Origin of the sequence: Gordonia sp. (in: high G+C Gram-positive bacteria), assembly GCF_012515855.1 — a bacterium.
Taxonomy (GTDB): Bacteria; Actinomycetota; Actinomycetes; order Mycobacteriales; family Mycobacteriaceae; genus Gordonia.
This window is the reverse complement of record NZ_JAAYXO010000107.1, coordinates 1-45,078: the sequence shown is the minus strand read 5'-3', so window position 1 is coordinate 45,078 and position 45,078 is coordinate 1. Positions and strand designations below refer to the sequence as shown.

41 protein-coding genes and 3 pseudogenes are annotated in these 45,078 nt (G+C 67.4%); 24 read left to right on the top strand and 20 right to left on the bottom strand.

Annotated elements, in window-relative coordinates; translation table 11 throughout:
- Positions 1-134 precede the first annotated feature (134 nt).
- The 7 genes from GX543_RS08050 to GX543_RS08020 all read right to left on the bottom strand — a co-directional run bounded on the left by GX543_RS08050 (position 135) and on the right by GX543_RS08020 (position 6,064).
- On the bottom strand, positions 135-341 hold the full coding sequence (locus GX543_RS08050) for a hypothetical protein (protein WP_290851128.1): 207 nt from the start codon (positions 339-341) through the stop codon (positions 135-137).
- 10 nt (positions 342-351) lie between these two features.
- Positions 352-903: a hypothetical protein gene (locus GX543_RS08045; RefSeq protein ID WP_290851127.1), complete on the bottom strand. Its 552-nt coding sequence runs from the start codon at positions 901-903 to the stop codon at positions 352-354.
- 9 nt (positions 904-912) lie between these two features.
- Positions 913-1,353 (bottom strand): single-stranded DNA-binding protein, encoded by a 441-nt coding sequence (locus GX543_RS08040; RefSeq protein WP_290851126.1) that lies wholly within the window; start codon positions 1,351-1,353, stop codon positions 913-915.
- Between the two features lie 79 nt (positions 1,354-1,432).
- Complete coding sequence (locus tag GX543_RS08035) at positions 1,433-3,208, bottom strand: type IV secretory system conjugative DNA transfer family protein (protein ID WP_290851125.1); 1,776 nt, start codon at positions 3,206-3,208, stop codon at positions 1,433-1,435.
- The gene (locus GX543_RS08030; RefSeq protein WP_290851124.1) at positions 3,205-3,756 is read right to left on the bottom strand and encodes a hypothetical protein; all 552 of its coding nucleotides are present in this window, start codon (positions 3,754-3,756) and stop codon (positions 3,205-3,207) included. The genes GX543_RS08035 and GX543_RS08030 overlap by 4 nt, the downstream gene beginning before the upstream one ends.
- Entirely contained in the window at positions 3,753-5,237 is a 1,485-nt protein-coding gene (locus GX543_RS08025) for an ATP-binding protein (protein ID WP_290851123.1), read from the bottom strand. Before GX543_RS08025 ends, GX543_RS08030 begins: the two co-directional genes overlap by 4 nt.
- Positions 5,234-6,064: a hypothetical protein gene (locus tag GX543_RS08020; RefSeq protein WP_290851122.1), complete on the bottom strand. Its 831-nt coding sequence runs from the start codon at positions 6,062-6,064 to the stop codon at positions 5,234-5,236. Before GX543_RS08020 ends, GX543_RS08025 begins: the two co-directional genes overlap by 4 nt.
- A gap of 89 nt (positions 6,065-6,153) precedes the next feature.
- Between GX543_RS08020 and GX543_RS08015 the strand changes: the two genes are divergently transcribed.
- Complete coding sequence (locus GX543_RS08015; RefSeq protein WP_290851121.1) at positions 6,154-6,933, top strand: hypothetical protein; 780 nt, start codon at positions 6,154-6,156, stop codon at positions 6,931-6,933.
- 21 nt (positions 6,934-6,954) lie between these two features.
- Here the strand turns inward: GX543_RS08015 and GX543_RS08010 are convergent, their stop codons facing one another.
- Positions 6,955-7,401 (bottom strand): SCO6880 family protein, encoded by a 447-nt coding sequence (locus tag GX543_RS08010; RefSeq protein ID WP_290851120.1) that lies wholly within the window; start codon positions 7,399-7,401, stop codon positions 6,955-6,957.
- 10 nt (positions 7,402-7,411) lie between these two features.
- Here GX543_RS08010 and GX543_RS08005 point away from each other — a divergent pair.
- Positions 7,412-9,994, top strand: a pseudogene (locus GX543_RS08005) (TrlF family AAA-like ATPase); the annotation flags it as partial.
- Positions 9,995-10,019: 25 nt separating this feature from the next.
- Here GX543_RS08005 and GX543_RS08000 read toward each other — a convergent pair.
- Positions 10,020-10,358, bottom strand: a complete 339-nt coding sequence (locus GX543_RS08000) for a hypothetical protein (protein WP_290851118.1) — start codon at positions 10,356-10,358, stop codon at positions 10,020-10,022.
- A gap of 374 nt (positions 10,359-10,732) precedes the next feature.
- Here GX543_RS08000 and GX543_RS07995 point away from each other — a divergent pair, with 374 nt between their 5' ends.
- The 3 genes from GX543_RS07995 (at position 10,733) to GX543_RS07985 (ending at position 15,327) form a co-directional block, all read left to right on the top strand.
- Entirely contained in the window at positions 10,733-13,537 is a 2,805-nt protein-coding gene (locus tag GX543_RS07995; RefSeq protein WP_290851117.1) for an aconitate hydratase, read from the top strand.
- A gap of 113 nt (positions 13,538-13,650) precedes the next feature.
- Entirely contained in the window at positions 13,651-13,995 is a 345-nt protein-coding gene (locus GX543_RS07990) for a YciI family protein (RefSeq protein ID WP_290851116.1), read from the top strand.
- An 87-nt stretch (positions 13,996-14,082) separates the two neighbouring features.
- Positions 14,083-15,327 (top strand): sigma-70 family RNA polymerase sigma factor, encoded by a 1,245-nt coding sequence (locus tag GX543_RS07985; RefSeq protein WP_290851130.1) that lies wholly within the window; start codon positions 14,083-14,085, stop codon positions 15,325-15,327.
- On the opposite strand, the gene GX543_RS07980 is transcribed toward GX543_RS07985, so the two are convergent.
- From GX543_RS07980 to GX543_RS07940, 9 genes are all read right to left on the bottom strand, one after another.
- Complete coding sequence (locus GX543_RS07980) at positions 15,324-16,040, bottom strand: DNA methyltransferase (RefSeq protein ID WP_290851115.1); 717 nt, start codon at positions 16,038-16,040, stop codon at positions 15,324-15,326. The genes GX543_RS07985 and GX543_RS07980 overlap by 4 nt on opposite strands.
- A 106-nt stretch (positions 16,041-16,146) precedes the next feature.
- Complete coding sequence (locus tag GX543_RS07975; RefSeq protein WP_290851114.1) at positions 16,147-18,381, bottom strand: NADP-dependent isocitrate dehydrogenase; 2,235 nt, start codon at positions 18,379-18,381, stop codon at positions 16,147-16,149.
- A gap of 165 nt (positions 18,382-18,546) precedes the next feature.
- Positions 18,547-19,632 (bottom strand): AI-2E family transporter, encoded by a 1,086-nt coding sequence (locus tag GX543_RS07970; protein WP_290851113.1) that lies wholly within the window; start codon positions 19,630-19,632, stop codon positions 18,547-18,549.
- Between the two features lie 26 nt (positions 19,633-19,658).
- Positions 19,659-20,522, bottom strand: coding sequence for an AlkA N-terminal domain-containing protein (locus GX543_RS07965; protein WP_290851112.1), 864 nt, complete (start codon positions 20,520-20,522; stop codon positions 19,659-19,661).
- Positions 20,519-21,142, bottom strand: a complete 624-nt coding sequence (locus tag GX543_RS07960; protein WP_290851111.1) for a DNA-3-methyladenine glycosylase I — start codon at positions 21,140-21,142, stop codon at positions 20,519-20,521. The genes GX543_RS07965 and GX543_RS07960 overlap by 4 nt, the downstream gene beginning before the upstream one ends.
- Before the next feature lie 24 nt (positions 21,143-21,166).
- Positions 21,167-21,841 carry an alpha-ketoglutarate-dependent dioxygenase AlkB gene (locus GX543_RS07955; RefSeq protein ID WP_290851110.1) on the bottom strand — a complete coding sequence of 225 codons (675 nt, stop codon included), beginning with the start codon at positions 21,839-21,841 and terminating at the stop codon, positions 21,167-21,169.
- Positions 21,838-22,431: a methylated-DNA--[protein]-cysteine S-methyltransferase gene (locus GX543_RS07950; RefSeq protein ID WP_290851109.1), complete on the bottom strand. Its 594-nt coding sequence runs from the start codon at positions 22,429-22,431 to the stop codon at positions 21,838-21,840. The genes GX543_RS07955 and GX543_RS07950 overlap by 4 nt, the downstream gene beginning before the upstream one ends.
- A complete protein-coding gene (locus GX543_RS07945) occupies positions 22,428-22,913 on the bottom strand; it encodes a sigma-70 family RNA polymerase sigma factor (protein WP_290851108.1) in 486 nt (161 codons plus the stop codon). The genes GX543_RS07950 and GX543_RS07945 overlap by 4 nt, the downstream gene beginning before the upstream one ends.
- A 49-nt stretch (positions 22,914-22,962) precedes the next feature.
- Complete coding sequence (locus tag GX543_RS07940; RefSeq protein ID WP_290851107.1) at positions 22,963-23,472, bottom strand: methylated-DNA--[protein]-cysteine S-methyltransferase; 510 nt, start codon at positions 23,470-23,472, stop codon at positions 22,963-22,965.
- A 99-nt stretch (positions 23,473-23,571) separates the two neighbouring features.
- Between GX543_RS07940 and GX543_RS07935 the strand changes: the two genes are divergently transcribed.
- The 4 genes from GX543_RS07935 to GX543_RS07920 all read left to right on the top strand — a co-directional run bounded on the left by GX543_RS07935 (position 23,572) and on the right by GX543_RS07920 (position 26,295).
- Positions 23,572-24,201, top strand: a complete 630-nt coding sequence (locus GX543_RS07935) for a histone deacetylase (protein WP_290851106.1) — start codon at positions 23,572-23,574, stop codon at positions 24,199-24,201.
- The gene (locus GX543_RS07930; protein ID WP_290851105.1) at positions 24,198-25,079 is read left to right on the top strand and encodes a bifunctional hydroxymethylpyrimidine kinase/phosphomethylpyrimidine kinase; all 882 of its coding nucleotides are present in this window, start codon (positions 24,198-24,200) and stop codon (positions 25,077-25,079) included. Before GX543_RS07935 ends, GX543_RS07930 begins: the two co-directional genes overlap by 4 nt.
- A 10-nt stretch (positions 25,080-25,089) precedes the next feature.
- Positions 25,090-25,500, top strand: coding sequence for a hypothetical protein (locus GX543_RS07925; protein WP_290851104.1), 411 nt, complete (start codon positions 25,090-25,092; stop codon positions 25,498-25,500).
- A 168-nt stretch (positions 25,501-25,668) separates the two neighbouring features.
- A complete protein-coding gene (locus GX543_RS07920) occupies positions 25,669-26,295 on the top strand; it encodes a TetR/AcrR family transcriptional regulator (RefSeq protein ID WP_290851103.1) in 627 nt (208 codons plus the stop codon).
- 16 nt (positions 26,296-26,311) lie between these two features.
- Here GX543_RS07920 and GX543_RS07915 read toward each other — a convergent pair whose 3' ends face one another.
- Positions 26,312-27,502: an acyl-CoA dehydrogenase family protein gene (locus tag GX543_RS07915; protein ID WP_290851102.1), complete on the bottom strand. Its 1,191-nt coding sequence runs from the start codon at positions 27,500-27,502 to the stop codon at positions 26,312-26,314.
- Between the two features lie 216 nt (positions 27,503-27,718).
- Here GX543_RS07915 and GX543_RS07910 point away from each other — a divergent pair, with 216 nt between their 5' ends.
- The 15 genes and pseudogenes from GX543_RS07910 (at position 27,719) to nuoN (ending at position 44,847) form a co-directional block, all read left to right on the top strand.
- On the top strand, positions 27,719-28,933 hold the full coding sequence (locus GX543_RS07910) for an acetyl-CoA C-acetyltransferase (RefSeq protein ID WP_290851101.1): 1,215 nt from the start codon (positions 27,719-27,721) through the stop codon (positions 28,931-28,933).
- Positions 28,934-29,089: 156 nt separating this feature from the next.
- Positions 29,090-29,452, top strand: a complete 363-nt coding sequence (locus GX543_RS07905; RefSeq protein WP_290851129.1) for an NADH-quinone oxidoreductase subunit A — start codon at positions 29,090-29,092, stop codon at positions 29,450-29,452.
- A 131-nt stretch (positions 29,453-29,583) separates the two neighbouring features.
- Positions 29,584-30,138 (top strand): annotated as a pseudogene (locus GX543_RS07900) (NADH-quinone oxidoreductase subunit B family protein).
- The gene (locus GX543_RS07895) at positions 30,135-30,827 is read left to right on the top strand and encodes an NADH-quinone oxidoreductase subunit C (RefSeq protein WP_290851100.1); all 693 of its coding nucleotides are present in this window, start codon (positions 30,135-30,137) and stop codon (positions 30,825-30,827) included. Before GX543_RS07900 ends, GX543_RS07895 begins: the two are co-directional and overlap by 4 nt.
- Positions 30,827-32,134: an NADH dehydrogenase (quinone) subunit D gene (gene nuoD / locus GX543_RS07890; RefSeq protein ID WP_290851099.1), complete on the top strand. Its 1,308-nt coding sequence runs from the start codon at positions 30,827-30,829 to the stop codon at positions 32,132-32,134. Before GX543_RS07895 ends, nuoD begins: the two co-directional genes overlap by 1 nt.
- Positions 32,131-32,814, top strand: coding sequence for an NADH-quinone oxidoreductase subunit NuoE (gene nuoE, locus GX543_RS07885; protein ID WP_290851098.1), 684 nt, complete (start codon positions 32,131-32,133; stop codon positions 32,812-32,814). The genes nuoD and nuoE overlap by 4 nt, the downstream gene beginning before the upstream one ends.
- Positions 32,811-34,175, top strand: a complete 1,365-nt coding sequence (nuoF, locus tag GX543_RS07880; protein WP_290851097.1) for an NADH-quinone oxidoreductase subunit NuoF — start codon at positions 32,811-32,813, stop codon at positions 34,173-34,175. The genes nuoE and nuoF overlap by 4 nt, the downstream gene beginning before the upstream one ends.
- Positions 34,172-36,607, top strand: a complete 2,436-nt coding sequence (locus GX543_RS07875; RefSeq protein ID WP_290851096.1) for an NADH-quinone oxidoreductase subunit G — start codon at positions 34,172-34,174, stop codon at positions 36,605-36,607. Before nuoF ends, GX543_RS07875 begins: the two co-directional genes overlap by 4 nt.
- Positions 36,600-37,955, top strand: a complete 1,356-nt coding sequence (gene nuoH / locus GX543_RS07870; RefSeq protein WP_290851095.1) for an NADH-quinone oxidoreductase subunit NuoH — start codon at positions 36,600-36,602, stop codon at positions 37,953-37,955. Before GX543_RS07875 ends, nuoH begins: the two co-directional genes overlap by 8 nt.
- The gene (gene nuoI, locus GX543_RS07865; protein WP_290851094.1) at positions 37,948-38,532 is read left to right on the top strand and encodes an NADH-quinone oxidoreductase subunit NuoI; all 585 of its coding nucleotides are present in this window, start codon (positions 37,948-37,950) and stop codon (positions 38,530-38,532) included. Before nuoH ends, nuoI begins: the two co-directional genes overlap by 8 nt.
- Positions 38,529-39,323: an NADH-quinone oxidoreductase subunit J gene (locus GX543_RS07860; RefSeq protein WP_290851093.1), complete on the top strand. Its 795-nt coding sequence runs from the start codon at positions 38,529-38,531 to the stop codon at positions 39,321-39,323. Before nuoI ends, GX543_RS07860 begins: the two co-directional genes overlap by 4 nt.
- On the top strand, positions 39,320-39,619 hold the full coding sequence (nuoK, locus tag GX543_RS07855) for an NADH-quinone oxidoreductase subunit NuoK (RefSeq protein WP_290851092.1): 300 nt from the start codon (positions 39,320-39,322) through the stop codon (positions 39,617-39,619). The genes GX543_RS07860 and nuoK overlap by 4 nt, the downstream gene beginning before the upstream one ends.
- Positions 39,620-39,623: 4 nt before the next feature.
- Complete coding sequence (nuoL, locus tag GX543_RS07850) at positions 39,624-41,525, top strand: NADH-quinone oxidoreductase subunit L (protein WP_290851091.1); 1,902 nt, start codon at positions 39,624-39,626, stop codon at positions 41,523-41,525.
- Positions 41,522-43,177 (top strand): NADH-quinone oxidoreductase subunit M, encoded by a 1,656-nt coding sequence (locus GX543_RS07845; protein WP_290851090.1) that lies wholly within the window; start codon positions 41,522-41,524, stop codon positions 43,175-43,177. The genes nuoL and GX543_RS07845 overlap by 4 nt, the downstream gene beginning before the upstream one ends.
- On the top strand, positions 43,174-44,847 hold the full coding sequence (nuoN, locus tag GX543_RS07840; protein ID WP_290851089.1) for an NADH-quinone oxidoreductase subunit NuoN: 1,674 nt from the start codon (positions 43,174-43,176) through the stop codon (positions 44,845-44,847). The genes GX543_RS07845 and nuoN overlap by 4 nt, the downstream gene beginning before the upstream one ends.
- 13 nt (positions 44,848-44,860) lie before the next feature.
- Here the strand turns inward: nuoN and GX543_RS07835 are convergent.
- Positions 44,861-45,078 (bottom strand): annotated as a pseudogene (locus GX543_RS07835) (NTP pyrophosphohydrolase); the annotation flags it as partial.

Genomic DNA, 45,078 nt, shown 5'->3' with positions numbered 1-45,078 from the left:
GAAGGCGGATGTTGATCGTGAGAAGAGCCCGAAGGCTGTAGGACTAGGCCGAGTCGGCCACGTTTGCTTTGCCTCGCCGTGGTGGCGAAGCGCTAGGACCACAACATCCGCCATCCGCGGCGGATGTCTTCATTCTACGACGACGAGCCCGCCGAAGCACGGGGACGTTTCGGTCGAGTCGCATCTTCCGAACGGCACGAGCCCGACTGCTGGAGCGCCATACGGATCAGCAGTTCACTGAGCTTGTCCAGGTCGGGCGGATCGTGGAAGTCGGCGCGGATCGTCAGCTCGCGCTCGCTCTGCTGGCGTTGCCCGGTCTTCCGTGCGTAGCGGCGAGCCATGACTCACACCTCACCCGTCTCCGGGTCGGCAGCGGCGAAGAAGGCGTCCTCTGCCTCTTGGCGCCGCGACCTCGTCCAGGACGAACCGGACGAAGTCTTCGTCGCGGTCGGTGATCGGCGAGTCCTCGATGGGGTGTGCGGGGTCTTCGCCCGGCCAGCTCGTCTGTCGTGTCGGTCGGTCGCGGTCGAGGCGTGTTCCGCAGGCGGCCACCCAATCGCGGAGCCTGGCGCGGGCATCGGCGAAGTCGCGGTGCCAGCCGAGTGGGGCGGAGCCGTTCTGGTCGGGGTCGTAGGCGCACAGCCAGTGAAGGTGCAGCGCGGACAGCTCCCACAGGAGTTCGGGGTGGCGGTGCCAGTACGGCGGCACGACGCTGGCTGGAAGACCGTATGTACGACGGAGCCAGTCCACCCAGCGATTCAGTTCGAGCAGCTCGGCTTCCAGATCGTTCGCGGTGAGGAGATTCCAGTTGACCGGGTGCGGCGGCTCAGGTGTGTCGAACCGGGGTGCCGCCAGGACCGGCTCGGGTGGCATGTCATCGTGCTCAGGAAACTGATCGGTCATGATGCCTGCTCACATCCCGATTGCGGTCGCGCTCGGCGCTGCGGCCTGCTGAGGTGCAGCGAAGGCGGCTGAGTCGCGCCCGGCCGCAGACCGCTCGGTGCGATCCACCTCGTAGCGCGTGCGGGCGAGGTCGTGACCGATGCGAGTCGCGATGAACTCCTCGCCTTCGTACCGCTGGCCGTTCCGCTCGTAGGAGTAGTCGCGCACCCTTCCGTCGGCGATGATGTTGTCGCCCTTGGTCAGACGCTCAGCCCCCTGCTCGGCGGCACCGCGATACGCGATGAGGTCGTGGAAGGTCGTCTCCAACTGCGTGAAGGTGTTGTCGGGTTCCTTGCGGTAGTGCTCGATCCCGACCTTCAAGTAGAGGCGTGCGTCGCCGCGTTCGGTCTGACTGAGCTGCGGGTCCGAAGCAACGAAACCGGAGATGGACTGGTGGGTGCGAATGGCCATGATGGCGTCCTCCTGAACTCGGGCGACCAGCTGCATGTAGTCGCTGTGTCAGGCAGGTGCGCCCCGGCACCCAGAGTCGTCAGGGTGCGGGGCGGCGCAGGAGTGCTTCGAGTTCGGCGCGGTCGCTGCGCAGTTGCGTGGCATCCTGTCGGGTGGGCCAGGCGCGCAGGTCGGTGATGATGGGTGGTGCGGAGCGGAGCATGGTGATGCCGGTGCCGAACGGCAGCGTGCGGATGCGGTCGGGCGGCAGGATCGGGACGCGGCGAACAGAGCGTTGGTTGGAGCGGGTGCCGCGGTCTCCGAGGGTCACACTGTCGGTGTACTCGTCGCGTTCGCCGATGAGGGTGGAGAGGTCTTGGAGGTCGCGGCTGTTGGATGCGCCGCCGAGGATGATCTTGACAATGCTGGCGTCCCAGATCGCGCCGGCCTGGTGCTCGCTCCACCGGTCGCGGGCTTGGGCGAGCGACTGCAACACGGGCATGGTCGTGATCCCGGTGCCGCCGCCTTCGGCCATGAGTGTCGGAAGGGACGGCAGCGGCGCGAGGTTGCCGATCTCGTCGAGCGCGAGCAGCAGGGGTGGGTCGAGTCGGGCTCCGGGTGAGCGGGCGGCGAGTCGGCGCGCGGTCTCGATCAGGTCTTCGACGAACGCCGCAACCAGCGACGCGGATGCGCCGGCCCCGGCTCCGGTGGCGAGCAGGTAGAGGGTGCCCTGTTCGGTGAGGAAGGTTTCGGGGTCGAACTGCTCGTGCGGCCCAGGTGACACCGCGTCGAGCACGCGGGGGTCGGCAAGGGCGCCGAGTGCGAGGGAGACGCCTTGCCAGATGCTGTCGCGGGTCTTGGGATCAGCGTCGATCATCGCGGCCAGTGAGTCGTCCCACCCCATCGCCGCGTTCGGATGGGAGTTCAGGATCGCGACCGCCTCAGACGCAGCCGAGGGGTCGAGGGTCCATCTGAACAGCTCGGCGGGTGGTCGGCCGTCGAGGGCTGCGGCGTGCAGCAAGCTCTGAAGCGCGGTGCGGGTCTTGCCTTCCCAGAAGCCACCGGACTCCATCCCACCAGCGGAGAGGCCGGTGGCGGCAGCGAGGCCGTTGGCGCGGATCATCGCTGTGAGCGGGTCGTGGCAGCCGCGCACGGGTGACCAGCGCAGCCCGGCAGGGATGCCCTCGGCCAGGCGCTGGGGATCGAACACCGCGACCGGCCCGCCGCGACGGCGACGGGCGCGGAGGGTGGCGGTGAGATTGTCAGGCCTCGTGCTGGTGGTGACGACCGCGCCGGGGGCGTCGAGGATCGCGTTGATGACCACATGCAGGCCTTTGCCAGAGCGGGGCGGACCGATCAGCAGGATCGAGTCCTCGACCGATGCCCACACCTTCGTGCCGCGACTGGCTCCGAGCAGGTAGCCGACATCCTCCGGCGTTGGGGATTCCAGCGACGGCCGCAGCGTCCCGGCACGGTGGAGCAGTGCCTTCGCTGACGCGGCAGTCTTCACCTCCTGGCTGGTGGCGATCCCGGCGAGGCGGTGCGGGTCGGTCTCGGTCTTCCTGGTGTGGCGGCGCAGCACGATCCAGACCCACGCTGCGATGGCGGCGAGCCCTCCGAGCATGACGGCACTGACGAGCCAGTACAGGATCGGATTGAGCCCCTCGGCACCGAGCGCGGTCGCGGGGTCGGCGGGGTTGAACAGCACCCCGAGTCCCGTAGCCGGGCCGGCGTCTGGTTGCGGCAGGCCGGTGAGGAACGCGGTGATGCTGCCGGCTGCGCGCAGGACGAGCGCGATGCCGAACATGCCGATCAGCCCGATCAGGGCGGCGTTGGTGAGTTCGTCGCCCATGCCGCCTGCTTGTCGCTGGTTCATGTCAGCCGCCGCACCGCGAACGTGCCCGAGACACGCCCGAGCAGGATGACTTCCTGCCCGGCGGCGTCGGGGAGGGGGTCGAGGTCGATGAGCGCGCGGGCGGCGCCGGTTCCGGTGGCGTCGGTCTGGGACACGATCACAGCGACGGCGACATCCTCACCGGGGACGAACCCGTCGGCGGTGACCTCCATCAAGCGCGGCACCCGGCGTGCGTGGCGACTGCGCCGTGTCTCCGGCACCGGCATCTCGGGCACGGGTGCGGCGCGTCGGGGTGTGCGGGGGCGGATGATGTCGGTGAAGACGCTCCCGTCGCACTCCCGCACCTCCACCCGGACCGCGACGGTTCGGTCCCTGGTAATGGCATCCATCAGTGGCCCGAACGTCGCCCGCATCCACACGGTCTCGCCGGGTGCCGGGAATGGTGTCCCATCGACGGTCGCGGTCAGTGTTCCGTCGGCGGCGACGATGACGAGGACGTGCGGCAGCTCAACCGGAACCGGCTGCTCGTCGTCGTTCGGGTTGGATCGGCGCGGGCTGGTGAGGTTCATCGGTGGCCTCCCGCCGCGCGGCTGCTGGTGTCGAACAAGGCGAGCTCGGCCGGATGCAGCTGATGCTGGGTAACGAAGCTCCTGGCCTTGATCCGCCACAGGCCTTGACCGACGCCGAGGTTCGGCAAGAGCTGCTGCTCGGTACCGGTCAAGCCGAGGGCGGTCGCGGTCGGGCCGAGCTGGTCGGACTCCTGCCGGTACACGATCCGCGTCTCCGCGTTCGCCAACAAGGAGTTGGCCAGCGACCGCATCGCCGAGCCTTGGTCGCCCACGTTGTCGAGGTCGGTGAGCTTGTGGAAGATCAGCATGTTCGCGATCCCGTAATGCCTCGCGAGTCGCCAGTGCGCGTCCATCCGCCGCAACAGCGCCGGGTGGGACATGAGCCGCCAGGCTTCGTCGTAGATCACCCACCGCTGCCCACCGTTCGGGTCGAGCAGCGCGGACTCCATCCACGCCGACGAGCACGTCATCAACACCGAGATCAGCGTCGAGTTCTCCGTGACCCGCGACAGATCGAGGGAGATCATCGGCAACGACGGATCGAACCGGACCGTGGACGGCCCATCGAACAGCCCGGCCAGGTCACCGGCCACGAGCCGGCGCAGCGCGTGACCGACCAGACGCCCATCCTCGGCCAGCCTGCCGTCGGCATCCGTGCTGGGCGCAAGGATGCGATCGACGACCATCGGCAGGATCGGCACGTCGTTCTCCCGCACCGTCTGGGTCAGGGCGATGTCGATCGCGGTGTGCTCCAACGGCGACAACCCGCGCGCGAGCACGGTCTCGGCAAGCGCACCGATCAGGTCACGACGCCGCGCCGCAACCGTGTTGGTCCACTGCTCGTCGGAGAGGCCCGCTGGTCGGTGGCCTTCGTCGAGCGGGTTCAGGCGGGTGTTGAGGCCGTGGCCGAGCACGATGGCACGTCCGCCGACGGCGTTGGCGACTGCGGTGTGCTCGCCCTTCGGGTCGCCGGGAACGTACACGCGCCGCCCGAACGGCAACGACCGGGTGTAGAGCGATTTGGCGAGGCTCGACTTCCCGGAGCCGACGATTCCGGCCAGCACCACGTTCGGGGCGGTGATGATGCCGCGTGCGTACAGCACCCACGGGTCGTAGACGAAGCTCCCACCCGAGTACAGGTCCTGACCCACGAACACCCCATCGGCACCGAGACCGCCCTCGGCGACGAACGGATACGCACCCGCCAGGGTGGCGGACGTGTCCTGGTGTCTGGTCAGACGGAACCGGCCTGGCGTCCGCAACCGCGCGGCACCTGGCTCGCCGGCCTTCGGCAGGTAGACCGTGGCGCGCCGCTCGGCCCGCTCCTGCTCGGCCTTCGCCTTCGCAGCGCCGAGCGCAGCCTTACGCTGCTCGGCATGCAAGCGGGCTTCTGCTCGGCGGCGCTGCTTGCGGAGCTTCCGCCGTTCCTTCGACGGTGCCACCAGAACGGCGGTGTGCAGCCGTTCCCGATCCTGGGTCACAGCCCCAGCTCCCGCGCCCGCTTGACCGCGGTGATCTTGGTCGGCTCGAACCACGACCCGTCCGGCTTCGAGGCCGGAAGATCGGCCGGCTTCGGAGCACCTGGAGAGGAGTACGACACCAGCAACTCCGGGCCATCCCGCATCGGAGACGGCCCGGTCTGCTCGGCTTCCTGGGCCTCGATGCCGGGTTCGATGTAGCGGCGCAGCAGCGAGACGTAGCCGAGGTGCGGGTTAACGACCAGCGCGTAATCGCCGGAGATCGCCACTTGATCGTTGGTGCCCTCGCCGGGCTCGTCGTAGACGTACCCGTTCTCCAGCGCAGCCTGCGTGGTCTCGTCCCCGTAGTCCCACTGCGCGAGGTAGTCCACCGCATCGACATGCCCCAGCTCATCGAGGATGCGCAACGGCCTGTCGGCCTCATCGCCCTGGAGGAACACCACGTTGACCCACCTCGACGGCGCGGCCTCCTCGACTGCCGGGTCGGGGTGCCATGCGATCCGCCCGGCCGCGATGAAACCCTCCGCGAGCCGCTCGTAGGCCCGGTCGACGAGACTCGCAGCCTGGTGCAGCTCCTCCGCAGCAGCAAGCGCATCCCGCACCCCGACCTCGTGGCTTCCGTCGTCGTCGAACGCATGCGCGGCCTTGCGCTCGTGAACATCGGCGATCTGATCGAGCACCTGCCGCAGCGACCGCATCCCCGACGACAGGTCGCCGATCACCCCATACATCTGCGCGGGCTGATCGAACGTACGGCTCGCGTGAGCCAACCCCCGCAGCGCCTCGGACGCCTCAGCAGCGTCGGCAGTCGAATCGAAGAACGTGGGCATCGTGGACCTCCCTGGTGCGTGTGACTGGGAGGTGCGCTGAGTCATCCACTTCTCCGGTGGCTCGCGAACTCGCTCGATACGATGGGTTCGTGGGACGCATTCCGGGGTATTACGAGTGGGACGACGATGACTTGACCCCGGGACGCAAGAAGGAGGGCGGGCTTCACCAGAACCTGTTCGATGCTGACGGCAGCTTGAAGGGAAGTGCGCGGTTCGTCCCTGCCGAGGAGGTTGACCCCGATCCCGTCTATGTCACGGAGTACGTCACAGAGCACGTTTATGTTCCGGCTGAGGAAAGGCGCCTGACCCCAGAACAACAAGAGCTGGCTGATCTCATCAGCGAGGTGCTCATCGCGTTCATGGCCAAGGGAATCGAGCGGGCCAAACCCCACGTCAAGAAGTGGTGGACGGAGTCAGTTCGTCCATTCGTAGGCGAACAACGCGTCCGGTTGTCCCAGTTGCGTCCAAAACGCCCGCTGAAGGCAGACCGCGTTTCCCTCGAATCTGACCGCCTCCCCGTTGACTCCGATCAATCCTCAGCTGAGATCGCTGTAGCCGCACCTCGCCCGAAGATGTCCAGCGCAGAAGCCCAAGCCCGGTATCTCGCAGCAATGGCCGCGCGCGCATTCAGCGAGGAGCAGATGAGGATGGTTCGGAGCGCGGACATCCTCGATGTGGAGAACATCGCCGAGATCGAATCGAAGATCGCAGAACTGCCGCCCAGCGAGGTGCGGGAGCTGATGTCCAGGATGGTCACTGATCCTTCAATGCTCGGCGAAGAGACGCTGGCCGAGTTGGCAAGCGTGCTTGCGAGAGTCAATCGCCCTGCCCAGGAAGAGTTCCGCCAGCTACCCCAAGGACGCGACTGAGTAGCTCCCACGCCCTTTGTTTTAGACCCGCCGGCACAGCGGGAGCGCGGCGGCGGTGAACGCTGCGGCTTGCTGGCCGACGAGGAGCCGGGTCTCACAAGATGCCTGGATCGCAGCTTGCTCAATGGCGGCGACCGCCGCGTCGAGTTCCTCCACGGTGGGCGCGGAAACGGCGATCAGGCCGGTGTAGCGCAGGATGCCGTGCCCGGCGGTGAGGTCGGCTTCCTGCTGGAGCACGTCGTGGTACTCGGCGGTCTGGGAGGCGTCCTCGATCTGGCCGATCTTCGCGCGCTGGGCTTGGTCAGAGATGTGCTCAACCTTCTTCTTGCGGATGTCGCGGGCGGCCTGGTCGGAGCGCATCGGGGTGCAGATCAGCGAGAACGACCGCTGGATGCCGGTGGACAGCAGCACCGGCGACAAGAACCCCGGATACACCAGCGACCGCGGCCACTCACTGACCCAGAGCACCGCGTGGTGAGACTCTCTGACCGACCTCGGCCACAGAATCAAGGAATCTGTCCCGGCCGAGCACCTGTCGAACTACGATTCGGACCTCCGAGAGGGGTTCAACAACCTGAATGTCGGGCTTGATGACGTTCAGGCGATACTCGCCGGCTCGTACTTCAAAGGTCGTGCGCTCATCGGGATCGGCAAGACCGAGTGGCGCGATATCAAGTGGAATGACCAATCAATTGCCGCAAAGAAGAACGTCATCAACTCGGCTCAGTTCATCTTCACCGCGTACGAGGACACGACCCGGTGGCAGGCAGACGTGGAAGACCTCCGCAACAGCAACGTCACCCACCAACTCTTGGACTGTAGCGACGCGCATCACTTCTCAGGCTCCGATCAACACATGCGCCTCGGAGCCTGCCAGACCTGGCTCAACACGACTCCAACCCTTGCCGGCCTTGCCTACGCGATTGAAGAGTTTGATCGCCGGGTCTTCGTTGGACTAGAACCGCCCGCGCTCGCAAGAATGCGGAAGAATCCGGAGCGGTTCATCGAGAGAATCCGAGTCGGCTCCGAAAATGAGGATCGCGACCTCTTCAGCCACGACCTCCCGCTCAACTCAGGATTCGTGGCAGTAGTCGGGAACAAGGGCCAAGGTAAGTCCGCACTCCTCGACTGCATCGCCCTGGGCGGAAACTCATCACGCAGTAGCGAGTTCGCCTTCCTAAGCCCCACTCGGTTCCTCAGCGCACAGAATCAGAAGGTCGCCAGGGAGTATCGCGCGGAGATCATTTGGGCCACGGGCACTGCACGGCAGGCCCAACTGAATCAACCACACGACAATGCGGCTCCCGTCCTGGTCGAATACCTGCCACAGATGTTCGTCGAGCGAGTGTGCAACCTTGACCCGGCGGCAGACGACGCCGACGAGTTTGAACGCGAGCTTCGTACGGTTCTCTTCACTCACATCCCCGAGGATGAACGCGCTGGCGAGAAGACCTTCGACGCACTCCTGACTCAGAAGACTCGAACCTCCCAAGACGACCTGACGAGACTCCGCGCAGAACTACGGACTGCGGTGCGTGGCTATGTTGCAATCGCTGCCTTCCGAGCAAGCAATCAAGCATCCGAAGTCCAGAGTCGTCTGGACTTCAAGCAGGCTGATATCGACGCGGCGAAGAAGGATCTCGAAACGGCGAGAGCTGCGCTCGCTGAGATCGACACTGCAAGCAAGGATGACGGGCACCTCACTGCGCTGATGCAGCGCTCCGAGGAGATCGAGACCTCGCGGTCAGAACTGACGACCCGCCGAAGTGCCAACGAACAGCAACAGGCCAAGTCCCGCCAACGGCTGGGCGGGATGGAAGCGATCGCACACCGGGCCGAAGCGATTCAGGCCGACGTTGCCACGCTGAACAGCGAGGCCGAGGCACTTCTCGACGATGGAGGGACCGGGAGCCCCTACCTCCAACTGACAGTCAACGCCGGGAGATATCAGACATGGCTCACAAAGGAGGAAGAGTCACTGGCCGCCCTGAAGCGCGAGCGCGATCAGGTTGATCAAGACCTCGAAGTTCAGGAGAAGGCAAGGCGCGAGAACGCAGATGCACTCGCTGCAGCCGACAGCGCACGTGAACGCGCTCGACAACGCGTCCTCCAATCAGAGGAACGGGTGACGGCGCTCGTCGGAGACGAGGATGATGAAGAGTCTCATGCTGGACTCTCATCCTTGCTGCGGCGTATCGATGAAGCGCCAACCAAGATGTCTGAGCTTCGTGACGAGATCATGCTTTGCTCACGTCGAGTCCACGAGGCTCTAGAAGCGCAATTACACGCGGTTGAGAGTCTGTACGCTCCGGCATCCACATTCATCGCACAGTCTGATGTAGTCAAGAACGCGGGACTTGAGTTCAACGCTGAACTACGCATCCTCCCAGCATGGAGGAGTGTCGCAGCCGGCCTAGACGGCCGCAAGAATGGGGAGTTCTCCGACTGGCTCATAGAGTTGCCACAGCGTGTCGAGGACACGAGCTGGGATCAGCTCGCGACCCAACTTCGAGAGGCATTCGACCGTCTGGAGCATGAACGAGGAGAGGCCGGCGGCGAGTACCGGAACCCAGCAACCGCACTTCGCAACAACACAACCATCGACGACTTCCTCATGAGCAGGTTCGACCTGTCCTGGCTGGAGGTCCGGTTCGGTCTCACCGGTGATGGGCTTCCGCTCTCTCAGCTGTCACCCGGACAGCGTGGCCTTGTGCTCGCGCTGTTCTACCTTGTCGTGGACCGGAGAACCACTCCGTTGCTGCTGGACCAACCCGAAGAGAACCTGGACAACGAGACCATCACATCCAAGCTCGTGCCAGCGATTCATGAAGCCGCAGGACGCCGACAGACGATCGTCGTCACTCACAACGCCAACCTCGCCGTCGTCGGCGATGCCGACCAGATCGTGCACTGCCAAATGAACGATCGACGCTTCACCGTAAACAGTGGGAGCATCGCTGAACTCGACGTTGCGAAGTTCGCTCTCAACGTCCTTGAAGGAACCAAGCCGGCATTCGACAACCGGCGACACAAGTACGAAGCATTCCCCGAGTTGTCCTGACCCCTGGGTCCCCATGTCCTGCGTGTCACCGATCAGTAGTTCTCGGCCCGACGTCCATGATGACGCCGGCGTCGACCAGCGCCGACCGCACGGCCTTGCGGTCCACACCCATCCGGCGCCCGATCGCCCGCATCGAGACGCCCGCTCGCGCCAGGCGCACAGCCTCTGCCTTCTCGTCGATACCCAGCCCCGGTCGGCGGCTTGGGACGTTACGGCGGCGAAGGTGGGAGAACACCGTGGCGCGGTGGATGCCGTACCTCTCAGCGAGAGCCTTCACGCCCATCCCGGCCAGGTAGTCGCCGACGAGCGCGTCCACCTCGGCGGCGGTGAGAAAAGTTTGAGCCGTCTCGACAGTCCTCACCACGGGGCCGCGGTCGTCCCTCGGAGCGGCACTCGCGGGCCGTCGCGAGACCGCGTAGACCCCACGGTCCAGGCGGTTGACCAGGGTTTTCGTCTTGGGGGCGGAGTTGCCAAACGTGCTACTCAGTCACCCCGAAGAACAGTGCGCGGTCTGCGGAAACGCAGACCGCGCACTGTTTCCATCTCGCACCATTTCGGTCTTCCGCACTCAGTCGCGACCAAGTGCGGAAGACAGACGTGGTGCGTAACGGCCACCAGTAGGCCGAGACGCCGGAACCCGGCCCCTTTCCAATCTTCCCGCGTAGCGTCGGATGTAGTCGGATGCCTCGCACGACCCGACCTCGCGCCGTGCGAAACGCGGAAGGTGGAGAAGATCAAATGACGACGAACAGCTTTGCGAGCCGGGACCAACTCGACGTCGGCGGCACGAGGTACGAAGTCCATCGGATCGATCGAATCGTCGGCTCGGCTCGGCTCCCCTACAGTCTGAAAGTCCTGCTCGAGAATCTCCTCCGAAACGAGGACGGCACGGTCGTCACCGCCGCTCAGGTCGAAGCCGTGCGCGACTGGGATCCGACATCGGAACAGAACCCGGAGATCCAGTACACGCCGGCACGCGTGCTGATGCAGGACTTCACCGGCGTCCCGTGTGTGGTCGATCTGGTGGCCATGCGCGATGCGATGACCGAGCTCGGCGGTCCGCCGGCGAAGATCAACCCGCAGATCCCGGCGGAGCTGGTCATCGACCATTCGGTGATCGCCGAGGCCTTCGCCAGCGCCGAGGCCTTCGGCATCAACTCGCAACTGGAGTTCGAACGGAACAAGGAGCGCTACCAACTGCTCCGCTGGGGGCAACAGGCCTTCGACGACTTCCTCGTGGTGCCGCCCGACACCGGCATCTGTCACCAGGTGAACCTGGAGTACCTCTCCCGCGTCACGTTCACGCGCGAGCGCGACGGTGTCACGCAGGCCTACCCGGACACGCTGGTCGGCACCGACTCGCACACCCCCATGGTCAACGGACTCGGCGTGCTGGGCTGGGGTGTCGGAGGGATCGAGGCCGAGGCGGCGATGCTCGGCCAGCCGATCAGCATGCTGATCCCCCAGGTGATCGGGGTCCGACTGAACGGCGAACTCACCGACGGCACTACCGCCACGGATCTGGTCCTCACTGTCGCGGAACTGCTTCGCAGCATCGGGGTGGTCGGCAAGTTCGTCGAGTTCTTCGGCCCCAGCGTCCAGCATGTGCCACTGGCCACGCGCGCGACCATCGGCAACATGAGCCCCGAGTACGGCTCCACCGCAACGATGTTCCCCATCGACGACGTCACGCTCGACTACTTGCGATTGACCGGCCGGGCCGATCAGCAGATCGCTCTGGTCGAGGCCTACGCCAAACTCCAAGGGCTGTGGCACGACCCGGATCACGTGCCCGACTTCTCCCGCATCGTCGACCTCGATCTGTCGACCGTCGAGGCGTCGATCGCCGGACCGAGCCGTCCGCAGGACCGCATCCCGCTCGGCGACGCACCGCGCACCGTGCTCGGCTTGTTCGGCGATCAGGTCGGATCACGCACCCCCGGCGGCGTCGACAGCGCCTCCGCCGCGTCGTTCCCGGCCAGCGACCCGATCGCTCCGGGATCGCTGGCCGGACACGATGCTCCGCCACGCCACATCACCGCCGACCAGCTGACCGCCAACGAGAAGCTCGGATGGCCGAGCGATCCGGTCGAGGTCTCGATCGACGGACGGGACGCCATCATCGACCACGGCGACGTCGTCATCGCCGCGATCACCTCGTGCACCAACACGTCCAACCCGGCGGTCATGCTCGCCGCGGCGCTGCTGGCCAAGAACGCCGTCGAGAAGGGGCTGCGGACCCGACCGTGGGTCAAGACCACGCTCGCTCCCGGCTCACGCGCGGTGACCGACTACTTCGACCGTTCGGGGTTGACGCCCTACCTCGATCAGCTCGGCTTCCATCTGGTCGGATACGGCTGCACCACGTGTATCGGCAACTCCGGTCCGTTGATCCCGGAGGTGAGCGGCGCAATCGGTGAGAACGATCTGAACGTCTCGGCCGTCCTGTCGGGCAACCGGAACTTCGAGGGACGCATCCACCCGGAGGTGCGGATGAACTTCCTCGCCTCACCGCCGTTGGTGATCGCGTATGCCCTCGCAGGCAGCATGCACACCGATCTGCTCACCGAGCCGCTGAACGCGAACGACGACGGCGACCCGGTGTACCTCCGCGACATCTGGCCGTCGGAGGAGGACATTCAGAAGGCTGTCGACGAGAACGTCGAAGCCGGGATGTTCACCAAGGGTTACTCGGACGTGTATGCCGGCGACGGAAACTGGCGCAGCATGAGCATCCCGGACGGCGATGTCTACGACTGGGACGAGACGTCCACGTACATCCAGCGGCCGCCGTTCTTCGACGGCATGACTCGCGAACCGCAACCGATCACCGATATCAGCGGTGCCCGCGTCCTCGCCAAGCTGGGCGACTCGGTCACCACCGACCACATCTCCCCCGCCGGTGCCATCAAGCTCGACGGCCCCGCGGGCCGCTATCTCACCGAGAACGGCATCGAGCGCGCGGACTTCAACTCGTACGGGTCGCGGCGCGGCAATCATCACGTGATGATCCGAGGCACCTTCGCCAACGTCCGACTGCGCAACCAGCTGGTTCCGGGCGTCGAGGGCGGCGTCACCAAGCACTGGCCCGACGGCGAGCAGATGACTATCTACGACGCCTCCGTTGCCTACCAGAAGGACGCAGTCCCGCTGGTCGTCCTCGCGGGCAAGGATTACGGATCCGGGTCGTCGCGCGACTGGGCGGCCAAGGGCACCCGACTGCTGGGCGTCCGCGCGGTGATCGCGGAGTCGTACGAGCGGATCCACCGATCTAATCTGATCGGCATGGGCGTGCTGCCGTTGCAGTTCCAGGACGGCGACTCCGCCGAATCGCTGGATCTGATCGGCGACGAGGTCTACTCCGTCTCCGGCATCGCCGACGGCGACGGCGTTGCCGACGAGGTGACGGTGACCGTCGAATCCGGTGGCCAGACGCGGGAGTTCGGCGCCAAGGTGCGGATCGACACCCCGGCCGAGGCCGCGTACTACCTCAACGACGGCATTCTGCAGTACGTGCTGAGGAATCTGCTGGCGAAAGCGTAGGAGTCACTGCGCCTCGCCGAGCTGTCGATCTGGCAGGCTCCCATACGTCACCATGGTGTCGGGCAGTTCAGCTCGGCATGACACCGCTCGAAACGACACCACTGGGAGATGCCATGAAATACGCACTGCTGCTGATGGGCCACGTCAACGACCCCGCCTGCGGCGAGGACGGCGGCGCGAGCCCCGAGGATTTCTTCGCCTTCGACAAGGAGATCACCGACGCGGGCGTCGTCGTCAGTTCCTTCGCCCTTGAGGACGAGCGTGTGATCGTCCACACCGACGAGGCCGGCGAGCGCGTCGTCGCATCCTCGGGACCATTCGCCGAAGTCCAGGAGTTCGTCGGCGGCGGCTACATCATCGAGGTCGCGAACGTCGATGAAGCGATCGCGTGGGCTCGCCGCAGCCCGGGGTCCGCTCCGGGCGGACACGTCGAGATCCGTCCGCTGGCCCCGTACTGAGTCGTGACCGGATCATCCCGCCGCCCGACGGCCCGTGACGCTGCGGACCGTGACGCTGCGGACCGTGACGCTGCGGCTCGTCGGGCGGTGGCGAATGTCGACCGCGAGCTGCGTTCTCGACTGATCGCCCGGCTGACCGGCCGTTTCGGCGACCTCGACCTCGCCGAGGACGCCTTGCAGGAGGCGCTCGCGCAGGCCCTCGTCACCTGGCCGGAATCCGGGATACCCGACTCGACGGAGGCTTGGCTGACCACCACCGCCAAGCGCAAGGCGCTCGATGTGATCCGTCGTCAGCAGGTCCTGCACGAGAAACTGGCGAGACTGCACCTCGAGTCCGAGCGCGACCCGCAGCCGACCGGGTTCGCCGACCCCGCCGACCGGGCCGACGAGACTCTGCTCGACGACCGGCTAGGGATGTTCTTCGCCTGTGCCCATCCGACCCTGACACCCGAAGACCGCATCGCCCTGACCCTGCGGTTCGTCGCGGGCTTGACGACCGCCGAGGTCGCGCACGCGCTGCTGGTGCCGGTCCCGACCATGCAGCAGCGGATCGTCCGGGCTAAGAAGCGACTCTCGACGCTAGGCGTGCCGTTCACTCCCCCGACCGCCGACGACCTCCCCGAACGATCCGCCGGGGTCCTGCGCGTGGTCTACCTCCTGTACGCGGAAGGATTCGCTCGATCGTCCGGCGCCGCGCACGTGCGCGACGACCTCACCGCAGAGGCCGTTCGCTTGGCACGACTGCTGGCGCGCCTGCTTCCGCGCGCCGAAACCATCGGGCTGCTGGCGCTGCTGGTGCTGACCCAAGCACGACGACCGGCCCGCATCGACGGCGATCGGCCCGTACCGCTCGCCGACCAAGACCGCAGGCTGTGGGACGCAGCGATGATCGCCGAGGGACTCCGGCTCGCCGAACGGGCGGCCGGCTCACCCGAGGCCGGGCCGTACGCGATTCAGGCGGCGATCGCCGCGGTCCACGCCGAGGGTCCGGATGTGGAGCGCACCGACTGGGAACAGATCGCCGTGCTCTACCGATTGTTGGAGGCCGTCGACGCCGGACCGGTGGTGAAGCTCGGCCGTGCCGTCGCCGAGGGCCGCGCGTTCGGTGCCGACCACGGCCTGCGCATGCTCGACGACCTCGCGGAGACCTCACTGGCCCGCTATCGGCCGTACCACGTCGCGCGCGCCATCACCCTGGTCGAACTGGGCGACGCCGCGGCCGCCGCCGAGGCGTACCGGGCGGCCCTGGAGTTGCGCGGCAACAGCGCCGAAGACGACTACCTCACCGCGTCGCTGTCGGCCGTCACCGACCCGGCACCGACTGTCGACTAACCGTTTCGGAACACCAGGAGCGCATCCGCCACCAGATCGTGCGGGTAGCGGTCCCAGACGATGTCGGTGGTCCCGACCTCCCGCAGATGCTCGCCGAGCACCCGGCGACAGTCCTCGATCAGATGCGTCGTCACCCCTCGATGGCAGATGTCGGCGACGTTCCAGACCACGAAACCGCCGGGGGCCACCAGGTGCGCGCACTGTGCCGCCACCAGCCCGAGCTCACGCAGATACCGGGAGTAGTCACCACCGTCCTCCTCGTAGGCGGTGAGCGGGTCGGCGTCGTGATCGTCACTGGTCATGTACGGCGGCGACGTCAGAATCAGGTCGACGCGGCCCTCCGAGCACTCACCGTGTGCACGGAGCACACGCACCATCCCGCGCGCATCGCCCTCGTAGACGCGCGCGCCGGGAACTCGCTCGCACAAGTACGCCACCCGTTCGGGAAGCAGTTCGATGCCGAGCCCGCGCCGACCGAATCTCACTGCGCGATCCAGCGTGGTGCCGAATCCTGCGAACGGATCGAAGACGACGTCGCCCGGCGCGCTGCACCGAGCGATCACGTGGTCGACGACGTCGGCCAGCATGTGCACGTCTTCGTCGGCAGCAGCCGGACGCTGCTGCAGGAAGTCGTCGTACAGGGCGAACAGCGGCGAGTCGAGCGGAGAGCCGACCAGCGGTCCGTCGGGCGACTCGTCACCAACAATCGTCACGTCAAGCAGTGTATCGGGGCGGGTCAGACCCGGCGAACGTCGAACGCCCGACCTGCGCGGGCAGGTCGGGCGTTCGGCGGCTTGTCAGCTTGTCGGCGACAGAAGATCAGGCGCGCACGGACTCGAGGTCTGCGTTCAGCGTCTGGCTCGGCCGCATCGCGGCGGTCAGCTTCGCGCTGTCGGCCATGTAGTAGCCGCCCAGGTCGACCGCGTGCCCCTGCACAGCCGCGATCTCGTCGACGATCTTGCTCTCGTCGGCGGCCAGCTTCTCCGCCAGCGGCGCGAACTGCTTGGCGAGGTCAGCGTCCTCGGTCTGCGCCGCGAGCGCCTGCGCCCAGTAGAGCGCCAGGTAGAACTGGCTTCCCCGGTTGTCGAGCTCACCGGTGTTGCGCGACGGCGACTTGCGGTTGTCGAGCAACGTGCTGGTGGCCGCGTCGAGCGTGGTCGCGAGGATCGTCGCCTTGGGGTTGTCGTACTTGCGTCCGAGATCCTCCAGGCTCGCAGCCAGCGCCAGGAACTCACCGAGCGAGTCCCACCGCAGGTGGTTCTCTTCGACGAGCTGCTTGACGTGCTTGGGCGCCGAACCGCCGGCACCGGTCTCATACAGGCCACCGCCCGCCATCAGCGGAACCACCGACAGCATCTTGGCGCTGGTGCCCAGCTCCAGGATCGGGAACAGGTCCGTGAGGTAGTCGCGGAGGATGTTGCCGGTCACCGAGATGGTGTCGAGGCCGCGCATCGCACGCTCCAGGGTGTACCGCATGGCGCGGACCTGGGACATGATCTGGATGTCCAGTCCCTCGGTGTCGTGGTCCTCGAGGTACTTCTTCACCAAGGTGATCAGGTTGTTCTCGTGCGGACGGTACGGGTCCAGCCAGAACACGGCGGGCATGCCCGAGGCACGCGCACGCGTCACCGCAAGCTTCACCCAGTCCTGGATCGGCGCTTCCTTGACGATGCACATGCGCCAGATGTCGCCCTGCTCGACATCCTGCGACAGCAGGACTTCACCGGTGGAGGCGTCGACGATGTTCGCGACACCGCCCTCGGGGATCTCGAAGGTCTTGTCGTGCGAGCCGTACTCCTCGGCCTTCTGCGCCATCAGACCGACGTTCGGCACGGTACCCATGGTGGTGGGGTCGAAGGCGCCGTTGGTCTTGCAGAAGTTGATGATCTCCTGGTAGATCCGCGCGAAGGTCGACTCCGGCATCACTGCCTTGGTGTCCTTCTTGCGCCCGTCGGCGCCGTACATCTTGCCGCCGATGCGGATCATCGCGGGCATCGACGCGTCGACGATGACGTCGCTCGGCGAGTGGAAGTTGGTGATGCCGTTGGCGGAGTCGACCATGGCCAGTTCGGGGCGACCCTCGTGGCAACGGTGCATGTCGGCGACGACCTCTTCGCGCTTCGACGCGGGAAGGGTGCCGACCTTCTCATACAGGTCGGCGAGTCCGTTGTTGACGTTGACGCCGAGCTCCTCGAAGAGCGCGCCGTGCTTGGCGAACGCATCCTTGTAGAAGACCTTGACGGCGTGGCCGAAGACGATGGGGTGCGAGACCTTCATCATGGTCGCCTTGACGTGCAGCGAGAACATCACGCCGGTGTCGCGCGCATCGTTGAGCTGCTCTTCGTAGAACTCGAGGAGCGCCTTCTTGCTCATGAACATGGAGTCGATGACGTCGCCCTTGTCGAGCTGGACCGTCTTCATGAGGTGGACTTCGCCGTCGGGGGTCACGACCTCCATGCGCGTCTCGCAGGCGTGGTCGAGGATCATCGACTTCTCGCCGGCGTAGAAGTCGCCGTGGGTCATGTGCGCGACGTGCGACTGCGATGCCATGGACCACTTGCCCATGCTGTGCGGGTTCTTGCGCGCGTACTCCTTGACCGCCTTCGGCGCACGGCGGTCCGAGTTGCCCTCGCGCAGAACGGGATTCACCGCGCTACCGAGGCACGCGGAGTACCGGTCGCGGATCTCTTCCTCTTCGGGGGTCTTCGGATCCTGCGGAAAGTCCGGGACCGCGTAACCCTTCTCCTGCAGCTCGTGGATCGCGGCGTTGAGCTGCGGAACCGAGGCGCTGATGTTGGGAAGCTTGATGATGTTGGTGGAGGGGTCCTGCGTCAGGCGACCCAGCTCGGCCAGGTTGTCGGCGACGCGCTGCTCGTCGGTCAGGGCCTCCGGGAACGCGGCCAGCACACGAGCGGCCACCGAGATGTCACTCGTCGTGACATCGATGCCGGCAGCACCGGCGAACGTGCGGATGATCGGAAGAAACGCTTCGGTGGCGAGGCGCGGAGCCTCGTCGGTAAGGGTGTAGATGATCGTCTGGTCTTGGGAGGCCATGTGTGGTCAACCTCATTCTGATCGTTGTTCTTGTGGAACTGTCTGATATTCAGTCGCCCTACATTGTCCCGCTATTCGTGACCTGAATCGACTCGACTCGCGAATGGGAGACCTGGCACACACAACTTTTGTTCGTGACCTGCGCTGCTTGCAGAATCAAGCGCCTTACTCGAGCGCGGGATTCTGGCCTCGCGCGGCTCTGCTCTGTCGAATTGCGACGATCGATTTGGCGACCGCGGCCGTTACGGGTGCGCCCAGCACCATCCCGAGGAGTCCCCCGACGGCCCCGCCGACCATCGTCGACAGGAGAACGACGACGGGGTGGATCTTCAACGACGAGCCCAGCGCCCACGAACTCACCGCACTCTGGATGGTGCCGTTGGAGATCATGAACGTGACGCCGATGATGATCGCCGCAGTCGACCCGCCCGACCCGAACGCGATGAGTACCGCGAAGACGCCGGTGATCCATGCGCCTAGGAACGGGATGAAGGAGAGAAAAAAATACAGGACGAAGACTGGGATCACCAGCGGAACCCCGAGGATGAGCATCGGGATCACGAAGATCGGTGCGGTCACCAGTGCGGTGATGGCTGTTCCGCGAAAGTACCCGCGCAGCGATCCTCGGCACTGGTCGACCACCGCGCTCACCTCGTCGACGGGGAAGGTCGTCGTCCGCGCGAACCATTCCGGGAACTCTGCACCATCGCGCAGCACGAAGAAGAGGAAGAAGGCGGAGAAGAACAGGCCCATGGCGAGGGCGAACAGGCCGTACACCGTACTGGTGACCGCGCCGAGGACCCCCTGACCCACTTCCGGTGCGTACTGCTCGACAGCGGTACGTACGTGCTCGAGCCACGCTGTGTCGGAGTCGTGGCTGTTCAGCCAGTCGATGAGAGCGCTCCACCCGACGTTGATCTGCCGGAGGATCTCGGGCCACTGATCGAGGAACCCGAGAACGACGATCGCAATGGTCCCGGCGGCCACTGACAACAGCACAACCAAACACAAGACCGCCGCGAGAGTCGCGGGAACCCCGCGCCGCTGCAATATCTCCGAGAGCGGCTCCATAACGATGCCGATGATCACCGCGATCACCAGCGGGACGAGGATGCCGCTGACTGCGCCGATGGCGCCCGCGACCATCAGCATCACCACCACGATCCCGATCAGCGACCAACTCGCCGACCCCACGCGCCGCAGGGTTTCGGAGGGGGTACGGCGATCTACGAACTGGTCGGTGTCGGTCACGGTGTCCCTTCAGCATCGTCGCCGAATTACGACGAATGCCGCTTGAGCGTACTTGTCGGTCGAGTCTGGCCGGCCACCGCCCACAGTCGGACGGCGGCGTAGCTTCTGACGGGCCGCCATCGTTCGACGGCACCCTCATCGATGCCATGCGCGAGTCTCATGCGGCGCAGCACGGCATCGTCCGCCGGGAACACGTCGACATCGGAACCTGCTCGGATCGCGAGATAGTCGAGGGTCCACGGGCCGATTCCGTACAGGGCCCCGAGTTCGGCGCGAGCCGGCAACGGTCCGCCCGCTTCTCGATCGAGGAAGAAGTGCGCGACCTCCTGGACCGTCCGAGCCCGAGCGCGCGTGGTCCGCAAGGTGGCGCGAAGGTGGTCTGTCGGCAGGGCGATCAGGTCTGCCGGTCGAGGGAACCGACGCAGACCTGCCGGACCGTCCGTCCCGTAAGCCGCGACCAGTCGCGCGTCGAACAGGCGGGCCGCGGTCAACGTGACCTGCTGCCCCAGGACGGTTTCCACCGTCGCTTCGAACGCATCGGCGCACCGAGTTATGCGCAGCCCGGGTCGTTGCTCGAAGTGCTCGGCGAACACCGGTTCGGCAGCCAGGACCGCGGCCACCGCGTCGAGATCCGCGTCGAGATCGAACCAGTGGCGGATCCGGGCGATGAGGACCGCGTGCACCCCGGTGTCTGCGGTGTCGACCGTCACGGTGACACCGCCCTCGTCGAGAGCCGCCGTCACCGAGTGGTCGTCGCCCCCGACGGTCAGCAGTCGGCTGATGCCGTGGTCGTCGACCCGTTCGACGCCGTCGGTGCGGTGCGCGGCCAGAACCGCGAGTGCCGCACGGTGGTCGAACCGGCCGTTCGCGTCGATCCGAATGCGGCTCATTCCGACCAGACACCGGACGTGCCGCGGCGATGCGAGCCCACCACGTGGGTGTCGACGATCCCCACCGCCTCCATCAGGGCGAACATGGTGGTGGGACCGACGAACGAGAAGCCCGCCTTCCGCAGCGCCTTGGCGAGCGCCGCCGATTCCGCAGACTGAGTCGGGATCTCCGTCATCGTCGTCGGCCGCGGCGTCGCCGAGGGCTGGAAACCCCACACGAACTCGGCGAGACCCCCGCCGTCGCGCAAGGCGACGGTGGCCGCCGCATTGGTGATGGCGGCGCGAATCTTGGCGCGGTTGCGGACGATCCCCGCATCGTTCATCAGGCGCTCGACGTCGGCGTCGCCGTAGCGGGCCACCGCGTCCGGGGCGAAATCGTCGAACGCGGCGCGGAACGCCGATCGTTTGCGCAGGATGATGGCCCACGACAGCCCCGATTGAAAGGCCTCGAGGGTGAGTCGCTCGAACATGCCCCGCTCGTCGCGGACCGGCATCCCCCACTCGGTGTCGTAGTAGTGGCGCAGCATCGGGTCGACGCTCGCCCACGCCGGACGCGCGAGTCCGTCGTCACCGATCACCAGGCCATTGCTCGGCTGGGGCGGTTCGAAAGCGGATGCCATATCTCTTTCCTACCGGGTCCGGGGTCAGATCGGATGGTCGTCGAGGCCGGTGACCCGCATGGTGATGTTGATGCGACCGGTGCCGAGCCCACAGTCGTGCGGCGCGGTGCCGGGGTAGATCTTCGGCACACCGTGGAACGCCAGGCGTGACGGGCCGCCGAAGACGAAGAGATCACCGGAGTGCAGGTCGAGATCCCGGTAGGGCCGACCGCGGGTCTCGGTGTTCCCGAACCGGAAGCACGCGGTGTCGCCGATCGAGAGCGAGACCACCGGCGCCGGGGACCTTTCGTCGCGGTCCTGGTGCATGCCCATCTTCGCGGCAGTGTCGTAGTAGTTCACGATCGCGGTGTCCGGCGTGTAGTCGGCGGCGTGCGGATCGTCGATCTCGGCCAGCGCCCGTCTGCCGAGTCGCACCATCCAGTCCGGAAAGTCCAGGACGCGCCGACCGTTCACGTCGACGGCCTCGCGCGAATAGGCGTACGGCCGCCAGTGCCAGCCGAGACAGACGGTGCGCACGCTCATGGGGTGCTGCCCGAGCATCGGCGAGTGAGCGGGCACCGGACCTGCGGCCCACCGTCGGAACTGGTCGACGAGCCACCGCTGCTGCATCGAGGTGAGCCAGCCGGGGACGTGCGCGGCCCCGTCCGGGAGGTCCGGACCGGGCAGCCCGAGATCGACGTCGTCGAACAGGGAGTTCATGCGACGCCTTCGAGGTCGAGGAGCGCAGTCTTGGCCGCGAGGCCGCCGAGGTAGCCGCCGAGCGATCCGTCCGATCGCAGCACCCGGTGACACGGCACGACAACGGGCAGCGGATTGGTGGCGCACGCCGATCCGACCGCACGCACCGCGTTCGGATTGCCGACCGATTCGGCCACCTCCCGGTACGACTGCGTGTGCCCGTAGCCGATGGTGGGCAGGTACTGCTGAACGATCTGCCGGAACCCGGACGAGAGGCGGAAGTCCAACGGCACGTCGAAGCGCTGCCGCCTGTGTGCGAAGTAGTCGTCGAGTTGGACCGCGATCGGGTCCAGCCGGGCCGGCGCCGACAGAATACTGGGACTCACCTTGGTCGCGAGGGTGTCGAGAACGGCGTCGAAGCCCTCGGACTCGAACGCGACGCGCACCAGCCCCCGGTCGGTTGCGGCCAGCAGCAACGGACCGATCGGGCTGTCGACGACGCGGTAGGCGATGTCGAGGAGCCCGCGACGGTCCGCTGCTGCGGCAAGCCGGTCACGTAGTCGCGAGAGGTCGGCGTCTGACACCGGGAAGAGTTCGGTCTGGTCGGTCATCGGATGGCCCCTTCCTGGGAGTACCTGGTTCGCAGCTTCTTGATGCCGTCGGCGGCGGCGCGGCGCACCGCTGCCGGGGTACCGCCGATCAGCTCGGCGGTCTCCGCGTGTGTGAGATGTCCGAGGTAGTGGTAGGCGACGGCGAGCCGTTGTCGTTCCGGGAGTTGCCCGACGGCGTCCCAGAGGTCGGCGTCGTCGTCGCCGGGCAACCGCTGCCGGGTCGGGCCGTCGGGCAGGTGGTCGGTCGGGACGGCCCGCCGTGCCCGGCCCCGCACCACGTCGATCGCCTTCCGCTGCGCCACGCGCACCAGCCACGCTTCGACGTTCGTCTCGTCGTCGAGTGTCGGCCAGGCCGTCAACGCGGCGAGGAAGGTCTCCGACCACGCGTCGTCGGCGTCGGCGCCCGGCCCCAACACCGCGCGGCACACCCGCAGCACGGTGGCGCCGTGACGGTCGACGGCTCGCTCGAACGGTTCTCTCATGGTCATCACACGGTAGACGCGCCGCGTGCGTCGACTGTGAGGTCCGCGGTCAGAACAGTCGTGATGCCGCGACTTCGGGCGGCTCTTCGATCTCCAGCAGCCGCCGCTTGCGGTCGAGGCCGCCGGCATAGCCCGTCAACGATCCGTCCGCGCCGATCACCCGGTGGCACGGGATGATGACGCTGATCGGGTTGTGGCCGACGCACTGCCCGACGCGCTGGGCGAGCCGGGGATTGCCGAGTCGGGTGGCGAGTGCGCCGTAGGTGGTGGTGGTCCCGTAGGGAATCTCGAGTAGCAGGGCCCAGACCTTCTCCGAGAAGTCGTCGCCGTTGGTGACGATGGGGATGTCGAAGGCGCGTCGCTCGCCCGCCGTGTACTCGTCCAGTTCCCGCGCGGTGCGGACGAACAGCGGGTCGTCGGGCGTGGTCGCCTCGCCGTAGTCGGACTCCGGCGGCAGGTGCCAGTGGGCCGGGAAGTAGATCGCCGCCAGCCTGTCGCCGTCGGCCACCATCGTCAGTTCGCCCAACTCGGTCGGCACCACCGCGTGTCGTCGTGTCATCTCGATCACCTCTCCCTGTCACCATTCATAGAGCAGTCGCGGACGGAGCGGAGAATGTGAGGTCGGCACCGCCGGTTCGGGTGACTACCCTCGAAGACCATGAGCACGGGACAGGTCTGGTACGCGAGCTACGGCTCCAACCTCTGCTCGGAGCGGCTGAACTGCTATCTCGCCGGCGGCCGACCCGAGGGCGGTCGTCGCACCTACCCCGGCGCACGCGACACCACGCCGCCCGCAGACAGCGTGGCTCTGACGCTTCCCGGCCGGATCTACTTCGCGCAGCAGTCCGCCACCTGGGGCGGCGGCATGGCCTTCTACGACCACCGCAGGCCCGGTCCCACCCCGGCGCGGGCCTATTTGGTGACCGTGGAGCAGTTCGCCGACATCGCGATGCAGGAGATGGACCGCGAGCCCACGCCGCTCAGCGCGGTGGAGAAGGCAGTGCTCGATCCGAGCGTCCTTGCCGCCGACGACGCCTTCCATCAGTGCGGCGTCGGCCTGTACTCCCGACTGCTGCGCGTCGGGACACGTGACGGCTCCCCGATCCTCACGTTCACCGCCCCGCACGACATCGACGAGGTTCCCCACGTCGCGCCGACGCCACCGTATCTGGCAATGATCGGCGCGGGTCTGACCGAATCGCACGCCTGGGGGCCGGCTGCCATCGCCGATTACCTCGACGCCTGTCAGCCTGCAAAGATGTCAGAAATGACAGCGAGAAAGCGTTGAGTCCCGACGCCACCACCCCCGGCCCCGGTCTCTTCGTCACCGACGACGCGCAAGGCTTCGAGCTCGACCCACGACCGGCTGAGGTCGTGGTCTTCGGCTCGCACCTGGCCTTCGGGTCGGTGGGACTGAACGCGGGCTTGCCGGTGTACGCCGAAGCCGGAATCCGATGTGCGGCGATTCCGACGATCGTGCTGAGCAACCTGCCGCACTATCGGTCGGTTCAGGCGATCGACGTCTCCGCCGATTGGATCACCGCGTCGTTGCGCGACCTCACCGCGGCTGGTGCGCTGCGTTCGCTACGCGCGGTGGCGGTCGGCTACCTGGCGGCACCGTCGCAGGCGCACGCCATCGCCGACTGGTACCTCGGTCTGGACCCGGCCGCCAGGCCGCCCCTCGTGCTGGATCCGACGTTCGGCGACGCCGACGTCGGCTTCTACACCGATCCCGCGGTAGCACCCGCGCTCCGCGAACGGTTGGTCCCGCTCGCCACCGTCGTCACGCCGAATCTGTTCGAACTCGCGCATCTCACCGCGGGTGATGACGACGCAAGCGATGTCGCGCCGTCGGACATCAGTACCACCGTCGTTCGCGCTCGGACGCTCCTCGCGTCCGACGACGCGTCGGCGATCGTGACCGGAGTCCGAACCGGTGACGGCGAGATCACCAACCTCGTCGTCGGCACGACCACCGACTCGGTGGTCGCCGGCCGAGAGATCCCCACCGGGGCCAAGGGTCTCGGCGACACGTTCACCGCGACGCTGGTCGCCGCCCAGCTCCACGGCGCATCGCTGACCGCGGCCGTGGAAGCCGGTGCCGCACGGGTTCGCCGGGCCATCGAAGACCGCGAACGCGCCCGAACCGGAGCGCCCGACAACTAGGGTCACAGGTGTGAGCCGCGACGACCGTTCCCCCGCCGAAGATCGCGTCACGCTGCGCGTGCTGGTGTACTCCGACAACCCCGGCACCCGGCGACAAGTGCTCGGGACTCTCGACGAGCAACTCCACCCCGACCTGCCCGACCTGCAGCTGATCGAAGTGGCGACCGCGCCGACGGTCCTCGCGCACCTCGACGAGCGGACCGTCGACCTCGCGATTCTGGACGGCGAGGCCGCACCGGTCGGCGGCATGGGTCTGGCGAAACAGATTCGCGACGAGTACGAGCCGTGCCCGCCGCTACTGGTCCTGATCGCACGGCGGGCCGACCGCTGGTTGGCCGACTGGTCGCGCGCCGACGCGACCGCCGCCCTCCCCATCGACCCGCTGGAACTCCCCCGAACCGTGGTCGACCTGCTCAGGTGAAGAGTTGCTCGTACGCGAGCAACTCACGCTTGGTCCGAACGATCCGAGCGGAGCCAACTGCTTCGTGATTGCGACACTCGTGACAATCTCGCCTCTCAGCTCCCCCACTCCTCCTCGTCGGTACATGTGCAGCTTCTGCAATGATTCACGAGAGAAGGAAGGACTGCCATGCCGTCGTCGAACACGAAGAACGCAGTGCGCATCAGCACGTCCGAGCGCATCATCGTCACGGCCGAGCGACTGTTCAGCGAACGCGGAGTCGACGCTGTCTCGTTGCGCGAGGTCGGCGCCGAGGCCGGTCAGCGTAACAGCGGCGTGGTTCAGTACCACTTCGGCGACAAAGAGCATCTCCTGACCGCCATCCTGGAGTTCCGGATGCAGCGGATCAACGAACACCGTCGACGCATGCTCGACGCCGTCGAGCTACAGGGGCGAGAGCCGGATCTGCGCGAGTACGTCGAAGCGTTCATTCTGCCGCTGGCCACCGACAACACCCCGGACAGCCACTATGCCCGCTTCTGTGCCCAGCTGTTGGCCGATCCTCGACGCCGCCGAGGGCTTGGCCGGGACTCGGCGAGCAGTTTGCGGGAGACTTGGGCCGGCATCCGCGCCTCGCTGGATAGTCTGCCCGCAGACATGATCGAAGATCGCCTGTCGATGCTCATCAACATGTCCATCCGCACCATCGCCGACCACGAAGGGGCATTCTCCGACGCCGACACCGCCTGGGTGATCAATCTGATTGACGCCGCGATCGGCCTGCTGACAGCGCCAGTCTCAGTGGCCAGGGCATGAATCACCCCGGCACAGGTCACAGCCCGTAACTGCGGAGCACGCCCTTGCTGATGATGGTCTTCTGGATCTCGCTGGTGCCCTCGCCGATGAGCAGGAACGGCGCCTCGCGCATCAGGCGTTCGATCTCGTACTCCTTGGAGTAGCCGTAGCCGCCGTGGATGCGGAAGCTCTCCTGGGTCACTTCCGCGCAGTACTCGCTGGCGAGGTACTTGGCCATGCCCGCGGCGACGTCGTTCCGGTCACCGGAGTCCTTGAGTCGCGCCGCGTTCACCATCATCAGATGGGCGGCCTCCACCTTGGTGGCCATCTCGGCGAGCTTGAACGAGATCGCCTGGTGGTCGACGATCGGCTTGCCGAAAGTCTGCCGCTGCTGCGCGTAGCGGGCCGCGAGCTCGAAGCTGCGCAGGGCCAGGCCGCAGGCGCGCGCGGAGACGTTGACGCGCCCCACCTCGACGCCGTCCATCATGTGGCCGAAGCCCTTGCCCGGCTCGCCGCCGAGGATGTCGGTGGCCGGGGCGCGGTAGCCGTCGAAGATCAACTCCGTGGTGTCGATCCCCTTGTAGCCCATCTTCTCGATCTTTCCGGGGATGGTGACGCCAGGAACCACCTCGCCGAACCCCGCGGGCTTCTCCACCAGGAACGTCGTGAGGTTTCGGTGAGGCTTGTCGGCACCCTCGTCGGTCTTCACCAGTGCGGCCACCAGGGTCGACGTGCCGCCGTTGGTGAGCCACATCTTCTGCCCGTTGATCACGTAGTCGTCACCGTCGCGTGTGGCGCGGGTCCGAATGGCCGCGACGTCGGAGCCGAGTTCCGGCTCGGACATCGAGAAGGCGCCGCGAACCTCGCCGGTGGCCATGCGCGGCAGAAAGCGCTGCTTCTGCTCCTCGGTCCCGTGCTGACGGATCATGTACGCGGTGATGAAGTGCGTGTTGATGACGCCGGAGACGCTCATCCACCCGCGCGCCAGTTCTTCCACGCACAGCGCGTAGGTCAGCAGCGATTCACCGAGCCCGCCGTACTCGGTGGGGATCATCAGGCCGAACAGCCCCATCTGCGCCATCTGGTCGACGATCTCTTGCGGGTAGGTGTCGGTGTGCTCCAATTCCTGCGCGTTCGGGATGATCTCCTTGTCGACGAACGACCGGACGGCCGCGAGCACGTCGCGTTGAAATTCGGTGAGGTCGGGGGTCTGCGCGAGTCGCGTCACGGCAATTGTCCTTACGAAGGGGAAGGGCCGTCCGTTCGACCCGATGCACTGTTGCCGTTATATCCCGATCGTCGCTACATCTCGATCTCGGGAAGCCCGGAAAGTTCCTCGCACACCACGGTGGCGTCGCCGCCCCGCCACAGCACCGGCAAGATCGGAGAATAAACTCCGCACCCTCGTCACCGCTGAGTGACGCACTCTGAAAGGCACCCACCCATGCGTGAAGCAGTCATTTGCGAACCCGTCCGCACCCCCATCGGCCGTTACGGCGGGATGTTCCGCGACATCACCGCCGTGGACCTCGGGGTCACCGCCCTGCGCGGCCTGATGGATCGGACCGGCGTCGCCCCGGAGGAGATCGGCGACGTGATCCTCGGACACTGCAACGGCAACAGTGAGGCGCCGGCGATCGGACGGGTGGTCGCGCTCGACGCCGGGCTGCCGGTCACCGTCCCCGGAATGCACATCGACCGCCGGTGCGGTTCGGGACTGCAGGCCGTGATCCAAGCTGCGATGCAGGTGGTCCTCGGCGACAACGACGTCGTCGTCGCCGGCGGCACCGAGTCGATGAGCAACGCCGCGTTCTACTCCACCGACATGCGCTGGGGCGGGGCCCGCGGTGGCGTCACCGTGCACGACGGCCTGGTCCGCGCACGATCGACCGCGGGCGGACGGTACTACCCCGTTCCCGGCGGCATGATCGAGACCGCCGAGAACCTGCGCCGCGAGTACGGGATCTCCCGCCAGGAGCAGGACCAACTGGCTGTCGAGTCACATCGTCGCGCCGTCGCGGCCCAGCGCAGCGGCGCGCTCGCCGAAGAGATCATCCCGGTGACGGTCTCCGACCGCCGCGGCGACCGCGTCATCGACACCGACGAGCATCCGCGAGCCGACACCGATCTCGACGGACTCTCGCGCCTGCGTCCGATCCTCGGCAAGCAGGACCCCGAGGCCACCGTCACCGCGGGCAACGCCAGCGGACAGAACGACGCCGCGTCGATGTGCATCGTGACCACGCCGGAGAAGGCTGCCGAACTCGGTCTCACGCCGCTGGTCCGGTTGGTCTCCTGGGCCGTCGCAGGCGTTGAACCGAAGGTCATGGGCATCGGCCCGGTGCCCGCCACCGCCGCCGCACTCGCCAAGGCAGATCTGTCGCTCACCGACATCGACCTCATCGAGCTCAACGAGGCGTTCGCCGCCCAGGCCCTCGCGGTGACGCGCGAGTGGAAGTTCACCGACGCGGACTTCGAGCGGACCAATGTTCACGGGTCGGGGATCTCGCTCGGCCACCCCGTCGGCGCCACCGGCGGCCGCATGCTGGCCACCCTGGCGCGCGAACTCGTCCGGCGCGATGCCCGATACGGTCTGGAGACCATGTGCATCGGCGGCGGCCAGGGACTCGCCGCCGTCTTCGAACGAGTCGGCGCCTGACACCGACTCGCTGACATCAGCAGACGACCCGTGACTTCACCGAGAAGTCCCACAGCCCACGCGTTTACGTGAGTAGGGTGTGCATCAGGTCACAGCTTCACGCGAGCCGTGACACCCGTCTCAGACTCGTTCGAGGAAGAGGAGGCGCTGCGGGGAATGAATGCCTACGGACCGATCCTGGTGCTCGGCGCGATTGCGCTGGCGTTCGCGCTCGTCTCTGTCGTCCTCGCCTCCGTCGTCGGCCCTCGCCGATACAACCGAGCGAAGCTCGAGGCCTACGAGTGCGGCATCGAGACCCTGCCTCCGAGCGCGGGCCTGGTCCAGCGGTTCCCGGTGAAGTACTACCTGACCGCGATGCTGTTCATCATCTTCGACATCGAGATCGTCTTCCTCTATCCGTGGGCGGTGGCCTCGGACAGCCTCGGCTGGTTCGGGCTGCTGGCCGTGGCCCTCTTCATCGTCAACGTCTCCGTCGCCTACGCCTACGAGTGGCGCCGCGGAGGACTCCGCTGGGACTGAGCCGCCCAACGCCGAACCCGTCAACCGAATACCGACGGCCGACCACCCCGGCCGCACATCGCACGACCCCTCCGGTCCGGACCGGAACTGGCCCGTGCGACCGAAACAAACGAACGTAAGGAGGCACGGTCATGGGACTCGAGGAGCAGTTGCCCGGCGGTTTCCTGTTGAGCACCGTCGAAGGCCTCGCCGGCTACATGCGCAAGGGATCTCTGTGGCCCGCGACCTTCGGTCTGGCCTGCTGCGCCATCGAGATGATGGCGACCACCGCGGGCCGCTACGACCTCGCCCGGTTCGGCATGGAGGCCTTCCGCGCGTCGCCGCGGCAGGCCGACCTGATGATCGTCGCCGGGCGGGTGAGCCAGAAGATGGCCCCGGTGCTCCGGCAGATCTACGACTAGATGGCCGAACCGAAGTGGGTCCTCGCGATGGGCGTGTGCGCGTCGTCGGGCGGCATGTTCAACAACTACGCGGTGGTCCAGGGCGTCGACCACGTGGTGCCTGTCGACATCTACCTCCCCGGATGTCCCCCGCGGCCGGAGATGCTGCTGAACGCGATCCTCAAACTCCACGAGCAGATCCAGCAGATGCCACTCGGCGTCCACCGCGACGAGGCCATTCGCGCGGTCGAGGCGGCAGCGCTGTCGGCGCCGGCGACCCTCGAACTGAAGGGACTGCTGCGATGAGCCGCGACGTCTCCCGCACCGGTGGCGATCACGATGTCATCGGCACCCGACGCGGCTTGTTCGGCGCCGAGGGCACCGGCGACACGTCGGGGTACGGCGGTCTGGTGGCTCCGATCGCGATGCCCGGCAGCACCGACCGCCCGTTCGGCGGCTACTTCGACGAGGTGATCGACGAACTCGAGGCGGGTCTGGTCCGGCGCGGGGTCAGCGTCGATGCCGCTGTCGAGAAGGTGCTGGTCGACCGCGGCGACCTCACCGTCTTCGTCGACCGCGCCCATCTGCTGCTGGTCGCCGCCACCCTGCGCGACGAGCCCGCGCTGCGCTTCGAACTGTGTCTCGGCGTCAGCGGAGTGCACTACCCCGAGGAGACCGGTCGCGAGCTGCACGCGGTGTACCCGTTGCGCTCGATCACCCACAACCGTCGGATTCGGTTGGAGGTCGCGGTCCCGGACTCCGATCCGCATCTGAGCACCCTGCTGCCGGTGTACCCGACCAACGACTGGCACGAGCGCGAGACCTACGACTTCTTCGGCATCGTCTTCGACGGGCATCCGTCGCTCACGCGCATCGAGATGCCCGACGACTGGGAAGGCCACCCGCAGCGCAAGGACTACCCGCTCGGCGGCATTCCGGTGCAGTACAAGGGCGCCACCATCGCGCCACCCGAGCAGCGGAGGAGGTACAACTGATGCCCGGCCAGACCACCTTCACCGCCAGCGGTCGCGACTGGGACGAGGTCGTCGCCGCGGTCCGCGAGCGCGCCGCGTCCGGCCCCGACGACGAGCGAATCGTCGTCAACATGGGCCCCCAGCACCCGTCCACCCACGGGGTGCTGCGGCTGATCCTCGAGATCGACGGCGAGACCGTCACCGAAGCCCGCTGCGGCATCGGCTACCTCCACACCGGCATCGAGAAGAACCTCGAATTCCGGACGTGGACGCAGGGCGTCGCGTTCGTGACGCGGATGGACTACCTGTCGCCGTTCTTCAACGAGACCGCCTACTGCCTGGCGGTGGAGAAGCTCCTCGGCATCACCGACGACATCCCGAAACGCGCCTCGGTGATCCGCGTGCTGCTGATGGAGCTCAACCGGATCAGCTCGCACCTGGTGGCATTGGCAACCGGCGGCATGGAGCTCGGCGCGGTCACCCCGATGTTCTTGGGGTTCGGCGCCCGCGAGACGATCCTCGACCTCTTCGAAGACATCACCGGTCTGCGGATGAACCACGCCTTCATCCGTCCCGGCGGCCTCGCGCAGGACCTCCCCGAAGGCGCGGAACAGAAGATCTCCGACGTCCTGGACGCCCTGCCCGGCCAGATCGCCGAGGTCGAGGCGCTGCTGACCGAGAACTACATCTGGCGGGCGCGCACCCAGGGCGTCGGCTACCTCGACCTCACCGGCTGCATGGCGCTCGGGATCACCGGGCCCGTCCTGCGGTCCACCGGCCTCCCCTACGACCTCCGCAAGTCCGATCCGTACTGCGGCTACGAGAACTACGAGTTCGACGTCATCACGGACACCGCATGCGACTCCTACGGCCGCTATCTGATCCGCGTGGAAGAGATGAAGCAGTCGATCCGCATCGTGCGACAGTGCCTCGACGCGCTGGAGCCCGGCCCGGTGATGGTGGCCGACCGCAAGCTGGCGTGGCCGGCTGACCTGGCGGTCGGACCGGACGGCATGGGCAACTCGCCCGAGCACATCGCCGAGATCATGGGCATGTCGATGGAATCGCTCATCCACCACTTCAAGCTCGTCACCGAGGGGATGCGCGTGCCCGCGGGTCAGTGCTATGTGGCGATCGAGTCGCCCCGCGGCGAGCTCGGGGTCCACCTGGTCTCCGACGGCGGCACCCGCCCCTATCGGGTCCACTTCCGCGATCCGTCGTTCACCAACCTGCAGGCGGTCGCCGCGATGTGCGAGGGCGGCCTGGTCGCCGACGTCATCACCGCGGTGGCCAGCATCGATCCGGTGATGGGAGGGGTCGACCGATGAACGAGCCCGTTTTCGTCGACCTGCCGAGCGTCGCGTCGGACCGCACTCCGCCCCCGACGTTCACCGCGGGCGTCCCGATCGAGCCGATCGAGTTCGACGGCCCCCTGCACTACCCCGACGACACCGCCGCGGCTCTGGCCGCCGAGGCCGCGACGATCATCGCGAAGTATCCGCAGTCCCGGTCTGCGCTCCTGCCGCTGCTGCACCTGGTGCAGAGCCATGACGGCTACCTGACGCGTGCGGGCGTCGCGTTCTGCGCACAGCAGCTCGGCCTGTCGACCGCCCAGGTCGGCTCGGTGGCCACCTTCTACACGATGTATCGGAGGCAGCCGACCGGCGACTACTTCGTCGGGGTCTGCACCAATGCCCTGTGCGCGGTGATGGGCGGCGACGCGATCCTCTCCGACCTCACCGACTCGCTCGGCATCGCGCCGGGCGGCACCACCGACGACGGCGTTGTGACCGTCGATCGCGTGGAGTGCAACGCGGCGTGCGACTTCGCTCCGGTGGTGATGGTGAACTGGGAGTTCTTCGACAATCAGACGCCGGACTCGGTCAAGGCGCTGATCGACGACCTCCGGGCAGGAAATCCGCCCGCGCCCACCCGCGGGCCGTCGAGCCTCTGCACGTTCCGTCAGGCCGCCCGCCTGCTGGCAGGCGTCGAGGAGGAGCAGCCGTGATCGCCATCAGCCTGCCGTCGTCGACCCCCGAACCCGCCGAACTGCCGATCCTGTCTCGACACTGGGGCGAGCCCGAGTCATGGACGCTCCGCAACTACGTCGCCCAGAAGGGGTACCAGGGGCTCAAGGCCGCCCTCCGCATGACCCCGGACGACGTGATCGCCCAGGTCAAGGAATCCGGACTGCGCGGCCGCGGCGGCGCGGGCTTCCCTGTCGGCACCAAGTGGTCGTTCATTCCGCAGGGCGCAGCACCTGGGGGCGACGGCACGCCCCACTACCTGGTGGTCAACGCCGACGAGTCCGAGCCCGGGACGTGCAAGGACATGCCGCTGATGCTGGCCTCCCCGCACATGCTGATCGAAGGCGTCGTCATCGCCGCCTACGCCATCCGCGCCTCGCACGCCTTCATCTACGTCCGCGGCGAGGTGGCCGGGGTGGTCCGTCGGTTGCGCCACGCGGTCGCCGAGGCGTACGACGCCGGCCTGCTCGGCGCCGACGTCCTCGGTTCGGGGTTCGCCCTCGAGCTCGTCGTCCACGCCGGCGCAGGCGCCTACATCTGCGGCGAGGAGACCGCACTGCTGGACTCGCTGGAAGGTCGGCGCGGACAGCCGCGCCTGCGTCCGCCGTTCCCCGCCGTCGCCGGTCTGTATGCCAGCCCGACGGTGGTCAACAACGTGGAATCCATCGCGAGCGTTCCAGCCATCCTGCGCAACGGCGCCGAGTGGTTCGGCCGGTTCGGGACCGAGAAATCCGCCGGGTACACGATGTACTCGCTGTCGGGCCACGTGGTGCGGCCGGGCCAGTACGAGGCGCCGCTGGGAGTCACCCTGCGCGAACTCCTCGACCGCGCGGGCGGCATCCGCCCCGGTCACACCCTGAAGTTCTGGACCCCGGGCGGATCGTCGACCCCGATGTTCACCGCCGAGCACCTGGACGTCCCCCTCGATTACGAGGGAGTCGGCGCCGCGGGGTCGATGCTCGGCACCAAGGCCCTCCAGATCTTCGACGACTCGGTCTGCGTGGTCCGCGCGGTTCTGCGATGGGCGGAGTTCTACGCACACGAGTCGTGCGGCAAGTGCACCCCGTGCCGGGAGGGCACCTACTGGATGGTGCAGATCATGCGCCGCCTGGAAGCCGGCGACGCCACCGAGGACGACCTCACCAAGATCCTCGACATCACCGACAGCGTGGTGGGCAACTCGTTCTGTGCGCTCGGCGATGCGTCGGGAGTGCCGATCCGCAGCTCCATCGAGCACTTCCGCGACGAGTACCTGGCCCACTTTCCGGGCGACGGGCATCCGGGCGGCTGCCCGTTCGACCCGTCGAAGGCCACCGTCTTCGGAGAAGGGGGCACACAGTGACCGCACCCAAGAACTCGACGCCTGATGGTCCCGCCCCCGCTGACAAGGTGACGCTCACGATCGACGACGTCGAGGTCTCCGTACCCAAGGGCACGCTGGTGATTCGGGCGGCCGAAACGGTCGGCATCGAGATCCCCCGCTTCTGCGACCATCCGCTGCTGGCCCCCGCGGGCGCGTGCCGCCAGTGCCTGGTCGATGTGGAAGGCCAGCGCAAGCCGATGGCGTCGTGCACCATCGTCGCGACCGAGGGCATGGTCGTTCGGACGCAACGCACATCCGCCACCGCCGATCGCGCGCAAGAGGGCGTGATGGAGCTGCTGCTGATCAACCACCCGCTCGACTGCCCCACCTGCGACAAGGGCGGCGAATGTCCCCTGCAGAACCAGGCGATGACGGCCGGGCGTCCGCAGTCCCGGTACGGCGGCGTCAAACGGATCTTCACCAAACCGGTACCACTCTCGACCGGGATCCTGCTCGACCGCGAGCGGTGCATCTCGTGTGCCCGCTGCACTCGCTTCGCCGACGAGATCGCGGGCGACCCGCTGATCGAGCTCGCCGAGCGCGGCGCACGACAGCAGGTCAGCACCACCTCCGACGAGCCCTTCGACTCCTATTTCTCCGGAAACACCGTGCAGATCTGCCCGGTGGGCGCCCTCACCGGCACCGCGTACCGCTTCCGGTCGCGGCCGTTCGACCTGATCTCGTCGCCGAGCGTCTGCGAGCACTGCGCGGGCGGCTGCGCCCAGCGCACCGATCACCGGCGCGGCCAGGTGCTCCGCCGCATGGCCGGCGACGATCCCGAGGTCAACGAAGAATGGAACTGCGACAAGGGTCGATGGGCGTTCACCTACGCCACCCGTCCCGATCGCGTCACCGCGCCGCTGGTCCGCGGCGACGACGGCGAACTGCACGAGGCCGCGTGGTCGCACGCGCTCGCCGTCGCGGCCCGCGGACTCGCCGCGGCCCGCGGACGCACCGGCGTGCTGATCGGCGGGCGCGCCACCGTCGAAGACGCCTACGCATACGGCAAGTTCGCTCGCGTGGCTCTGGCCAGCAACGACGTCGACTTCCGGGTCCGTTCGCACTCGGCCGAAGAAGCCGACTTCTTGGCCGCGCACGTCGCGGGCAGCGGCATCGGACTCACCTACACCGAACTCGAGCATGCACCGACGGTCGTGATGGCCGGTCTGGAGCCCGAAGAGGAATGCCCGATGCTGTTCCTTCGTCTCCGGAAGGCTGTGCGACACCGCCGACAGCGGGTGTACGCGATCGCCGCGTGGGCCAGTCCCGGCGTCACCAAGCTCGACGGCTCGCTCCTGCCGTGCGTTCCCGGCCACGAGGCGGCCGTGCTCCGCGAGGAGCGCGTGCACCGCCTGCTGGCCGAGCCCGGTGCCGTGCTGCTGGTCGGCGAACGCCTCGCCGCCTTCCCCGGCGCGTTGTCCGCCGCGGCCGATCTCGCCGCGGCGACGGGTGCACATCTGGCGTGGGTCCCCCGCCGGGCAGGCGAGCGCGGTGCCCTCGACGTGGGGGCCGCCCCCAATCTGCTCCCAGCCGGCCGGCCGCTCTCGTCGGATCGGGCGCGCGGCGACCTCGCCGCCGTGTGGGGCTCGCGTCCACCCGCGACCCCCGGCCGCGGAACCGCGGCCATGCTCGACGCCCTGACCTCGGGCGATCTCTCGGCCATAGTCGTCGGCGGCGTCGAGTTCGACGACCTGCCGGACCCCGCGGCAGCCCATCGGGCTCTCGATGCCGCCGACTTCGTGATCAGCCTGGAACTGCGACGCAGTGCCGTCTCCGTGCGAGCCGACGTGGTGTTCCCAGTGGCCGCGGTCGCCGAGAAGGCAGGCACCTTCGTCGACTGGGAGGGGCGTCCGCGGCCCTTCGACGTCGCGCTGCCGCCCGCACAGGGTGACGGCGGCGCACTACCCGTCTCCGACCACCGCGTGCTCCACGCGCTTGCGGCCGAGATGGGCGTCGACCTCCGCTGCAACGACGCCGCGACCATCCATGCCGAGTTCGCCGCCATCGGCGGCTGGCAGGGCGAGCGGCAGGAGCTCGGCCCGGCGGGCCTCCCCGACCTCCCGACGCCGGCGAAGGGCCAAGCGGTGCTCGCGTCGTGGCGGATGCTGCTCGACTTCGGCCGGATGCAGGACGGCGAACCGAACCTGGCGGGCACGGCGCACCCCGCAACCGTCCGCCTGTCCGCGGCCACCGCCCGCGAGATCGGTGTGGCCGACGGCGACCGCGTCGGGGTCCGCGCCGATCACGCTGCGATCGATCTGCCGTTGACGATCACCGAGATGCCCGACCGGGTGGTCTGGCTGCCGATGAACTCCCCGGGATCCCGGGTGTGCCCGATGCTCAACGTGGCACCGGGCGCGCTGGTCACCATCGAGCCCGCGGCCGCGAACGGGGGCCGTGAGAATGATTGACTCGACGCAGGCACAGACCGCATTCCCCGATCTGTCGAGCTTCGGCCACGACGCCTGGTGGCTCGTGCTCGCCAAGTCGATCCTGATCTTCGTGTTCCTGGTGCTGACCGTCCTGGTGGGGATCCTCGCCGAACGCAAGATCATGGCGCGCATGCAGTACCGGATCGGTCCCAACCGAGTGGGCTGGCACGGGGCGTTGCAGTCACTGGCCGACGGCGTCAAGCTCGCTCTCAAGGAGGGGATCACGCCGTTCGGCGTCGACAAGGTGCTGTACTTCCTGGCACCGGTCATCTCGGTGGTGCCCGCCGTGATGGCGTTCGCGGTGATCCCGATGGGTCCGGAGGTCTCCGTCTTCGGGCATTGGACGCCGCTGCAGCTGACCGACCTACCGGTCGGGGTGCTCTACGTGCTCGCGCTCGCCTCGATCGGCGTCTACGGAATCGTGCTGGCCGGGTGGTCGTCCGGCTCCACATACCCGCTGCTGGGCGGACTGCGATCCACGGCCCAGGTGATCTCGTACGAGATCGCCATGGGATTGTCGTTCGCCGCCGTCTTCCTGCTCTCTACCACCATGTCGACGTCCGAGACCGTCGCCGCGCAGGTGCACCACTGGTACATCCTGCTCCTGCTGCCGTCGTTCGTGATCTACGCGATCTCAATGGTCGGCGAGACCAACCGCGCGCCCTTCGACCTTCCCGAAGCCGAAGGCGAACTGGTCGGCGGATTCCACACCGAGTACTCGTCGCTGAAGTTCGCGATGTTCATGCTCGCCGAGTACATCAACATGGCCACGGTGTCGGCGCTCGCCACCACGCTCTTTCTCGGCGGCTGGCAGGCGCCGTGGCCCCTCTCGATCTGGGACGGCGCCAACTCCGGTTGGTGGCCGCTGCTCTGGTTCACCGCGAAGATGTGGGCTTTCCTCTTCGTCTTCATCTGGCTGCGCACCACCCTGCCGCGCCTTCGCTACGACCAGTTCATGGGTCTCGGATGGAAGGTCCTGATCCCGTTCGCCTTGGTCTGGGTGATGGTGGTCGCGGTGATCCGGCAGGCCACGCGCGGGGCGTCGGACTGGACGTCGAGTCTGGTCCTGGCCGCCGCGGGCCTGGTGGTGACGGCTGTCCTCCTCGTGGCGATCAAGCGCGTGACCGTCGGCGGAGCTCCGGCCCCGAAGCCCGACCCGCCCGCACCCGGGACACCGTTCGATCCGATGGCGGGCGGCTTCCCGGTGCCGCCGCTGCCCGGTCAGGTGCTCCCGACCTCGGTGCCGTCGATCGATGCTGCGGCGACCCCGACATCCGCAGAAGAGTCCGCCGACCTACCCGCTGCCGAGGAGGCCCGTCATGTCTGAGTCCGGCAAGCCCAACTCGTCGCTGTTCCGAATCCCGGAGGCCCTGGCCGGTTTCGGTGTCACCTTCGGCGGCATGTTCCGTCCGACGATCACCGAGGAGTACCCGGAGAAGAAGGAGCCGACATCGCGCCGCTACCACGGCCGCCACCAGCTCAACCGCTACGACGACGGCCTCGAGAAGTGCATCGGCTGCGAACTCTGCGCCTGGGCGTGCCCCGCGGACGCGATCTACGTCGAGGGCGCCGACAACACCGACGACGGCCGATACTCGCCCGGCGAACGGTACGGCCGCGTCTACCAGATCAACTACTTGCGCTGCATCGGCTGCGGCCTCTGCATCGAAGCCTGTCCCACACGCGCCCTCACCATGACCAACGACTACGAGATGGCCGGGCCGTCGCGGGCCGGGATGATCTACGAGAAGGATCAGCTGCTGGCGCCGATGGAACCGGGCATGACCCCGGTGCCGCACCCGATGGCCGAGGGTTCTCGCCCCGAGGACTACTACCGCGGTGAGGTCGGCCCGGACGGATTGCGGACCGGGGTCCGGTCCGACCAGAACGCGGGCGACGCATGACGAGCCTGCTCCTGGCCGAGGAGCTCACCCGCACCTCGGGGACCGAGGCGGTGACCTTCTGGGTGCTCGGCACGATCGTCGTGATCGGTGCGCTCGGCGTCGTACTGAGCCCGAAGGCCGTGTACTCGGCGGTGTTCCTGGCGATGACGATGATCATCCTCGCGGTGTTCTACGTGATCCAGGGTGCGCTGTTCCTCGGCGTTGTGCAGGTGGTGGTCTATACCGGCGCGGTGATGATGCTGTTCCTGTTCGTGCTGATGCTGATCGGTGTCGACTCGTCCGAGTCGCTGGTCGAGACCATCAAGGGCCAACGATTCGCGGCCCTCGGTCTGGGCCTCGGCTTCGCGATCCTGCTGGTCGCGGCGATCGGCACCGCGAGCCTCAGCGTGTTCGTCGGCGCCCCCGACTACAGCCGCGGATCGGCCCCGGGAGGCGGCAACGAGAACATCCGCGCCCTGGCCGAGCTGATCTTCGGTCGGTACCTGTGGGCGTTCGAGCTCACCGGGGCGTTGCTGATCGCCGCCACGCTCGGCGCGATGGTGCTCGCCCACCGGCCTCGGCTCGGTCCGCGACGGGGCCAGCGCGAGCTCTCGATCGAGCGGTTCGCCAGCGGCTCGCACGCCACCCCGCTTCCCCCGCCGGGCGTGTACGCACGCCACAACGCCGTCGACATCCCCGCCCGGGAACCGGACGGCAGTCCGTCGACGTTGTCGGTCAACGCCATGATCACCGCGCGCGAACTCGCCGCCGACGCTGGGTCCACCGATCCGGAGTTGGAGGACCACCGATGAATCCCGCCAATTACCTGTACCTGGCCGCGATCCTGTTCGCGGTCGGCGCCGCGGGCGTCCTGATCCGCCGCAACGCCATCGTCGTCTTCATGTCCATCGAACTGATGCTCAACGCGGGCAACCTCTCGTTCGTCACGTTCGCGCGCATGCACGGCAGCCTCGACGGCCAGGTGATCGCCTTCTTCACGATGGTCGTCGCCGCAGCCGAGGTGGTGGTCGGACTGGCGATCATCATGATGATCTTCCGGACGCGCCGCTCCGCGTCGGTCGACAACGCGAACCTGTTGAGGCGGTGACCCGATGAGCCACCATCTCACCAGCACCCTGCTCTGGTTGATTCCCGGATTGCCCGCGCTCGGCGCGCTGATCCTGCTGGTCGGCGGACGTCGCACGGACCGCTGGGGCCATCTGCTCGCCACCGCCCTCGCCGGCGCCTCCGCTGTGCTGGGCATCGCGATGTGGATCGGGATGATCGGCCGCGACGACGCCTCCCGTGCCGTGCGGACCGGAACCTACGAGTGGATCTCCGCCGGGTCGTTCCGCGTCGACGCCACCCTGCTGCTCGATCAACTGTCTATGTGCTTCGTCCTGCTCATCACCGTCGTCGGCACGCTGATTCACCTGTACTCCATCGGGTACATGGCCGACGACCCCGCCCGCCGACGCTTCTTCGCGTACCTCAACCTGTTCGTCGCCGCCATGCTGGTCCTGGTGCTGGCCGACAGCTACCTCGGGCTCTACCTCGGGTGGGAAGGCGTCGGCCTGGCCTCCTACCTGCTCATCGGGTTCTGGCAGCACAAGCCCGCAGCCGCGACAGCCGCCAAGAAGGCCTTCGTGATGAACCGCGTCGGCGACATCGGGATGGTGGTCGCGCTCGCGCTGATGTTCGCCACCTTCGGCGCCGTCGACTTCGGCAGCGTGTTCGCGGAGGCGCCGGACGCGAGCGAGACCACCCTGACGTTCATCTGCTTCATGCTGTTGCTCGGCGCCTGCGCCAAGTCGGCGCAGGTTCCGCTGCAGGCCTGGCTGGGCGACGCGATGGAGGGTCCCACCCCGGTGTCGGCGCTGATCCACGCGGCGACCATGGTCACCGCGGGCGTCTACCTCATCACGCGGTCGGCGCCGCTCTTCAACCTCGCGCCCCACGCGCAGACCGGTGTCGTGGTGGTCGGCGTGGTGACCCTGCTGTTCGGCGCCATCGTCGGTTGCGCCAAGGACGACATCAAGAAGGCGCTTGCCGCGTCGACGATGAGCCAGATCGGCTACATGGTGTTGGCCGCCGGACTCGGCCCGGCAGGCTACGCGGTCGCGATCCTGCACCTGCTGACCCACGGCTTCTTCAAGGCCGGACTGTTCCTCGGATCCGGTTCGGTGATGCACGCGATGAACGACGAGACCGACATGCGTCGTCTCGGCGGACTCCGGACGGTCATGCCGATCACCTTCGTCACCTTCGGCTTCGGCTATCTCGCGATCATCGGGATTCCGCCGTTCTCCGGTTTCTACTCCAAGGACCACATCATCGAGGCAGCCCTCTCGTCGGGCGGCGCGCGCGGATGGCTCCTCGGTCTGGCCGCGATCGTCGGCGCAGGCATCACCGCGTTCTACATGACGCGCGTCATGGTGATGACGTTCCTGGGCGAACGCCGCTGGGCGCCCGACGCCAAACCGCACGAGGCCCCGCCGTCGATGACCGGCCCGATGATCGCGCTCGCCGTCGGCTCGGTGTTCTCCGGCGGGCTGCTCGCCATCGGCGGCACGCTGACCGATTTCCTCGCGCCGGTGGTCGGAACCGCGCCCGAGCATCACGGGCCACTGCCCGCGTGGGCGGTCACGGTGGTCGTGCTGGTGGTGGTCCTCATCGGCGTCGGCATCGCGTGGAACCGGTACGGTCGTGCCCCGGTCCCCGAGACCGCGCCCGTCGACGTCTCCGAGCTCACCCGTGCGGCACGCGCCGACCTCTACGGCGACGTCTTCAACGAACGCGTCGTCGCCGCTCCCGGCCAACTGCTGACCGCGGGCCTCGTCCGCGTCGAGGACCGGCTCCTCAGTGGCGCGACGGTGGGCATCGGCACGGCGGTGACCGGATTGTCGGAGGTCACTCGGCAGAGCCAGAACGGCTTCGTCCGCTCGTACGCCCTCTCGATCCTCGCGGGCACCGTCCTGGTGGCCGCTCTGACCCTGGTGGTGAGCGCGCTATGACGATGCCCTGGCTCACGGTGCTCTGGTTGCTGCCCGCCGTCGCGTCGCTGGTGGTTCTGGTGATGCCCGCCTCGCGGGCCGAGAACGCCAAGCATGTCGCGCTGGGCGCCTCGCTGCTGACCGTGGTGTGGGCGGTGATCGTGGCGACGCAGTTCTCCGCGGGCGACGGTCGCTTCCAACTCATCGAGGACGTCAGCTGGATCCCGGCGTTCGGCGCCCGCTACTCGCTCGCGCTCGACGGCATCGGGCTGGTGCTGATTCTGCTGACCGTGGTGTTGACGCCGATCCTGCTGCTGGCGGGGTGGCGCGACGTGACACCCGGTTCCGGCAGTCCGCGACGGGTGCACATCTATCTGGCGTTGATGCTGGCCGTCGAGGCGATGGTGTTGATGAGCTTCGTCGCCACCGACGTCCTGCTGTTCTACATCTTCTTCGAGGCCATGCTGGTGCCGATGTACTTCCTCATCGGTGGTTTCGGTCCGGCGGACGAGAAGGTGCGGGCGCGAGCCGCGGTCAAGTTCCTGCTGTACAACTTGTTCGGCGGACTCATCATGCTGGCCGCCGTGATCGGCGTCTACGTGGTCAGCGCGCGGTCGAATCTCGGGAGCGACGGCGGCGGCACCTTCAGCTTCATCGATCTCTCCGCCGCAGCGGCTACCGGCGGCCTCGACGCGTCGCCCGCCGCCCTCAACATCCTGTTCCTCGGCTTCCTGTTCGCGTTCGCCGTGAAGGCGCCGCTGTGGCCGCTGCACACGTGGCTGCCCGACGCCGCCGTCTCGACCACGCCGGCCGCCGCGGTGATGATGATGGCCGTCATGGACAAGGTCGGAACCTTCGCCATGCTCCGCTTCTGCGTCGGTCTGTTCCCCGAGGCTTCGGCCACGTTCGCTCCCTGGATCTCGGCGCTCGCCGTGGTCAGCATCGTCTACGGCGCCGTCTGCGCGATCGGACAGCGCGACGTGATGCGGTTGATCGCCTACACGTCGATCTCGCACTTCGGCTTCATCGTTCTCGGCGTCTTCGCGCTCACCAGTCAGGGTCAGTCGGGCTCGGCGCTGTACATGGTGAACCACGGTCTCTCGACCGCCGCGCTGTTCCTGATCGCGGGATTCTTGGTGAGCCAACGCGGCAGCGCCCTGATCGCGGACTACGGCGGCGTGCAGAAGATCGCGCCGATCCTGGCGGGGACCTTCCTGGTCGCGGGCCTGGCGACCCTGTCGCTGCCGGGACTCGCACCGTTCGTCAGCGAGTTCCTCGTGATCATCGGCACCTTCGTCCGCTACCCGGTCGCGGCGATCATCGCGTCGATCGCGCTGGTGCTCTCGGCGGTCTACATCCTCTGGACCTACCAGCGCATGATGGGCGGTCCGGTCCGCAAGAGCGCCACCGTCGACCAGTCCGAGCCGCAGATCCGCGACCTGAGCCTGCGGCAGAAGGTGGTCGTCGCGCCGTTGATCGTCGGGTTGCTGGTGCTGGGCTTCTTCCCGGGGCTGGCGCTCGACTACATCAATCCGGCGGTGGAGCAGAGCGCCGAGCGCGCACTGTGCGGTCACGTCGTCTACGAAGGCGCGTATCAGCCGCTGAACGGCGTCACGATGACACGCGCGTACGACACTTCCGTTGAACTCGACTGCACCTGGGAGGCCCGATGACCGCTCTCGCCATGGACCCCCAGAGCATCGACTACTTCCGGCTGTCGCCGATGCTGATCGTGTTCGGCGTCGCCGTGGTGTCGGTGCTGGTCGAGGCCTTCGCTCCCGCCGGTCGCCGCTATCTGATCCAGTTGTCGCTGGCCGCGGCCGGTCTGGTCGCGTCGATGGTCGCTCTCGGGTTCGTCGTCCGCTCGTACCAGGTCGACGGTGCGTCCGATGCGATGTCGGGTGCGGTCGTGATCGACGGGCCGAGTCTGTTTCTGCAGGGTGCGGTGCTGGTGGTGTCGCTGGGTGCGGTGGCCGTCATGGGCGAACGCCGGCTCGACCGGGTGTGGGCGCCCCTCGAAGTCCGGACCGCCGCCGGCGCACGGATAGCGGTGACCGGGTCCGGCCAGGACGCCGAAGGATCCGTCGTCGACGACGCCGACCTCCCCGCCGACGCCTTCACCCCGTCCGGAGCCACCGTTCCCGGGTCGTCGGACGAGCTCATCGCGGGCCGTGCCGGCACCATCACCACGGAGGTCTATCCCCTCGCGCTGCTCGCCATCGGCGGCATGATGCTGTTCGGCGCGTGCGGCGACCTGCTGACCATGTTCATCGCCCTCGAGGTGTTGTCGCTGCCGCTGTACCTGCTGTGTGCGCTGGCGCGGCGCCGTCGCCTACTGTCGCAGGAGGCCTCGCTCAAGTACTTCCTGCTCGGTGCGTTCTCGTCGGCAGTCTTCCTGTTCGGAGCGTCCTTCGCCTACGGGGCGACGGGCTCATTGGACCTGGGCGAGATCGGCGCAGCGGTGGCGGGCAATCACCTCGGCGGGTCTGCCGACCGCACGCTCGCCCTGCTGGCCCTCGCGTTGATCGCGGTCGGTCTGCTTTTCAAGGTCGGGGCCGTCCCCTTCGGGTCGTGGGTGCCCGACGTGTATCAGGGCGCTCCCAGTCCAGTGACCGCGCTGATGGCGTCGGCCACCAAGGTCGCCGCGTTCGGTGCGCTCCTCCGGGTGCTGCACGTGGCCTTCCCGTCCCTCCAATCGGACTGGCGCCCGGCGCTGTGGGTGGCCGCGATCGCGACGATGGTCATCGCCACCCTGATGGCTGTCACCCAGCACGACATCAAGCGGATGCTGGCGTACTCGTCGGTGAGCCACGTCGGGTTCGCGCTCGTCGGAGCCATCACCATCAGTCAGGCGGGCGTCGCCGCCACACTGTTCTACGTGGCCGCCTATGCGGTGTCTGCGTTCGGCGCGTTCGCGCTGCTGTCGGTGGTGCGCGACCAGACCGGCCGCGAGGCCACCGACTTCGACGCCTGGACCGGTCTCGGGCGTCGTCGGCCGCTGGTCGGCGCGATGATGTCGCTGTTCCTGCTCGCGTTCGCCGGGATCCCGCTGACCAGCGGATTCATCGCCAAGTTCGCCGTGTTCAGCGCCGCGGGCGACGACGGCGCCTGGGCCCTGGTGATCGTCGGTGTGGTCTGCAGCGCCATCGCCGCCTACTTCTACATCCGCGTCATCGTCGCCATGTTCTTCGCCGAACCGGCAGCCGACGGCCCCGACGTGGTCACCCCGAGTCTGCTGACGTCGATTCCGATCGCGGTGTCGGCCGCCATCACCCTCGTGCTCGGCATCTTCCCGCAGTGGCTGCTCGACATCGCCGACGCGGCGTCGACCTTTCTGCGCTGATCTCTGGGGCAGGTCACCTCTTTCGGAAGGCCGTCTCCCCGGTACCGGTCGCGGCCAGGCGAATCCGTTCGCGGAGGTCGTCGGAGGCGACGTCGTCGAGGTGGTCGATGCGGTGCCAGCCGACCTCGGTGAGTTCCCCGTCGGCCGGATACGGGTCCCCGGCAATCCAGCGGCAGCGGAAGGTCAGATCGAGGTAGTCGACCTGATCGCCGTTCACGTGCGTCTTGCGCG

Bases quoted from the DNA above. Each gene is read 5' to 3' on its own strand.
- GX543_RS08050 (WP_290851128.1), bottom strand. From the start codon at position 341: ATGGCTCGCCGCTACGCACGGAAGACCGGGCAACGCCAGCAGAGCGAG.
- GX543_RS08045 (WP_290851127.1), bottom strand. From the start codon at position 903: ATGACCGATCAGTTTCCTGAGCACGATGACATGCCACCCGAGCCGGTC.
- GX543_RS08040 (WP_290851126.1), bottom strand. From the start codon at position 1,353: ATGGCCATTCGCACCCACCAGTCCATCTCCGGTTTCGTTGCTTCGGAC.
- GX543_RS08035 (WP_290851125.1), bottom strand. From the start codon at position 3,208: ATGAACCAGCGACAAGCAGGCGGCATGGGCGACGAACTCACCAACGCC.
- GX543_RS08030 (WP_290851124.1), bottom strand. From the start codon at position 3,756: ATGAACCTCACCAGCCCGCGCCGATCCAACCCGAACGACGACGAGCAG.
- GX543_RS08020 (WP_290851122.1), bottom strand. From the start codon at position 6,064: ATGCCCACGTTCTTCGATTCGACTGCCGACGCTGCTGAGGCGTCCGAG.
- GX543_RS07995 (WP_290851117.1), top strand. From the start codon at position 10,733: ATGACGACGAACAGCTTTGCGAGCCGGGACCAACTCGACGTCGGCGGC.
- GX543_RS07990 (WP_290851116.1), top strand. From the start codon at position 13,651: ATGAAATACGCACTGCTGCTGATGGGCCACGTCAACGACCCCGCCTGC.
- GX543_RS07975 (WP_290851114.1), bottom strand. From the start codon at position 18,381: ATGGCCTCCCAAGACCAGACGATCATCTACACCCTTACCGACGAGGCT.
- GX543_RS07965 (WP_290851112.1), bottom strand. From the start codon at position 20,522: ATGAGCCGCATTCGGATCGACGCGAACGGCCGGTTCGACCACCGTGCG.
- GX543_RS07960 (WP_290851111.1), bottom strand. From the start codon at position 21,142: ATGGCATCCGCTTTCGAACCGCCCCAGCCGAGCAATGGCCTGGTGATC.
- GX543_RS07955 (WP_290851110.1), bottom strand. From the start codon at position 21,841: ATGAACTCCCTGTTCGACGACGTCGATCTCGGGCTGCCCGGTCCGGAC.
- GX543_RS07950 (WP_290851109.1), bottom strand. From the start codon at position 22,431: ATGACCGACCAGACCGAACTCTTCCCGGTGTCAGACGCCGACCTCTCG.
- GX543_RS07945 (WP_290851108.1), bottom strand. From the start codon at position 22,913: ATGAGAGAACCGTTCGAGCGAGCCGTCGACCGTCACGGCGCCACCGTG.
- GX543_RS07940 (WP_290851107.1), bottom strand. From the start codon at position 23,472: ATGACACGACGACACGCGGTGGTGCCGACCGAGTTGGGCGAACTGACG.
- GX543_RS07935 (WP_290851106.1), top strand. From the start codon at position 23,572: ATGAGCACGGGACAGGTCTGGTACGCGAGCTACGGCTCCAACCTCTGC.
- GX543_RS07920 (WP_290851103.1), top strand. From the start codon at position 25,669: ATGCCGTCGTCGAACACGAAGAACGCAGTGCGCATCAGCACGTCCGAG.
- GX543_RS07910 (WP_290851101.1), top strand. From the start codon at position 27,719: ATGCGTGAAGCAGTCATTTGCGAACCCGTCCGCACCCCCATCGGCCGT.
- GX543_RS07905 (WP_290851129.1), top strand. From the start codon at position 29,090: ATGAATGCCTACGGACCGATCCTGGTGCTCGGCGCGATTGCGCTGGCG.
- GX543_RS07895 (WP_290851100.1), top strand. From the start codon at position 30,135: ATGAGCCGCGACGTCTCCCGCACCGGTGGCGATCACGATGTCATCGGC.
- nuoD (WP_290851099.1), top strand. From the start codon at position 30,827: ATGCCCGGCCAGACCACCTTCACCGCCAGCGGTCGCGACTGGGACGAG.
- nuoE (WP_290851098.1), top strand. From the start codon at position 32,131: ATGAACGAGCCCGTTTTCGTCGACCTGCCGAGCGTCGCGTCGGACCGC.
- nuoH (WP_290851095.1), top strand. From the start codon at position 36,600: ATGATTGACTCGACGCAGGCACAGACCGCATTCCCCGATCTGTCGAGC.
- nuoI (WP_290851094.1), top strand. From the start codon at position 37,948: ATGTCTGAGTCCGGCAAGCCCAACTCGTCGCTGTTCCGAATCCCGGAG.
- GX543_RS07860 (WP_290851093.1), top strand. From the start codon at position 38,529: ATGACGAGCCTGCTCCTGGCCGAGGAGCTCACCCGCACCTCGGGGACC.
- nuoK (WP_290851092.1), top strand. From the start codon at position 39,320: ATGAATCCCGCCAATTACCTGTACCTGGCCGCGATCCTGTTCGCGGTC.
- nuoL (WP_290851091.1), top strand. From the start codon at position 39,624: ATGAGCCACCATCTCACCAGCACCCTGCTCTGGTTGATTCCCGGATTG.
- GX543_RS07845 (WP_290851090.1), top strand. From the start codon at position 41,522: ATGACGATGCCCTGGCTCACGGTGCTCTGGTTGCTGCCCGCCGTCGCG.
- nuoN (WP_290851089.1), top strand. From the start codon at position 43,174: ATGACCGCTCTCGCCATGGACCCCCAGAGCATCGACTACTTCCGGCTG.